The following is a 55,059-nucleotide window of genomic DNA, read 5'->3' on the forward strand; positions in this document are numbered from 1 at the left end:
GTCAATGGCTCAAGACGATCAGGTTATGAGCGTTTTTACACACTCTGGGCCAAAAGCAGCCATTCAAATATGTGGAGACGAGCATTAGTGGTCGCCACACCAGGCCTCAACTTGGTTGGTCGACGACCGTTATGTGTGTCAGCCCTACCAGCTTAGCCTGCTCTAAAATCTCCTCCGGCGTCGCGTCAGCAGTGGGCATGATCAAGCTGTTCTCACCGTCCCCAAAATGCAACTGTAGCAAGTGCATCGCGGCCTCATGAGCGGGCAACTGAGAATGCTTGAGTTCAAATTGATGTGTGTGGGGCTCGCCGCCGTACAGATATTCAATTTTAAAGATGCGCATGGTTTGATTCTCCTATTGGGTGCCACCAACAAACCTGACCAACAGGTCAGATTTTAGTTCAGCTGCAGATCCAAAGTTGGTTATTGAGGAGCTTCATACTCCTTGAGACAGGGCCTGCCCTCGCCAGAAGCCGTCTGCCCTTGGCGTTGAACTCTTCTGTCATGCCTACCCTCTAGCACATAGATGTGTATAGAAATTAAGCTTTAATCCCAGGCGTTAAAGGACATACCCCATGACCGACCGCGCACATTTGAATTACTTAAACGACACCCTTTTCGGCCCTATCGCCAAAGCTATTGATTGCGACGTAGTCATCACGCCCATCACGCCAGGTGCCTTTCAGGTGCAGGTGCTATCCCCAGTACCTGATGATCTACAAAAAGCTCACTCCTTGACCATGATTCTCCCTTCGGGAGAACGCCTGAACGGTACGGTGACCCACGCCCGCAGACTGGAAAATGCTGATTTGGAGTTGCAGATCGATATATGAAATTCCATTGCCACATCAGGGTTTCGGAGATCCTTGAATGAACAAACCGCGAGCTGAGACAGCTACCGTTCAAACCCTGATGTTTGAACGCAACCAATGGGTTCCCAACAACCCGCGCCTGCCGGCACTCATTTACACCTGCGCGATTGCAATTCAGGGCGATGACCCGGCTGCGCTGTTCGAGCAAACCTTCATCGCCAATGGCTGGCCACCCCAATGGCGATATGGGATTTACAGCTACCACCACTACCATACCGAAGGTCATGAAGTGCTTGGCATCGCCAGCGGTCGAGCTCGGCTGATGCTGGGGGGCCCGGATGGTCATGTACTTGAAGTCAGTGCAGGCGACGTGTTGCTACTGCCTGCAGGCACCGGCCATTGCAATTTAGATTCAAGTGAAGATTTTCTGGTCGTCGGTGCCTATCCGCCGGGGCAGCGTGCAGATATCTGCCGCGAGGCCCCCACCTATGCTCAACTGGCGAGCATCGACACGCTGTTGTTTCCCGACCAGGATCCGGTGCAAGGCTCGCAAGGCGCCGTACACCGGTATTGGGCTGGCCAAGGTTGAGATATTGCAGTCAATCACGAATGGCGCGATCCTTTCCGCTGAACACTCTGAAGCCGTAGGTGTTGTAGATGAGCGTTACCGGGATAAGCACGGCGAACCCGACCAGCATAAAAATCTGACTGGTGGGACTTGAGGCTGCTTCTTGCAAGGTCAGGTTAGGCGGGACAATCAATGGAAAGAGCGCTGCGACCATCAATGCGAATGCCAAGATGAAAATTCCCAGTGCAGCGAATAGCGGCAGATATTGCCGGCGGCTTCGAAAGCTCAAGGCGAAACTGAACAGCAATGCAGTAAGCAGCATTGCCGCCGGCAACCAGATAAGTCGATTGGAAAGCCGTTGCGCATATTGAGCATCCAGCGTCGCTGTCCAGGCCACCAGCACGGCCAAAAGCATTATGGTCACGATGGCCAACGCCCTTGCCTGTCGACCTGACCTACATTGCAGATCGTCGACAGTACGCCAATACAGCCAGCAGGCGCCCAACCACATATAACCCACTACGAGCACAGCGCCGCAATACAGCGGAAATAGGCCCCACCACTCCCAGCCGTTCCCGCTGTACTGCCCATCCTGATTCGGCACCCCTTGTACAAGCGCTCCCAACACAATCCCCTGAGTTGCCCCGGCCAGCAGTGAACCTATCAGCAGCAAGCCATCGACCATGCGCTTCATACGATAGCTTTTCGAGTAATCGCGAAATTCCAGCGCGACCGCGCGAAGAATTAATGCCAGGAACATCGCGATAAACGGCAAATAAAGCGCCGGCAGCAGGACAGCGTAAGCCAGCGGAAACAACGCCAGCAACCCGCCGCCGCCGAGCACAAGCCACGTTTCATTAGCGTCCCAAATCGGAAGGATCGTAACAGCCATGGTACGGCGGTGCCGTGGACTTCGGGTCAAGCCCAGAAGTACGCCGACACCCAGGTCAGTACCGTCCAGCAGAACGTAGTTCAATACAGAAAACCCCAGCGCCGCAGCGGACAGTAGTGTTATCCAGTCGGTGTTCATCATGAATGTTCGCCCTCAGGATTGCCCGTCTCCTCGGCCAAAGTGGATTGTGGCCCTGACTCATTTTCGTGAGGTGACTCCCGCAAAAGACGCAGCAGCACCCAGAGCCCCACGCCGAAGATCACCAGATAAAACGACAGGATTGTCCACGTTGCCCCTACCACCTGCTGACGAGACACCGAAGACAAACTGTTAGCGGTGCGCATCAACCCATAGATAGTGAAAGGCTGACGGCCAACCTCTGTCACAACCCACCCACTCAGCATCGCCAGAAATCCAGCAGGCGCCATCAGCACACTCCCTCGGAACATCCAACGCGCTGAGTACAAGCGATGCCGCCAGCGTAATACCAGACTGGTTAACCCCTGCCCCATCATCAACAGCCCCAATCCGACCATGACACGGAAAGCAAAGAACACGGGTGGCACAGGTGGTATGTCCTCAGGCGGGAATTCATCAAGCGCTTTAATAGTGCCGCTCAGGTCATGCCGCAAGTACAACGACGCTACGCGCGGAATCGCTACTTCCCAATGGTTGCGTCGCTCAGCCATATCTGGAATGGCGAATAAACGTAATGGTTCCCCCTCTCCTTCCGCCGGTCGTGTCCAGGAACCTTCGATGGCGGCAACCTTTTGCGGCTGAACTTTAAGGCTGTGCTCACCATGCAGATCGCCCACCAGTAGTTGCATAGGCGTCAGCAACGCAACCACCCACAACGCCATGGAGTAGGCAAGCCGGGCTCGCGGGTTCTGTGGCATACGCAACAACTGCCAAGCGCTAATACCGGCCACCAGCGAGGCGCTGCCTATAATCGCGGCCAATGTCATATGCACAAGCCGGTAAGGGAACGAAGGATTGAAGATAATCGCCCACCAGTTTTCGGCAATAAAACGCCCACCAGCTCCAATTGAATAGCCGGCGGGTGTTTGCATCCAGGAGTTGGCTGACAGGATCCAAAAGGCGCTGATCAAAGATCCAAGTGCGACGGCGCAGGTGGCGAAGAAATGCAGCCTAGGGCCCACCTTCTTCAACCCGAACAACATGATGCCGAGAAAACCCGCTTCCAGGAAAAATGCCGCCAATACCTCGTAGAACATCAACGGGCCAAGAATGTCTCCCGCCTGGGTCGAGAGGCGTGACCAATTCAATCCGAATTGGTACTCCAAAATCAGACCCGACGCTGTGCCTACCGCAACGTTGAGCGCAAACACCTTTAGCCAGTAAAGGTAAACATCCAAGTAGATCCTTCGCCTGCGCCACAGCCACAGTGCCTCCAGCACCATGAGAAAGTTGGCCAAGCCAATGGTGAAAGCCGCCAGCACGATGTGAAAGCTTATGGCAATCGCGAACTGGGCACGCGCTGCCGCCAGAGCTGAGTCAATCGCGTCCATACCACGCACCCACCGTTTGCAAAGACGTAAGCGAGTCGACCAAAGAACAACGACTGGGGAGGCAGCTAGACAGGTTCCCGGAGATAAGCATCACAGACGTCCAATGCAGTATTGGTCGGTTGACTCTCGCCATCCGCAATGATTCATAACGTCAAGAGAAAGCCAATGCCGCATATCATGCAACAGCTTTGAGGGTTTCTAAGGAGGCTGTTTATCTTGGAATAGCCACAACGCCGCATCCCGTAAACTGCAACCTTGCAAAAATATGAACCATGCAAAATACCCGGGAAAACAGATCAGAAAACATCTCAACCCATTGAATTAGCTGGCATTCAGCTAGTGATTGCTGTTGGCACATCCTATGCAAATTTTAGGTCTCGCGTAGCGTTGGCACATTGATCGACGCGCGTCTAACCGTGATCACTGAAGGAATCCGACATGAACGCCATTGACCTTTTGAAAGCAGACCACCAGCGCGTTAAAGCCATCCTCACCCAGCTCAGTGAATCAACTGAGCGAGGCATCAAAAAACGCACAGAACTGCTGAACAAGCTGGAGATGGAAATCACTATCCATACCAAGCTAGAGGAGGAAATCCTCTACCCGGCATTCAAAGAAGCCGGGGGTAAAGAACAAGAAGTGATGTATTACGAAGCCAAGGAAGAACACCGAACAGTAGACTCCTTGGTGCTCCCAGATCTGAAAGAGACCGATCCCGGCACACCAGAATTTTCTGGCCGTGTGAAAGTGGTCAAGGAACTCCTGGAGCATCACATCGAGGAAGAAGAAACAGAGATGTTTCCTCAAGCGAACAAGCTCCTTGGTAAGGCCAAGCTGAATGAACTCGGGCAACAAATGGAAGAAATGAAAGCGGCTTACAAAAAATCGCTTTCGAGCTCAAGTCTGGCGGCATAAATGAACTGAATCGGCCTGGCTTAATGCCGGGCCTTTTTGTGTCCAAAAAAAGCCCGCATTTTCTGCGGGCTAATGAGGTCACTCACGCGAGCAATCCTGCTCGTACATGTTTGATGTTTGTCCATCGCAGAACGTTTAATCGAGTAGAGATCAGGCAGACCAACGGCACGGCGCAGACCGCTAGTCATCTCCCCTTCTATTTCTCTGAACTAACCTTCCCCAGCACTCCTCTCCCATTTACCACAAAGTTATTGATAGGGGCAGGAAGTCATGAGAGCACTCACCTACCACGGCGCGCACAGCGTAAAAGTCGATACTGTTCCTGATCCAGTTATCGAGGATAGCGACGACATCATTCTTCGAGTAACAGCCACCGCGATTTGCGGATCCGACCTTCATCTTTACCGAGGGAAGATCCCAACCGTCGAACATGGCGATATCTTCGGCCACGAATTTATGGGCATCGTTGAGGAAACAGGCTCAACTGTCACTGCTGTGCAGGCGGGTGACCGGGTGGTGATCCCTTTCGTGATCGCCTGCGGCAGCTGCTTTTTCTGTCAAATGGATTTGTTCGCCGCGTGTGAAACCACCAATACGGGGCGTGGGGCCATTCTGAACAAAAAGGCCATCCCACCGGGCGCCGCCCTTTTTGGCTTCAGCCACATGTATGGCGGCATACCTGGAGGGCAAGCCGAATACGTGCGAGTTCCCAAAGCCAACACCGGGCCTTTCAAGGTGCCCGGCACGTTGTCCGATGAGAAGGTGCTCTTCCTCTCGGATATTCTGCCTACCGCCTTTCAAGCCGTGACTAACACAGGGATTGGTACCGGATCGACTATCGCCATCTATGGCGCAGGGCCTGTCGGTTTGTTAAGTGCTGCTTGTGCCAGGATGCTCGGTGCCGAACAGATTTTCATGGTCGACCACCACCCCTATCGTTTGTCTTACGCGCAAGAGACCTACGGTGTCATTCCGATTAATTTCGATGAAGACGATGACCCTGCCGACACCATCATTCGCCAGACTAAAGGCATGCGCGGCGTTGACGGCGTAGTCGACGCCGTTGGCTTCGAGGCCAAAGGCAGCACCACCGAAACCGTGCTTGCCACGCTTAAGCTCGAAGGCAGCAGCGGCAAAGCGTTACGCCAATGTATTGCGGCAGTCCGACGCGGCGGTGTGGTGAGCGTGCCCGGTGTTTATTCAGGTTTTATCCATGGCTTCCTCTTCGGCGACGCGTTCGACAAGGGCCTGACCTTCAAGATGGGACAGACCCACGTTCAGCGTTATCTCCCTGAGCTTCTCGAACACATAGAGACTGGGCGCCTAGCCCCTGAGGTCATCATTAGTCACCGGATGTCGTTAGAGCAGGCAGCCGAGGGCTACAAGATCTTTGACAAGAAGGAAGAGGACTGCAGAAAGGTGATCCTGACGCCTGGCAACGTTCACACGGCTTCAGCTGAACGCATCGAATAGTTCGGTCGACCAAACAGGGACACTCATGTTCGAGACTTTCAGGCTAGATATGATTGAGCTGCCAGAAGCGACGTTACGTGCTCGCTATGGTGGCTCAGGCCCACCTTTACTGTTGCTTCATGGTCACCCTCGTACCCATACGACATGGCACAAGGTTGCGCCTTTGCTTGCGCGGAATTTCACCGTGGTCTGCCCGGATTTAAGAGGCTTCGGTCAGTCCAGCAAACCTGTCGATCCTCATGACTATGAAGCTTCCTCAAAGAGGGCAAAAGCTCTCGATTGCGTCGCCTTGATGGAGCGCCTTGGCTTCAATCAATTTTACCTGGCGGGCCATGACAGGGGGAGCTACACAGCCTTTCGCACCGCAATGGATCATCCTTCACGGGTTATAAAGCTTGCGGTACTCGACGGGGTGCCAATTCTGGAAGCGCTGGAACGGTGTAACGCACAATTTGCAGAACGTTGGTGGCACTGGTTTTTCTTTGCCCAGCGCGACATACCGGAGCGCGCGATACTTGCAGATCCAAAAGTCTGGTACGGCGGATCAAGGGCGTCTCTTGGCGAGGAAAACTATGAAGATTTTCAAGCGGCCATCAATGATCCCGAAACGGTTAAAGGGATGCTCGGTGATTATCGAGCAGCCATTTACTTGGATCACCTACATGATCAAAAAGACAGAGAGGCGCAGCGCAAGCTTCAATGTCCAGTGCATGTCGTTTGGTCAGAACGCGATGATCTGCAGGAGCTCTATGGCGACGTGCTAGCGGTGTGGCAGCCATGGGCGGCGCATACAGTTACTGGCGCAGGGATTGAAAGCGGCCACCACATGGCCGAAGACGCTCCGGACGAATTGGCGAAAGAATTACAGGCGTTCTTCACCAACCATTCCAACGTACAACCTGAAAGTTAATCGTGTAAAGCCCTTGGCCTTCCTGGGCTGGGACTAATGATTTCGGTCTCACAGAAAATCAGGACTCAATCGGTATCACTGAGATTTTACCGTTGCGCTCCAAGATCGCAAACTTGATCTGGTCAATGGTTTCTATGCCTTGGCTTGAGCGGGCTGCCTCCATCACATCCGCTTCTACTAATCGCGCATGGCGTAAGCGCTCACGCAAAAGCCTTCCATTTTCAACGATGATGGTCGGCCCACCATCGATTAATTTTGAGAGCCATTCTGAACGCTGTTTCAGCAATGACAGACCCACATCGATGGCGATTAACGTAACGATCACCAAGACGGAGTTAGTGAGAGAGAAGTCATCTCCCAAAAGGGCTTGCTGCGTGGCCTCGCCAATAATCATCAACAACACAAAATCAAATGTCGTCAGTTCCGCCAATGAACGCCTACCGGCAATTTTGAATAGCACCATTAAGGCCAGGTACATCACGAAAGCACGCAACACCGAATCCATATGTCACCTCAAGGGAGAATGAATTGATCCAAGGTGACGGGCGATGCTCCAGGTGATTTCACCTGAGTGCTAAACATTCCCAGTCCGTCACCACGCAAAGTCAGATAGAGATTTGCACGGCCTTGCGGATCCGCTTGCAGCCACAGCTTCATACCCTTCCCGGCACTACTGGAACGGACGGGCTCTGGCAGCATCATTTCGACACTGAAGCCGTCGAGTAAACTTCCAGACAACTCGACCTCGACCAGGGAATCCGGTACACCGACTACGCTAATCACCATAGGATTGGTGGAGCCGTTACGGTGAAATACCTCGTACTGCACTCTGAGCTTTCCATCGCTTGCGTGCACATCACGGAAACTCAGTGGCCCGCGTGAAAATACTCCACACAACCCCAATACAACCAGCAGCACCAGGACATACCAGCCCCAACGCTCAAATTGCCAGACCTTGACTTGATAGGCCATGTCTTCGCGAACGGGATAATCTCGGCTCTGATAATCGTGTGGGCGGCTTTTGTCATTCATGAGATGTCCCTACCCGCGTTCACCATCCAGTGCACGGCGATGAAATTGCGGCAGCTGTTCTAACGCGAACCGGGCGGCCTGAAGTTGTACTTCGCTACGTGTACCGAAGAAGCGATGTTCACGGCTGAACAAGTTACACCCTCGCTCGGTTTGGAAGGCCCAGGCGAAACAAATGGTGCCTGCGGGAATACCGTCGACATCCTCGGGGCCGAGAATCCCGGTCGTCGCTACGGCAACATTCGCGGTGCTGTCATGCAACGCGCCCAACGCCATTTCCCGCGCAACTTCACAACTGGTCAAATTGAAGGTTTCGATGGTAGAGGCGCTAACTCTCAATAGGCGTTGTTTGGCCTCAGGGGAATAAACCACGTAACCACTTTCTATTAGCTCTCCACTACCTTCGATCTCGGAGAGAAGCGTCACAATTTTTCCCGCCGTGCACGATTCTGCCGTCGTCAGTAAAAGGGCGTGCTCGCGTAGGTAATTAACCGTCTGAACGGGAATAGACATGGGACTGTTCCGCAAACGTGATGATCGGTTGACTGCCTTAACAAGCAATCATTCCAACTGAATTGATCCTTTTTCGTCGGCACTCCATTGAATGAAAAAAGGCCCTGATCACGGCTTGAATAAAGGTTTAACGGTAGCGGCCAGATGAGCAACTCACCGTCCACCCATCCACTCGAACCTTTCACCCCACGCACTCGTCCCAGCTTTATAACTTCACGATCAAGCCTGTCGGAGCCGTCGATGCTCATTCATCCGAAAACCCATTTTCACCCGTATACCCATGCAAGTGGCGGCTGGGGTTCCGCCAAGTCAGTGATGAAAATCTTGTGGCGCGAGCAGGCATTCGCCAAGGCTCCGGGCGCACTGCTGAAACAAAATAAGCCGGATGGTTTTGCATGTGTTAGCTGTGCCTGGGCCAAGCCCGGCCATCCCCATGCGCTAGAGTTTTGCGAGAACGGCGCCAAGGCCACAGCCTGGGAATTGACGTCGATGAAGACCAGTCCGGCCTTCTTCGCCGAGCACACCCTCAGTGAATTGCGCCAATGGCCGGATTATGACCTGGAGCAGCACGGGCGGCTGACCCATCCCCTGCGTTACGACTCGGCCAGCGACCGCTACCTCGAAACGACCTGGGAAGAGGCTTATCGCGAAATCGGCGCGCAATTGCAGGTGCTGGAGCCGGACAGCGTGGTGTTTTACGCCTCGGGGCGTGCGTCCCTGGAAACCTCATTCATGTATCAGTTGTTCGCCCGAGCCTATGGCACCAACAACCTGCCGGACAGTTCGAACATGTGCCACGAAAGTACCTCCGTGGGTCTACAGGAAAGCATCGGCGTGCCGGTCGGGACGGTGACGCTGGAGGATTTCGACCACACCGATTGCCTGTTTTTCTTCGGCCAGAACGTCGGCAGCAATGCGCCGCGAATGCTTCATCAGTTGCAGGACGTGCGCAAACGCAACGTGCCGATCATCACCTTCAACCCTTTGCGCGAGCGAGGGCTGGAGCGGTTCGTTAATCCGCAATCGCCGACCGAAATGCTCACGCCGGACTCGACGATCATCAGCACCCAATACCACCAGGTCGCCATCGGCGGTGATTCGGCCGCCCTGCTCGGTCTCGCCAAAGTTTTGCTGGAAATGGACGATCAAGCGCAACGTGAAGGTCGTGCCGCCATCCTCGACTATGACTTTATTGCGCAGCACACCGAAGGTTTCGAGACCTTCGCCACGATGGTGCGCGGATGTCACTGGCAACACATCGAGCGCCAATCCGGGTTGACCCGTGGCGCACTCGAAGCGGCCGCGTCGGTGTACGCCCGGAGCCAACGGGTGATGATTATTTACGGCATGGGCCTGACCCAGCATCGGCACGGCGTGCAGAATGTGCAGATGCTGGTGAACCTGCTGCTGATGCGCGGTAATTTCGGCAAACCGGGCGCCGGGATCTGCCCGGTTCGTGGCCACTCCAACGTTCAGGGCCAGCGCACCGTGGGAATTACCGAAGACCCGAAAAAAGTCCCGGTCGAGCTGATCGAGCAGCAGTTCGGCTTCAAGGTGCCGTCGCAAATGGGGCTGTGCACCGTGGACGCCTGTGAAGGCATTCTGGTAGGTCGGGTACGCGGATTCATTGGCCTGGGCGGCAATTTCCTGCGAGCCATTCCCGACACTTCGCGCATGGAGCCGGCCTGGCAAACGCTGCAACTGAACGTGCAGATCGCAACCAAGCTCAATCGCACGCACTTGCTCCCCGCACAGAACATGTGGCTGTTGCCATGCCTGGGCCGTATCGAAATCGACCGACAGGACGGCGTCGCGCAAACCTGGGCCACCGAGGACAGCACAGGGTGCGTCCATGGCTGGCGCGGCAGTGCGGAACCGGTCAGCACCCACCTGCGTGCGGAAGCCAGCATTGTTGCCGGTCTGGCCATGGCCACCCTGCCATCCGGCTCCTCCATAGACTGGGAGGGCTGGAGTAAGGACTACTCTCTAATCAGGACAGCCATCGGCACCATCTACCCGGACATCTTCCACGACATGGAGACCCGCATGACCGAACCGGGCGGCTTTCATCGCCCAATCGCCGTATCCCAACGCAAATGGCTAACCGATAGTGGCAAGGCGCAGTTCATCATGCTCTCGACACTCAACGAAGACGATGATGTGAACCCAGGCGCCACACCGCGCGATGTGCTTCAACTGATGACGTTGCGTAGCAATGACCAGTTCAACACCACCATTTATGGCTACGAGGATCGCTTTCGCGGCATCAGCGGCACCCGAAAGGTGATTTTCATGCACTGCAACGATATCGTTCGGCTGGGGTTTGAGATCGGCGATCAGGTGTTGCTGACCACGGCCATCGAGCCAGAGGTCAAGCGCCAAGTCGGGCCATTCGAAATCGTGGCCTATGACATTCCCGAAGGCTGCGCCGCTGCTTACTATCCAGAATGCAATCCGCTCGTGCCACTCTGGCACCATGCGGAACGCAGCAAAGTGCCGGCGGCCAAATCAGTGCCGGTGCGGTTGAGCCTTGTGGGTAGTTAACGAGCGACGTCGAAGGTGTTCATTCAAAAAATCTGCGTCGTGCTTTTTGTGGCTGTAGCTGCATTGCGGCTGGATGTTGGCTATCAAAACTGACTGAGCGCTCGTCGTAATCAAAGGGTTACTTAGACAGAAATTCTCTTTGAATTTTTTTCTAAAGGAGCCACTCCTTTATCTATGAGTAAACGGAGGGGATCTCATGAACAACGACCTTTACATCATTGAGTACAAGCTTCACGGAGAGCCCAAGACCTTTATTATTAGGACGAAAATCAGAAGCAATTCTGACGCATGGCATTGGGCAAGCTGTGATGCCGGAGTGGCCCCCATACCGAAGCCTGGGAGACCACCACTTAAGATTGTCACGAAGCCTCAAGCCGAAAAATACGGGCTCAGCGATGTTAAATGGCGTGAGACAGCAACCTTAGTTTGGACTGAGGTGGCACCGTGATGAATATCAGCAAGCGAACCGAAATCGCTCTGACAGTGCGGTAAAGCATCAGCCGACCAAAGGGTGAATGTAACAAAGAATTTCAAGATTTCGCTGTGGTCTATGAGAAACCACAACACGAGCTCGCAATCATGAAATTCTCTAAATTCTGCCAAGCCCTTTCTAACTGGGCCGGTAGCTCCAAGACCTTTCTAACCGCTGTCGCCTTGATCGTTGTATGGGCGCTAACCGGGCCGTATTTTCACTACAACGATACGTGGCAATTAATCATCAACACCTCGACGACTATCATCACGTTCCTGATGGTTTTTCTGATCCAGAACACGCAGAACCGGGATAACGACATTTTGCACTTGAAGATTGATGAGCTGATTCGGGCTACCAAGGAAGCACAAAACGCCACGTTGTCTTTGGACAAAATGGGCACCAGAGAATTGAGAAAACTACGCGAGCAGTACAGCTCGTTAGGTGAAGAAGGTCACATCAGTTTGGATTCAGCTGAGGAGCAAAATGTAAAACAAGATGAACTATCTCTACACACGTCGCCAGCTGTCACTGGTCAGAATGGGCTAACGAGCTGAGTTCGAAAATGAAGCGTTCTGGCGCAGCAGCCCAAGTCACTGGCGCGTCAGATCGACAAAGCTACCCCTTTGACTTCCGGGGATCTGCCGCTCGAGGAAACGTCCTTTCTTCTTGGGTCGTTCCATCGTCCTGATGAATCTTAAGCGAAGCTGTTTTGCCTTGGAGAATTCGCTAGCTAGTGCGGTGATTTCCACCTAGTCGTCGTTGTCTTCGACGCGCGCTGCGCGCCCTCCTTTACCAATATCCAGAGTTTCTCGGATTTGGTGGTCTGGTAGTTATCCATCGATCCTCCTTGCGCAATCAGGCGCGCTTGCACTGTAGTGATTGGTTGGCCTTTAGCATTGCTACGAGATTGAAAAAGTCACTACCCGGCCCTTGCCGCTTTATCTACGGGCGTTCTGTCATCTCGATGGAACATTGAAAGCAGCCCCATCCTCTATCGCAACACCAGCGAATCTGAGGATGTCACCATGATCCACTCACTCACCGGTATGAAGCCAGGCGAGCGTTACGCCGTCGAAAGCCTCGAACGTACTCGTAATTTTTCAGGCTTCTTTCTCGATGGAAAGTATTACCTGGAGCCCGAGTTAATGACCGCCGTCGGGTGGCTGGAAGGTCAACAATTTCTGTATGACGAGCTTGATCCTGCTGGTAAACCGGTGTTTCCAAACCGGGTTGCTGGCACCATAGAAGACCTGACATTGACGTTGGCCGATGGTGCACGTCTGAAGTTGAACCAGGTGCGCTACAACGCCCCAGTGGATCGCCCTACACGAGAGATCGACACCTCCCAGGATCTTTACCGTCGCAAGGCGTCCGGGCAGCTCTTCGACAAATTGGTGGTCATCACCGGGGCATCAAGCGGCATAGGTCGTGCGGCGGCACATGCGTTCGCCAGTGAAGGCGCCCGTCTGGTGCTCGGTGCTCGAGATGAAATGGCACTTGCCGAAGTCGTCGAAGAATGTGCTGCACGCGGTGCCACAGCCCTACCCGTTCGAACTGATGTGACGAACAGCCAACAAATGCGAGCGCTGGCTGATCAAGCCGCCGCTTTTGGTGACGGTCGCATCGACATCTGGATCAACAATGCAGGTGTCGGTGCGGTGGGCAATTTCGAGGAAACGCCACTTGAGGCTCATGAGCAGGTGTTGCAAACGGATCTGCTCGGTTACCTGCGCGGTGCCTATGTGGCCTGGCCTTACTTCAAGGCGCAAAAACGCGGCATTTTGATCAATACCCTTTCACTCGGGAGTTGGGTTGCGCAACCCTATGCCGCTGCTTACTCGGCCAGCAAATACGGTCTGCGCGGTTTGAGTGAAGCGTTACGCGGGGAACTCAATGAATTTCCCGATATCCATGTCTGCGACATCTATCCAGCCGTCATGGACACACCGGGATTTCGTGACGGGGGTAATTTCACCGGTCATGCCCTTAAGCCACCTCCACCCATTTATGATCCGCATCTCGTCGCCAAAGCTATGGTTGCTTGCGCGTTACGTCCAAGGCCGAGTACCACAGTGGGTGGTGCCGCCACGATGGCGCGGCTAGCACATTTTTTAGTGCCTGGCTTCCCCCTTCTATATGGATGGTTGACGCGCATGGGCCTGGAGAACAGTCCACAGTCGGCATCGTCATCGGGCAACCTTTTCGCGCCGCCAAGCGGTCAACGTCGCGTTGAAGGTGGCTGGCGCGCAGCCAGGCAGAGACCTTCGTTGCTATTGGCAGTCGGCGCAACGCTATTAATTGGCGGAGCTCTGTTTGCGCTCAATCGTCATGGAAGGCGAGAACGTGCACTCTACGAAAGAGAATGATCAAGGTCATGGAACTGCGCGGCCGGCAATGTCAGAGGCGCTGCAGGCGCCTCTGACAGTCGGGGCGCTGCTTACTTTTTGGAACCTCCAGGCAATACAGCCCCAAGAATCTGCTTGGCGGTTTGCACAATGACGCCAGCTTCATCCGGATCACCTTGCAGCAGGGTCGAGGCAAATTTCTTCGCCTGCTCGAGTTTGATATGCGGCGGCAGCGGCGGAACGTTCGGGTCAGTCTTGAATTCGATCAGCACGGGAGTATCTGAAGCCAATGCTTTTTCCCAAGCATCGGCAACGTCTTCCTCGCGATCTACGAAAATGCCCTTCAGTCCGATGGAAATGGCGAACAGGTGATAAGGAACGTCAGGGATGTTCTGCGAGGCTTCGAACTTGGGATCGCCTTCCATGACTCGCTGCTCCCATGTGACCTGATTCAGGTCTTCATTATTGAAGACGGCGCAAATCCATTTTGGGCTTTCCCACTGCCGCCAGTATTTGGCAACGGTGATCAACTCGGCCATGTTGCTCATCTGCATTGCACCGTCACCCACCAAGGCGATTACAGCACGCTGCGGGTAGGCGAATTTTGCTGCAATCGCATAGGGAACAGCGGCGCCCATGGATGCCAGGCCACCGGAGAGCGAACACATCATGCCGCCCCGAATCTTCAAGTCGCGCGCGAACCAGTTGGCGCACGACCCTGAGTCACTGGTGATGATGGCGTGCTCGGGAAGGCGTGGTGAGAGTTCGTAAACCACCCGTTGCGGGTTGATCGGATCAGCCTTGGCCAAGGCGCGTTTTTCCAACGTTTTCTCCCAAGTAGCGTGCCAGCCTTCGATCTTTTTACGCCACTTGCGTGAGGTTTTGTATTCCAGCAATGGCAGCAGCGCCGCCAGCGTTTCGGCCGCATCGCCCACCAGATTCACCTCCATCGGATAGCGTAAGCTCAGCATGTCCGGTTGAAGATCAATTTGAACCCCGCGCGCCTGGCCTTCTTTAGGCAGAAATTCGGAATAAGGGAAGCCTGACCCGATCATCAGCAAGATGTCGCACTCGGTCATCAACTTGTAGCTGGGCTCGGTACCGAGCAAGCCGATGCTGCCGGTGACCCACGGTAAATCGTCAGGCAGTACCGCTTTACCGAGCAAGGCCTTGGCTGCGCCGGCACCGAGCTTCTCGGCAATTGCAATGACTTGATCGGTCGCAGCCAACGCACCAGCGCCCACCAGGATGGCGACCTTCTCGCCGGCATTCAGCACATCAGCCGCCCGTCGTAGATCCACTTCATACGGAACGACCCTCGGCTTGCTATAACCAACCCTGAATGAACGGTACCGTGCTCCCTGCCGGGCGCCTTGTATTCGGCTTCCTGCAAGTCATTGGGTAGGATCAGTGCAGTGACCCGACGCTCGCCTACTGCGGTGCGAACCGCACGGTCGACTAGATGTCGGACTTGCGACGGCGTCGAGGCTTGTTGCACGAACGCACCGGCGACATCCTTTAACATCGACAGCAAATCCATCTCTTGCTGATAGTGTCCGCCAAGCGCTGCACGCGCTTGCTGGCCAACGATGGCCAACACCGGCATATGATCCATTCGCGCATCGTAGAGACCGGTAATCAGATGCGAAGCACCGGGGCCAGAGGTCGCAATGCATACGCCCAGCTCTCCCGTGAACTTGGCGTGAGCGGAGGCCATGAACGCTGCCATTTCTTCGTGTCGGGCCTGAACGAACTCGATCTTTCCTTGGGCACGACTTAGTGCACCAAAAACCCCGTTGATACCGTCACCCGGATAACCAAAAATCCGCGTTACGCCCTATTGGCTGAGTCGTTCAACCAGAAAATCGCTGACTGTTGTTGTCATTAAGATCCTCGTCTTTACCGATGCGTAGAGTTGCTGCTGGAATGGCCGTGGCAGCTCAACCGACTTTGTCGTTTTCCTGTTCAGGCGTTTCAATGCCAAGTTCTTCTTCAGGGGCTTCGTGCGGATAACCAGGTAACCCACGAGCGTCATTCGGCCCTTGGCGACGGCCCGACGGGTTCTTTTTCTTGTCCCAATCGGTGGTGGCATTCGGGTCTTCATTACGGCCAGCCGTACCTATCACGCAGCCGTCGTCATTGGGATTGCCCTGATCCTCGATGGGTTTGTCCGGGGCAGTAGATGGCTCGGTTTTCATAGATGCCTCCAACGCAAGGTCATGAGACTCTTTGGAGGCAGGGTCAACGCCAGAGTGCAGCTCAATTGACGAATGGTGAACGCGACTTTAACTACCGATTTCACGGTCAGATTGACTAGATGAGTCGTCGCGCTCAAACGGCGCAGCCCACGAACCCAAGACCGAAAGGATCTAAAGCATCTGAAGGCACGGGGTATACACTCATTGGCGAGCTCCCTAGCCAATGAATTTAGGTTCAGCCCTATCAAGCGCGTACCTTCGCGGCGCTCCTCATTACTCTTTAGACAAAAGTCATTTGGCTGGCTCCCGTCGAGACAAGCCATATGCTATCAACTCTAGAGATCCGTCACTTGATAGAACAAAGTTTTCTGCCCACTCGTTGCGAATGCACAATCGATTCAGGAACCGCTCTGACGGTACGATTTTTCCACGACACTTCGAATCGAGAAATTCTTGTTGTCACTGGTATCTCTTTAGCTCAACTGTGCAATGGGCTTGCCATCGCAGGTCTTGTTGAAGGACTACGACAGGATCTTGAACTCGTATCTTGTGCTCCTGGCTATACAGTAAGTGATCCAGGTTCTACGTTGCACCGTCGGTGATATGACGTTGACTGCTCTCTAAACTGATGGCAATGCTAAGCTTTAATTTCTTCGAATGAGACGAAGTACCCCCTATCGACATCTCTCAAACATTCGAGAAAGATTATGAAGCGGATCCTGATCGGTTCTCTCACCCTAGCAATCATCGGCACGATGACCTATGGACTGCTCCAATGGAGAGCCATCGACAAGCAGAATCAAGAATTTTCGTGCAGTGAAGCAAAGCAAACCTTAAAAGGAGTGGAGATTCGCGCGCGAGCGTTGGCTGCCGGGATGACCGTAGAGGCCTACGCTAATGCTGAAGAGGAGGAAGTGGCGAAACTGATCAGTGCCCTCGAAGGTGCCACTAGCGCGACGGATATTGATTCGGTCATGGAAAGTCACGCTGCAGCCATAAAAGCGGAGGACGCCGCTGTTGAGGCAGAGGTGGATGCTCGAGGAGATCAAGCATTCCTCGAACAACGATTAAAGAAGCAGCGGATACCCGTCGATGTTAAACAACAGCTCGAACGCGCCGCAAAGGCAGTCAGTCTTACTTGTAGCTAGCGCCCTGTGATATATCGCCCCCTTCTAAAGCTGTCTCCCCAGACTAAGAGCCTACAAAAACAGGCCCTCGAAAGGCCCCTTTTGTACTCAAACCAGAATCACTTGGTCAGCCAGGACTCAACGATCGCAGAAGGGATTAAAAAAAGTCTTAATAAGCTTTGTTCTCAACCAAGCAATTGCCTCCATCCACCACTAGCAACTCACCTGTGATGTAACTCGCTTCAGGAGAAGCCAAGAATACAACGGCAGCGGCCACTTCATCTGGCCGACCCGCTCTTCCGAGAGGTGTAGAGCGTGCTGCTTTGACTTCATCAGGAGTGCTCGACCCTGTAGCTATCCAACCAGGGGCAACTGAATTCACAGTGATACCTAGATGAGCAACCTCAAGAGCAACACTCATGTTCATCCCTACCATTCCGGCCTTTGCTGCACTGTAAGCAGCCTCTCCTGGATTACTGGCTCGTGTGCCTGTGGTTGAGCTGATGTTCACTATGCGGCCATATCCTCTAGCCCGCATCCCAGGCAACACCCCTTGAGTTAACAGGAACGCAGTTGTCAGATTTCTAGCGATGGAAAGATTCCAGGTTTCAAGGCTCGTACTCGTGAACTCGGCGAACGGTTCTGGACTTCCTTGCATCGCCATACCGGCATTATTTACAAGAATATCGATGTGGCCCCAGACGGCCTCAGCCCAAGCGACGAACTCACTAACCTGAGTTTCCTGAGTTAAGTCTACCGGTCGACCCTCCGCTTCGAAGCCGGCGGCGCGTAACTCCGCAACCCGCTCATTGATGCGTGCGCTGCTTGCCGTGACGATCAGTTTGGCCCCTTGAGCCCCAAGACGATGGGCAATAGCCATACCAATTCCAAGCTCACTGCCCGCTCCACTCACAAGCGCCACCTGATCCGCCCAGCTTGAATTCATCATCCTTGCCTCTGTTGAAGGTTTGCGAAGCCCACGAATGGAGGTGTAGCAGATAGCCGGAAACGCCGGTTGAGGATTTGGTCCCTGACTTCGATAAACTGCAAATAAAAAGGGCCTTCGAAGGGCCCTGTTGTACTCAATCCAAGATCACTTGGTAAGCCAAGACTCGACTGTGTCGGATCCGTGCTCAGCTTTCCATTCTTTGATGCCCTTGTGGTTACCGCCTTTGGTTTCGATGACCTCGCCGGTATGCGGATTTTTGTAGACCTTTACCTGACGAGCCTTTCGGCTGCCGGCCTTCTGGGCGGTAGCAGGTGCGCGACGCCCAGCTTGCGGATCAAGTAAATTGACTATGTCCTTCAAGCTGTAGCCGTACTTGGCAAGCAGGGCGCGAAGCTTTGTTTCAAATTCGATTTCGACCTTCAGGCCAGCATCACCTTTGAGCGCTTCGAGCGCCTGAATCTGTTCGGCCAAGTGTTTTTCGAGTTGACGGAATTCTGCGAGCTTAGACATGGGAAATCTCTACGTGATTAGTTTGCTAACGTTACACCAAAAACAGCAATGCGCATGATGTGGTGACTAAAAGTTTGAATAATCGAAAATAGAGAGTGGGACTGTGATAGCACCTCCTCTGATTATTTTTTGGAACGGAACTGCGGCCCAGGATGTCGTTTGTATTAGGCACCTAGTAGGTGTCGAAATCGCGTACAGATATGGAGGTGGAATTATGAATAATATTATCTACATCGTCGGGGCGGTCGTGATCGCCCTCGTTATTCTGTCGTTTGTCGGCATTGTATAGACTTAGCTGCTGAGTACCTCATTGGCTCATTGGCTACGCTAACTGGGAACTTCCTTGGTGGCGCGGTTGCCTATGACTACTTGACCAGGTCGAGTTCGTCGACAAAGACAAAGACGTCGACTACGCGCACCGGATTGGTATCGCTTGGCTCTCGGGAAGTAAGGTGCGTTGGCCTCGATATTCACCTTGGATAAAGCGCTTCATGGGTGATCCCTGCGATGAAATCCTCAGAAATCATAGCAAGGGTTCAAGAAAGCGTTTTTACACACTCTGGGCCGATTGCTGCCACCCACTCCAAGCCGGTTCGTGCGCATAACTCACGCGTGTCTCAGGGGGGCCTCCCTCCCCGCTGCTACGCTTTCGACTCCTTCATTGGGGTCGAAACAATGCCCACTGAATATTCACTAGTTGATGTCCTTGAGCGCCTGTACCAAAACCAACCCGTCTTAAAGGCGGCCGTAATTGAGTGGACCTTGAGGGCTGAATGCCAGGGTACGACAGACACCGGCGACAATGTCCGCGCTGCGCCGCAAACGATCGGGAAGACTGCCGGTCCAACAAGGCTGGGCCAAACTGAAGCCCCGAGTCCACATTAATGTCTATGACGTCCTACTGTGACAGCCTTTTTTTCACTTTGTGCGCATGGAGCAAAGGATGCCCCCGTACGGCACAGCCGTCAGATCCAAACCTCAAACCATGTGCTCGCAGGGAAAATGATTGGAACAGCGCATCGCTGAACACAACGCCAAAATTGAGGCCCTGCGTCAGGCCACGTCGATCGGCGGCACGGACGCTTCATGCAGCTGAACGAAGGAGATCTGAAGCACTACCTTGAGGGCTTGGGCCTGGAGGCCACCCTCCATGCGAGTGAGAAATACGGAGTATGCCGCAGTATCGGATTACCAACGCGGCGCGCGCTGACATTGTCGACATTCTCAGATTCTATCGGACGCAGTTCGGCGATCAAGCCCAGGCGCTGATCCTCTCGACGCTGCAATCCATTGCCGGCACGCCTTATCGCACTGGCTGCCACGACCGCGATGAGCTTGTACCAGACCTTCGCAGCTATCACCACGTCTACTCACGCCAGCAGGCCAAACACCCTCATGGAATGGTCAAAAGCCCACGCCATATCGTGTTCTATCGTGTGGCAAATGACGACGTGATCGAGGTCGTAAAACTCCTCCACGATGCCATGGAGGTGTCATCGCACCTGCCGACTGAATAATCCAAATATCATTGACGCTCTACCTCTGCATTCCCCCATTACGTGTTTCTAGGGTATGTCCCATGACTACTGTGCGGAAAGCGATCACCGTCACCGACCAGCAGGATAGCTGGATGAAGGCACAGATCGAGGCAGGTCATTACGCCAATGACAGTGAGTTCGTTCGTGATTTAATTCGTCGCAATCAGGAGCGCACTACGGAGGTTGATGCCATCCGTACCGCATTGCTGAGGGTGAGGCCAGTGGTAAACCTCGCCTGTTTAACCCCACATCGTTCAAACAGAGGATGCTGAACGCCCATGCCTGAATGAGGGTGTTACGGCGTCGACGCAAGCGCCATTCGGGCAACGGCAGGCCCTGGGTTATGACTTCCGGTCCATGCTTCATACCGCAATCAGTGGTTTTGCTCAGGAGGTGCAGACTGGTAAGTTTCTGGGGGCCGGAGTACGTTCTGACCCCCGGTACCCAGGCGTCCAGCGCTCAGCTTGAACGCCTGGGGTGCGTTCTCCGCCAGAGCCATTTTCAATGATCTACGCACCTTTGAAACAAAGCGCCAACTTGACGTTATGCCAAAGCCATAACTTCCTTTTTAACGAGATCAGCGAACCTCCTGCGTATTGCGCAAAAAACGGTCAAGCACATTTTTTGTGATCATCACGGTGTAAATGTCTGCTTGCATGAGCCCATGTACCCATTCGCACGTGGCGGCGGTAAAGACCTCACCTTGACCTTTGTGGAAGTGCACCACCATGCCGGTCCCGCGGCTATGCAAATGGATGCTGGCGTCGCTAAGGTCGGGCGCCAGGATGGAAGCACGAAACCGGGCATCGCCATCGCCGAGCATGAATGAATAGGCCTCTTCGGACCGGCCATGCTCGGCATTGGTCGCCCAGCCCATTGCTAGGATTTGCAGTCCACCGGGCGCGCCGTCTGTGCCGAGCGGTTCTGGGAGGCCGTCGACGAACGTGTATTCCAGGCCATCCACCTCATAGCCGAAGATGTTGGCTTCGTCTCCGAACATGTCCGCGTAACCCAGGCCCGTCCCCATAAACGCCCAGTGCTTCGGCCTGAAGACTGTGTACCCGCGCGGGCTGCGCGGTGCCATCCCCCCAAAGCTGCCGTATATCCCGCGCAAAGCATTCACCCCGAACGTCCTTGCCCCGGGGTGATTTACCCTCGGATCTTCCCAGGCCCCTGTTAGCCGATGAGGCTCGGTAGCCGCCACAGGATCGAGCGCACCAGCGTCGTACTTGTAGGCCACCTGCCTCCGGCCTTCATCTTCCAAGCGGATCTGCCACATGAAATTGCCGGCGAAGCGCGCGACCTTGCCGCCGCCCTCGACAAAGGCGTCGACATGGTCGCGCATTTCCCGCGTCCAGTACTCGTCGTGCCCGGCGAAGACGGCGCAGCCGTAGCCCTCAAGCGCGTGCGGGTCGTGATGCAAATCGTCCTGGGTCACGATATGCACCCTATAACCTTGCTGTTCGGCCCAGACCACAAAAGGTCTCTCGTAGGAAGCCCACCCCGCCAGCGCGTAGTACTTGGCGTAGCCGTTAAGGGAGGCCCATTCGATGAACTCATAGCGCGCCGGCCCTGGCTTGCGGGGCCGGGTCGCGTTGACGCAACGTGGTGCGTCCTCCGGCAGCCAGACCTGCCCTCGCGCCCAGGGGCGCTGCGCCGACAGCAACGGTGAGCGGCCACGCGGCGTGCCGGGGTGGAGGCCAAAGTAATGATTGGCACCGCCCCAGTCGTTATAAGCGGCCCAAGTCGATGTGGCCGCAATGAGCACCAAGGCATCGGCACGCTTGCGCAGCGCCTTGACGATGAACAGATGATGCCCGAGTACGCTGTCAGCACCATCGCGTACTTCCACGATATAGCCACCCTGCTCGGCATCCGCTGGGATTGACCATTGCATGAAAACTGGCCATTGGCAGCCATGCTCATAAGCACGTTCGGGTATGGGGTGAAATAGAGCGTCAAGGCTGTCGGTGGTATGCAGCGTGCGGGCGATGGCGCCATCACGATAGATCCGGAGTCTCACTTGTGGCCGGTTCGACGACAGATACAGGCAAACCGAATCACCCGGGCTATAGGCGCGGCGATCCGAGTAGCACCAGGCGGCCGCCGGGCCCGACTCGGAAGGGACTTCCACCCAGGTCTCGCGTGCGGCCTGACGGGGCCCCGAAGTCTGGCTGACGGTCACGTTGGCGCCCGGTCGTTCACCTCGTGCAGCGGCGTTTTTGAGGTCTGAGGAATTCATTGAATCGTACTCCTTTGATCGGCTGATTCTGCGGATCGACCAGCCAATGTATTTACGCTGACTCGAGCGCCAGGCGCCTCGATGTGCGCAAGGTCGATGCCCGCCGTTTCGTCGATAAGAAACCCTGCCAGGACAGTGACTACGCCCAACCCGATCACATAGCTGACGTACAAATAGCCAAGGTCAGCGCCGCTAAGATAGTTGTGTAGATAGGGGGCGGTGCCGCCAAAAATCGCCACCGAAACCGACGAGACCAAGCCGACGCCCTGGGCCCGTGCCTGGGTGGGTACCTGCTCACACAGCACGGCAGGGAAAATCGCCGCGATCAACGACCAGGCGCCTAGCCCCAGCACCTGGGCTAGGAACAGCGTGTAGGGCTCAGTGGTCACCATTATCGAGATGGGATAGGCCAGCACGATCACACCCAGGCCCCAGGCGATGACCATGGGCCGGCGCCCTACCCGATCGGACAACATCCCGCAGACCGGCAACCAGCACACACACAGGATCTGTGCCAGGAGACTGGCCACATAGGCACCCGTGGCGTCCATACCCTGGGCAATCGCCGTCGAAGCGCCGAACGTGACCCAGGCGTAGTAAGTGACATTGGCGGCCGCTGCAAGCATGACGATGTTACGCGCCACTCGTAGCATCTCCCCCGTGGACAGCTTGCGCGGCGGCCGCGCTTGCCCCTGCTGTTCTACGAACACATGAGATTCCTGCGCACCGCGGCGCAAAAACAGCGCGTAAATACCGAGCACTCCACCAATGGCGAAACCGATCCTCCAGCCGTAGTCACCCATGGCCTGCGCGCCCAGCAGCCAGGTCAGCGCTGCCGCCACAGCCGTCGCTGCCATCACTCCCAGCGTCACCCCCACATAGACCGAACTCGACCATAAGCCACGGTGCTTGCTTGGGGCTATCTCGGCGACATAGGTGTAGGAAACCCCTGTCTCGCCACCATGGGCAAGCCCCTGCATAAGCCGGAAAAACAGCAGCGCGACCGAGGCATACAGGCCAATGCTCTGGTAATCAGGGATAAGCGCGATCCCCAGGCTGCTGATCGCAAGTAGCAGCATGGTGAGCACCATGATGGTCCGGCGCCCCAGCCGATCGCTCAGTCGGCCAAACAACCATCCGCCGACAGGGCGTGCGACAAAGCCAACCGCAAACACAGCAAGGGTCGCGAGCATCGCCGAACGCTCATCGGTCTTGTCGAACAGGTTGCTTGCCAGGTACACCGAAAAGGTTGCGTACAGAGTCCAGTCAAACCATTCAAGCGCATTGCCGATACCTGCTGCGCGCAACGATTTGAGGCGTCCTTGGTGAGACGTCGTATTGTTCATGGGGTATCTCCTGGTTACGGACGGATCGAAGCGGTTTGGCAAACCGGATCAAAGGTGCAACGCGGGTTTGGGCTGGCGAACGCCTTGGGCAGAAGGGACGCGAACACGCAGCGCAATCAGCAAAGCGGCCAGCAGCATCAGCACGGCCGCCGCGACGAATACGCCTGCGCTGCCACCGAGGCTGAACACTGCACCGCCAGCGGCGGCGCCCGTTGCGATGGCTGACTGCACAGATGCCACCACCATGCCTCCGGCGCTTTCCGCCTGATCAGGTACCGCACTGGCAACCCAGTTCGACCACGCCACCGGTACACCACCAAAGGCCAAGCCCCAGATCGCCAGCAGTACCGCCTGCCCCGGCAACGAGGCCGGCAACAGCACCAACGCCAGTGCTGCAACGCCGACCAGCGCGGGCATCAACACCAGAGTGGCCAGCGGGTGGCGCTCCAGCAGCTTCCCGGCCAACAGCGTGCCGGCGAAGTTCGCCACACCGAACCCCAGCAACATCAGTGACAGCCCTTGCGGGCCGATGCCGGTAGTACTTTCAAGGAATGGCCGAACATAGGTGAACATCGCAAAGTGGCCACTGTGCACCAGCACACAACCGAACATCCCCATGGCGATGCCCGGACGCTGCAACACCTCGAGCACGGTACGCAGACGTGCCGGCCGGCGCGGCGCAAGGCGCGGCAGAGTGAACGACTGGAAAGCCAGGGTCACCATGCCTACCGCCGCCGCGGCAAAGAACGCGCTGCGCCAGCCATACAGCCCGCCCAGATAGCTGCCCAGCGGCACCGCCACTACCGTGCCGATGGCGATGCCGCTGAAAATGATCGACAGCGCCCGGGGCAACAGAGCACTCGGCACCAAGCGCATCGCTACCGCCGCCGCCATGCTCCAGAACCCGCCAAGGGCAATGCCCAGCAAGATGCGCATCAACAGCAACACCGCGAAGCTGGAGGATACGGCGACCAACAGATTGGAGGCGACCATCAACGTGGAAAAACCCAGCAAGACCCAACGTCGGTCGATGCCGCGGGTCAGGCCTGGCACCAACAAGCCAGCGAACAGCGCCACCACTGCGGTCACCGTTACCGCCTGGCCAGCCAACGCTTCGGACACTCCCAGGTCGGAAGCCATCAGCGTTAACAAACTGGCCGGAAGGTACTCAGCGGTCAGTAATCCGAACACACCCATTGCCAACGAGAAGACGGCCATCCACGCGGGCGTCGCAGGCTCTACGTCCGCGCCGACGCCGGGATGGCGGTCGGATACGGCATTACATACACAGTCAGTCATTGCACGGATCTCCCAATCTTCATTGCGAGCCGAAGTCTAGGCGCGGGAAGCTGGATGATCTATGATCGAAAATCTCTACTTTTTGACTAAAACACCTGAATGATGCTTGCAGATCAGTTTGCTCTCTCCTCGGATCTCATCAACGAGCTGTTGCGCGGCATGCGCCTGCGTGGCGTCGAATACCGGCGTATCCAGGCGGGTCCAACCTTTGGATTGGGCTTCGCGGAAAAACCTGGTCATGCCTGGTTCCACTTCATGGCCGTCGGCAATGCGGTACTGCGAATGGAGGACGACAGCACCTACGCGCTGTCTGCCGGCAACGCCGTGTTCATCTCCCATGGCGCGGCCCATCAACTGTTTTCCCATTCGGGCGTGCCGGTTCAAGACATCGACCATCTCGGCGGCGCGCCCCTCGGTGACACCGTCAGCGCGGTGGATACCGGAACCGATGCCAGCCCCACGCCGAGCACTATTTTGTTCAGTGGTTGTATGGAGTTTGAACTGGGCAGCATCCATGGTCTTGGTCGGCTGATGCCGGGTCTGATGCTGATTGATGCCGGCGGCCAGCGTTACCCCGGACTGGTGCCTATCCTGACCACCATGGAACGCGAGGTCAGCGCCGCCCGTGTCGGCTTCGCCGGTATCCTTGCGCGGTTGGCCGACGTAGTGGCTGCCATGGTCGTTCGCGGCTGGGTGGAGTGCGCCTGCGGCAATGCCTCTGGGCTGGTCGCCGCCTTGCGCGATCCACGCTTGGCCGGTGCACTGCTTGCGCTCCATCAACAACCGGGCCGCGAGTGGACCGTTGCGCAACTGGCCGAGCACTGCAATACCTCGCGTTCGGTGTTCGCGGAGCGCTTCCAGGTGACGATTGGCATGACCCCGCTGCGCTATGTCACCGAACTGCGAATGCGGCTGGCAAGCCAGTGGCTGACGCTGGAGAGGCTGCCGATTGAAGAGGTGGCGCAACGTCTGGGCTATACCTCCCAGGCCGCTTTCAGTCGTGCATTCAAGCGCATTACGGGCAAGACACCGGGTTTGAGTCGCAAGGTGAGGCAGCACGCTGTTACCTGAAGCCGGGCGCAGGTAGCCAATGATCCGAGCCTTTGACTCATTTACCGCCCGTTACGTCGAGGAATGTACCGGTAACGAATGATGCCTCCGCGCTCGCCAGCCATAGAATCGCGCGTGCGACCTCCTCCGGCTGACCACCCCGCCCCATGGGGATCGAGTCCTTGACACGATCGACCCGCCCCGGCTCACCGCCACTGGCATGCATTTCGGTATAGATATGTCCGGGGCGAATGCAGTTAACGCGTATGCCTTCGCGAGCCACCTCCTTTGCAAAGCCAATGGTGAACGTCTCCAAGGCGCCTTTCGACGCCGCATAGTCGACGTACTCATTGGGGCTGCCAAGGCGCGCCGAGGCCGATGAGACATTGATCACCACGCCGCCCGGGCCGTTGTGGCGGTAAGCCATGCGCTTCACGGCCTGTTGGGCACAGAGTATTGGCCCAATGGCATTGACCGCAAAGATGCGCTGCATCCGCTCGAAGCCGAGGTCCTCCAGGCGTGATTGAGGCGCCAGCATCCCGGCGTTATTGACCAGTATGTCGATGCGTCCGAAGGTGCGGTCGATGGCCGCGAACAAATCGGAGACTTGTTGGGGGTCCGCACTGTCCGCGCGCATCGCCAACGCTTTGCGCCCGAATGCTTCTATATCCGCGGCCACGGCCAGCGCTGCGGACTCGTTGGCAACGTAGCTGATAGCGACGTCATAACCTCTTGCGGCGGCAAGCCGGGCGGTTGCTGCCCCCACTCCTCGACTTCCACCAGTGATTAGAATCAGCGATGCCTGCGAGACGTTGACCATGAAACATAGCTCCTGAGCCGTTGGCTATATCAGCCGATGATGAGTGTGCCGCTGGCGATCACTGCGCACGCCAGTATCCGGCGGGCGGTGAGCGTCTCGCCGAGAAACACATAGCCGATCAATGCCGCAAACAGCACGCTGGTTTCGCGCAATGCCGATACCGCGCCCAGGGGCGCTTCGTTCATGGCGTAGATGACCATTCCATACGCAAGCAAAGAGACCAGCCCGCCGACCAAAGCGGTCACGGTTCCAGGCCGGACGGAAAACAAGCTGCGGGTGTCACGTAGGCCGATGTAAACCACCGGCATCAGCACACCCCACAGGGCGCACATCCACACCGTGTAGGCAAGCGACGCACCGGAGAGCCTGGCGCCGATGCCGTCGACCACGCTGTAGGCCGCGATAAAGCAGCCCGTTCCCAGCGCATAGGGCAGGCTGGGAACCGACAGAATGCGCCCTCTGAAAGCCAGCGAAATAATCCCGCCTGACACCAGCGCAATACCGAGTAACACGCCAGGCGTGATGCTTTCTCCGGCAAACACGGCGGCCCCCAAAGTGATCAGCACCGGCGACAATCCACGTGAAATCGGATAGATCTGCCCCAGGTCGCCGACGCGGTAACTGCGCACCAGAAACAGGTTGTAGCCCACATGCAGGAACCCCGAAAGCACCGCGTAGGCCCAGCTTTCAATCGCGGGGGACACCATGAACGTTGCGGCAACGACACTGGTGATGGCGATGGCAATGCACATCACCGTCATGGACCACAGCCGATCGGCGCCGCTGCGCAGCAGAGCGTTCCAGCTGGCATGCAGGAGCGCGGCGAAAAGCACGAGGAAGATGAGATGAATAGGCATGCGCCACTTTAGGCAATCCGGCGCAGGGACTAAAGCGAAGTCTCCTCATCGAAGCATGAACGTATTCTCATAACTCACTCATCCGGTCGTTGGACTTTCAGTGCCTCGCTGACCAACCATTGGCGAAAGTTGGCGATGTGCGGTTGCGATTCAATGCCCTTGGGGCAGACGAAGTAGTAAGCCAATGGCGATGGAAGCGGCACATCAAACAGCCGCACCAAACGGCCATCGCTGATTTCGTTCTCGACATGCCCGCTGCGCACCAATGCAACGCCCTGGCCAAGCAAGGCCGCCTCGACCGTCATGTTGGTATCGGCAAATCTGACGCTCTCCTTAAGCGGCAAATAGGCCAGCCCGACAGCTTGAAACCACACCTCCCACTTTGGCACCAACTCGGCGCCATCCCGCGTCAGCAGCGGGAAGTGCAACAAGTCTGCGGGGCTCTGCGGTGCTCCAACGCGTCGCAACAGTTCGGGACTGGCCACAGGAAATACCTGCTCCCCAAACAGGAACTCCGAATGCAGACCTGGGTAATTGCCCTTGCCGAGCCTGATCGCAACATCAGCCTGGCCGTGAGAGAAGTGGATGATTTTATCCGTGGTGTCCAGCGAGACCAACAGCGCGGGGTGCTGACGAGAGAGACGCGGCAAGCGTGGCAGCAGCCATTTGAGCGCGAAGGAATAGGTGGTGCTGACGCTGAGTCGAACCCTGCCGTTTTGCTCGCGGAGATCACTCAAAGTCGCCTCCAAGCTGATGAAAAATTCACGCACGATGGGCGCCAGCGCAGCTCCCGCTGCCGTGAGGCGTAACGCCTTGCCACGTTCAAATAACTGCAGCCCCCAAAGCACCTCGAGATGCTTGAGCTGGTGACTGACCGCGCTTTGAGTAACATGCAGCTCCTGTGCGGCTGAAGTGAAGGTCAAGTGCCGGGTGGCAACTTCAAATGCGCGCAAGGTCGCGGTGGGCGGCAAGTCTCTCATAAGGGCAGTATCCAGCGAGTTATCAGAAAAGCGCATGCATGAACGCTAGCTCATGATAGAGCTAAACTCACTCGAAACGTCACTTGGGGACCATCACATCAGCGTAAGCGGCATCACCTGTTCTGCTCTGAGCGCAGGGGTTTTAACCAGCTACACATTTCAACGAATGTAGGGAAATCGAATTGGCTTGAGCGTCGTGCCATATGGCGGGCCATGAGGTGGGCCATGTTAATTTCAAATGTTTCGCAGTTGAATTCAATACTGCGGATGGGGGCACTGAAAAGAACTAAAACTGGTGCGCTAACGCGACTTGGTGAAGTAATCCTTCACTCTGTTTGGTGAACGTGGAGTTGTGTACAGCATCGACTGAACACTGTGCATTTTGATCGTGCAGGAAGTTCTCTTTTGGTGATGACAAATGTATGGGAGATTGCCCAAACTGTCCCATGAGAGAATAATTGTAATGAAACAGCGTGATGAACTGATTAGGCGGTGTGTTGAGTTTCTATCTGAAATCAAAGACAAGACTGCTGGCGCAAACATAGAACCCTGGCTTAATGACCATTACGGGCCTGACACTGAAACTTACCAAAGAATCGCTGAACTGGTGAGAGAAGGTGTCGCGCAGGGATGGGTGGCTAACACTGAAATCAGTGGGTCGCATTATCGTCGCAGCCGTTTATGTGAACCGTCTGCGGAAACCTTTTACTTCAGCATCACCGCCGTCTATATGGACAGCAAAGGTCACGAACTGGATAACCCGCAGCACACATTTCGAGGGGATTATCACTGTCATCCCTACGGAGAACTCAACATGGTGATCCCGCTCGACGAGGACGCAGTCTTGGCCGGACCTCTTGGTTGGCAAGGCGCCGGCTGGACCGCCCCTGCACCTGGAAGCCATCACTATCCTGAAGTGAAGAACGGAGCATTGATTGCTTTCTTTTTTCTACCTGCGGGCCGAATTTCCTATGACGTTCAGGCAAATGGCTGAGTTGCAGGTGCGTGATCGTTTCTTGCAACCTGGGGCGCGCTGGCATATGGGTAGCGATTGTCATTCATTGATGAATCCAACCACCAGAAATTGGCTATTGGACCGAGGATCGCTGACCCGCCGCTTGAAACTTTTGTCCGGTAACGAATTTCAAGTCATTCCGTTGCGGAACGAGGCCGGGCCGCCCCAGCCAGCGGAGTGCAAGCTACTGGAACTGGAAACAGGCGCCATCGGCTGGACACGCGAGGTGTATCTGGCTGGGCTGGGGCGTCCTTGGGTTTTTGCACGGTCTATCATTACTTCTCTTGATCGTGAGGCTGGTGATTCGCCTTTATTCGGATTAGGGGAAGTTCCCCTTGAAACTGTATTATTTGGCAACGCCCCTTATCAGAGAAGCGAGATTGAGGTGTGCCGGTATATGGAAAACGGGCAGGCAGGTCAACAGGACGCTGAACCGCTTTGGGCCAGACGACCAATATTCCGTCGGCAAAAAAATCGCATTCTTGTCCAGGAAATATTCCTGCCAGAACTTTGGGATGAACTGCGGAAGACAGAGTTTGTATAGTAGGAGGCGCGTATGGATTATTACGCGCCTCTATACACCTTTTTTTAAAACAGCGGGGCGAAGCAGTTTGCTTATCGATGTTCCCAATGTGAACAGAGGATGATGCTGCACAGATCTGTGCGCTTGAATTTAGGGTCCTTATAGGCAAGGAAGTCATCGTTGAAAGTGCCGAAGGTACTTTGGGGACGATGGTTCATTCCAAGGTAAAATTCGTCGATCATCTTGTGAGCGAATCGGGCTTCCCGCGGATAGGCCGAAATCACCTCATCTCGTTGGTCGTCGGTAAATTCTTCAAAGCCACGTCCCGCGACGTCCATTCCTGCACCCGCCTGTAGAAGGGCGATCTCAGAATGCATGTGTTCCGGGATGCCCGGAGTGGTATGGAGCGCGATTGCGTTCCAGACCTTTTCCACATCCGTGGCGCAAATTCCATGACCGCGCAGAAAGTCACGTGCTGCGTTGGCGCCGTCTACCTCAAAGCGGAGCTGGCTGTTGTTGTACTTCGACGTCAGGCCGACATCATGGAACATCGCCGCGGTATAGAGCAGTTCAGGGTCAAAAATCAGGTCCTTTCGTTTACCTGTCATCGCCCCCCAAAAGTAGACGCGTGTGGAGTGTGAAAACAGTAAATCACTTTCGGTGTCGCGAATGAGTTCAGTCACTTCCCGGGTCAGTTGGCTGTCGGGAATGCTTACTTTGAAACGTTCGGTCAGTGGCATGAGTGCGATCTCTCCAATACGCCAATACAGGTGTTGGTCGGGCTTCACAAACGTTTAGAAGCCGTGAAGCGAAGCAAACGCTTCGATTGAAGCCTTTGGCATTTGCGGACGCCGCCGGGCCCATTGCGGATCACCAAACCCCATCGCCATGCCGCAGACCACCAACTCTTCAGAAGCCAGCGGCAAGCAGCTACGAAAAACGGTGTGGTAACGAGCAAGGAACTCTTGCGTGCAGGTGTCCAGTCCTCGCGATTTGGCGGCGAGCATTATGTTCTGAATGAACATGCCCAGATCCAGCCAACTGCCTTTTTCAAGCCGCCGATCAATGGTGAAAACCAACCCGACCGGTGCATCGAAGAAACGGCAGTTGCGTTCGGTCTGAGTCGCCCGTGAAGAAAGGTCATCATGAGCGATGCCCAATGAACCGTAGAAGATCGAACCGAACTCCCGGCGACGGGAAGCGTATGGCTCCGGCAATGGGTCCGGAAAGTAGCTGTATTCAGAAGAGGGTTGAGCCGGCTGTTTGTGCGCGGCGATGATGGCGCCTGTCAACGTGGCTTTGGCAGCCCCTGTGGTGACATAGACCTTCCACGGTTGCACATTCGCTCCTGTGCCGGCATGACGCGCGGCATGGAGGATGGCTGTGATCACTTCAAGCTCGACTTCACGATTCAGGTAAAAGCGATTGGCAAATCGACTTACCATGATCTGCTCGACTTCAGTCAGCTCAAGTATCGACTCGGTTTGGGCATCAGGCATGATTCACGTCCAGTCATTTAACGTATTAAGGTCCTGACTACCCTACGTTGCAGATTTGCCGTCACTGAAGTGCAATTTTCATCACATGAAAATGCACACCGTGCATTCAGTTTACAATGACTGTCGGCGTAGGTTACGGTTCTACAATCTCCGCAGACGGTGCCGCATTGGATAGCATGCTGCGCAGCCAACTATGCCCTGGGTCGTGAGTATGTCGTTCATGCCAGACCATTTGCACGGCACGTGGTGGGGCTTGCCAAGGCAGTTGCGAAGCGCACGCTACGCCTGATTGGTGGAACAGATTCGCCAGAGTGCTTGGAACGATCGCGGCCATTTCGGTGCCGGACAGCAGGCTTGGGACGGCAAGGAAATGCGGTTGCACCACCTTGATGTCGGGGTATTTTCCGATCGAAGCAAACGCGGCTGTCAGAGCGTCCCGGTCAAACATTTCAGTGCGCCGCGTCAAACCGCGTTCGGAGAATTCGCCATCTTCCGAGCTGCCTGTGGAGATGACCAAAAGCGGGAGGTTTGAAAGAGCGTCTAATCCTATCTTGCTGTCGGCGAGTGGGTGATTTTTGGCAATCACCATCATGTCGTGCTCCTTGAACAGCACTTGTTCGCGCAGCCGGTGAGGAATGCCAGAGAACGACCCAAGGGCAATGTCCACACGACCTACGTCAATCTGCGCGGTCAGGTCGATTCGGCTGGCGGGCAATACTGTGAAATTCGCGTAAGGCGCGATGGTTGAAATCGTCCGTAAAAAGTTCGGCAGTATCACCGCTGTCATATGATCGGTCGCGGCAATACAGAACTGGCGATCGGTATGACTTGCATCAAACTCTCTGGGACCGACCGCACGCTCGATCGCTACCAAGGCATCTCGCACCAGCGGTGCCATTTCGAGTGCCCGAACGGTTGGCTCCATCCCGTTCGTCGTGCGCACAAACAACTCATCGTTGAGCAGCGCCCGGAGTCGTGAAAGTGCATGACTGACCGCAGACGGGCTGAGACTGACGACTTCACTCGCCCGCAGGACATTTTTTTCCCGAATGATTGCGTCGAACACCCGTAGCAAATTCAAGTCCAGATTTCGCATTTCCAATTCACCACGTTTTCCGGCCTACCTACCTTTCATCCTGCCGTACCTGGGCATTTCGTTGGTACCAGCCCGATAAAAATTCTAGTCTGTTTCTCCGTCGCGCAAGCGGCACGGACGGGGTTTCGTCGAGGATGTGGGACGTAATCCCCGCCATTGGCGTCAAGGTTTATGGCTTTGATTCGGTGGGTTGCACCAGTGTCTCCTTATCATTGGAAAGCAACCAGGCGACGAGGGAGGCGGGCTGGGAGGTGCTTGGATTGCGCGTTACCCCGATGCAACTGACCTGGCTCTTCATACCATGCTTGTCCGGCTTTGTAGAGCTGCGGTGGCTGGCCGTCGAGCGCCGACTCAATTTCACCGCTCAGCACAACGACAAATACATGCCCTGGATGTCGATGGGGAGTGGATGTGGCACCAGGCGCGAAATCGACACGAACGGCAGTGGCCTTCGCAAAAGCCTGTGGAGGCAACGCAGCTTGAGCGATCGGAGTAACGATTTCATCTCCCGCGCCACCGCCATGAGCCAGGGCAACTGTACTGAGCATGCCTACGAACGTTGCACCGATTACTTTGACGAGCAAGTTCATGATGTTTACTCCGGCTGCATTGCGAAGCCAACGCCAAAGCGATTCCAGGCGTTGATCGTGGCAATCACAAAGGTCAATTCCGCCAGCTCTTGGTCGTTGAAAGCGGCGGCGACTTCTTCGTAGATATCGTCTGGCGCATGAGTCGTTGCGACCAGCGTCAGCGTCTCGGTCCATAACAGGGCGGCGCGTTCTTGCTGATTGAAAAAAGGTGTTTCCTTTCAGGTACTCAAAGCTGCCAGGCGACGTAATGTTTCACCTTGGTTAGCGGCATCCGTGGTATGCATATCAACGCAGTAGGCGCAGCCGTTGATTTGGGATGCCCGGATCCGTACCAACTCTCGTAATGAGAGTGGAAGCACCGATTCCGAAATGGCTTTTTCTAGCCCCATCATGGCCTTCATCGCCTGAGGAGCAGCGGCGTAATAGTTAAGGCGTTTTGAAGTCATTTCTTTTATCTCCAGTCAACCGAAGGTTTCGGCTCTGAAGCAACTGTATTGGCTGAAACTAACGAGATAAACTGGGGTAAATCGACTTCATTGTGCGAGAACTCGGATAATAATGGCTTTTGATCGATTGGAGGCGATGCGTGCGTTTTGCCGAATCGTCGAAACTGGAAATTTTACGCGCGCGGCGCACGCATTGAACGTGGCGAAAACGACCATAACCGGCCAGATACAGGGCCTTGAGTCGCTGTTGTCGGTAAAGCTGTTGCACAGGACCACTCGAAGGGTAACTCCTACCACAGATGGTGCCGCATACTATCCGCGTGCCCGCGCCGTACTCGATGATATCGACGAACTGGAAGTGTCCATTTCGCAGAGTCGTACCGAGGCGCGCGGGAGGGTGCGAGTGGAGATGTCTTCTCCAGTCGGGACATGCCTCATCATTCCATCCCTACCTGACTTTTCGAAGTTGCATCCGAATATTCAACTGGACATCGGCTGTAGTGAACGCGTGGTCGATCTTGTGCAGGAGGGCATTGATTGTGCATTTCGAGGCGGGCCGATCACGGATGACGGACTGGTGTGCCGGCCGGTGGGACAGATGCGCTTCTGCTTGTGTGCATCATCCACGTACCTCAGGAATACTCCCCCAATATTGAAGCCAGAGGATTTAGTGCATCACCGGTACCTTGGTTTCACATTTCCAGGTTCGGGAAAACAGCTGACCCCAGTGCTGCGGAACGGGGGTAGAACGTTCGCGATTGATCAACTTCCGGCAATGCGTTTTAACCATGGGGACGCTTACATGACAGCCGGGCTGTCAGGACTTGGCATCATTTCCGTGCCTCTGGCGCAAGCAAACCCGTACTTTCAGTTGGGACAGTTGATACCGGTTCTACCTGACTGGAACTTAGGCGGCATGCCCATCAGTCTCGTCTATCCCTACTCGCGGCATTTATCAGCCAGGGTGAGGGTCTTTGCGGACTGGGCAGCAGCGTTGATGGCAAACGATCCTCATTGGAAGATAAACGCATGACCGCCCAGTAATTCGATGCAGCTCTAATTTGGCGCAAGCGTCGAGCAGATGAACTTGCGCGGTAACTTGTCTGTGACATGTCTGGGGTGTGCACTGGATACAGCAACGCAGCATCCAGCGATCCAACGTGTTTTTTAGCTGACAACGACCATGTATCGCGCCCTATGGCTCTATTTTGAACCTCTGCTCCTCGGTCCCGGTCATGTAGTTCACGTGACATCGATGCCTTTCCGCCGATGAGGTTCAGAAGGTAAGTATGTGGAGCGAACCATGAACGAAGTCATCAATGATTTGCCCGAAGCCATCCGCGAGCAGGCTGAGAAAGTACTTGCTGAAATTGAAAGCGCTGGATCAATGATTTTGGCCATCAAGAGCGGCGCCCAGGCTTACGGATTCGTGCAGGGATTGGTCTGTGCAGGCGGTATCACAGCAGGCCAGGGAGAGGTACTTTCCGAGCTTTTTGACAAAACGGCCGAAAAAAGATTAAAAATTTTAACCCTCGGTTTGCCCTGAGGGTATTGATGGAAATCAGTAAGGGGACAGGATGAAAAAATTCATTTTCCTTATGGTGTTTGCCTCACTCTCCGCGTGCACCTCGACGTCGAAGTTGGCGGAAGACGGCGATCCGGTTCCAGCATCTCGCCTGTATGGCTACTTAAAAAAATCTGATGCTCAACTGGTCGTCATACACGACTCAGTGCTGGATGGGGGCTGCATGATTCGTTTGTCCATTGATGGAAAGCCTGCGGCCGATATTTTCAACGGTGAGATTGCCCACTTCGGCGTCACCATCGGAACACATAAACTCGTGGCTCGACCGCTCACAAAATGCAAGAAATCTGAGCTGAGCGAAGAGGCGATCAACGTGAAAGCAGGAGATGCTTTGCTTCGACGTATCGCCGGAACAGCCATCCAGTCAATTCCCCTCCCATCCCAGTGACGACTGCTGGCAATATCTGCTACCCACTGCCTACAAAGCCCAAGTCCACTGGGGTAATAAAAACCATTTTTTGCAGTAGATCCTGCTTGAGTAAATCGTCCATAGCGAGGGTGGCATCGCCCCCCCCCCGATAATGCCGTTACCACTAAAATTGGATTGTGCTTAGCGTCGTTTCGCCGGTGGGTATAGAAGGATTTCAGGCCGCTGAAAAACGCTCGCAGGAAGCTGTACAAAAATCTAATATTGTACAACTCTTGTTGAACTTGTGATCATCATGACTCCTTCAGAACGACTCATCGTTTGGCACCATAACTGGAGCCTTTCACAGAAAGTCGTCACTTGCAGGTCATGCAGCGCCTCGCAGTCGGAACTGGATAGGGGAAGCGATTTCCCTCACAACCCCAAGTGTCCGAGAGCGCTTCTTCAGTCACGTCCCTGGGACAAGCTTGATGAAATCCCACCTGCCAAGCCCCCTCGTCCATGCTGATACGACTTACCAACCTCCGACAAGAATCACCGGCTGCAGAGACGTTGTCCAATGCTGCAAAGTCCCCTGAGTGGGCTTGCGCTCATGCAGGGGGGGGGTTGTGACTTACCTTGAAAGTGAACAGGCCTCAATGCTGGCCATTCATGCCAAGTGACTTAATCGGTGCTCTAATTCAATCAAGTTGTTTCGCTCCCGTTTTCGACCTCGATTACGACTTCATACCAGGATCAACGGCATGCGCCTGTCTGACTTCATCATCAAAAATCTCGAACCGATTCTGCAAGCGTGGGAAGACTTCGCAAGAACCATTGAGATCCCTGGCGAAGCTCTGGACTCCAAGGCTCTGCGCGATCACGCCGAACAGATGCTTCGTGCAATAGCGATAGACCTATGCACGTACCAGTCTGCGCAGGAGCAAATTGCCAAGGCCCAGGGTAACGCTCCTATCGAGGAGTTGGAAACCGCTGCCGAGACCCATGCGGTCACGCGTTTAATGGCAGGTTTCACGCTGGATCAGATGGTCTCTGAGTATCGTGCGTTGAGGACAAGCGTCCTCAGTCAATGGTTGGGTCAGATGAAGGCAGGGACCGTTCTGGAAGTGGACGATATGATTCGCTTCAACGAAGCCATTGATCAGGCTCTCGCCGAATCGATTGCGAGCTACTCACGCGCGGTAGAGGCTTCACGCAACGTTTTTTTGGGCATCCTTGGCCATGATTTGCGCACGCCACTGGGCGCTATTTTGCTCGGTGCCGATGTGTTGCGGCGCGCGGTTGATATGGGGGCACGTAAGACTAAAATTGCATTGGGAATATATACCAGCGTCAGACGAGCCAGTCAGATCGTCGGCGACTTGCTGGATCTAACCCGCTGCCAAATGGGCCCTGGGATTCCCGTCAAAAAGGGAAATATTGACGTCGCGCCACTGTGCACACGCATCGTTGAAGAAATCCAAACCGCTCATCCAAGCGCGGAAATCGTCTTTAAAGTGGAGGCATCGGCTCGCGGTGAATTCGATGGCGCCCGCATGGAGCAAGTATTTTCCAATCTACTCAGCAATGCTGTGCAGCATGGCGATTTGCAGTTTCCTATTAAGGTTTCACTGGAAGTAAAAGACGGCAGCGTCATTTTCGTCGTCCACAATTTTGGGGAGCCGATCCCGAAGGATATTCTGCCCTTCATTTTCAACCCCGTGGGACGGTTCTCTCAACATGCTTCACTTGATCTAGGCCCTAGTACAGGACTGGGCTTGGGCCTATATATCGCCTCCGAGATCGTGGCTGCTCACTCAGGGACTATCGACGTAGACTCCGACACTGAGAGCGGAACTACATTCCTCGTAAAAGTGCCGACAGGGAAATACTAGGTCCAGCCACCGTCAATATTGCGTGGGACAGGAATGTAAATGATTGGTTGCGTTACCGCCGGCATTAACTGCGAGGGAGGGAAAGCCCGGTGCCAGTTCCGAAGCAACATCTGAAGAATACTCGTTACCTGATGTTCAAGACTAAAACATGAGAATTAAGTTTTCTTAGCACAGGTGCTCAAGAAATTATCCCTAAAGCGTAGGCGTTACGCGGAAAAGGTAAAAAGTGTCGCGATGATCCGGACGGTGGAGTAGATGGCTGATCTAATAAAAGGGCTCGACGGACCCAGAACCGCCCAGCAGGAGCTGTTTTATGGCCTTGAGGACTCTGCTGCAATCATCAGTTGGTCGGTGATTGAACTGACAGACATGGCTAGTAAGTCCAATGAAGGCCAATCTGCCTTTTTTATGAAAATTTGCAAGATGTTGAAAGCCGAGCAGGACAAGCTACGCGGCTATGCGGCAGAAGTGAAGACTGGAACTATTGTGCGCGCCATACCCGAATAAGTGGCGTGGTAGGAATTTTTACGAGGTAATCATGGGGCCAAGAAAGCCTGCGGTGGGACTGAAGCGTGACCTTAAGGACATAGCTGATAATTTGGAGCTTGTCTCTGGTGAGCTGAGCATGCTGGCTGAGCGCATTGATGGAGTGGATATCACCGCCGTCCTCAATCTGATGTCGATGCTGTACAGCGACGCAGACAAACTCAAGGCTTATGCGGCAGAGGTGAAAGCGGGGAGGATTGTGCGGGCCAAGACGGGGTGAAAATCTATTCGCGGAGCCCTGACCGGCGTCTTTTTTTCTAACACCCTGGCAAGATGCAAGTGATGGTATAAACTTTTAGTTGATCCTCATGACTTTTTATAGCCCGTCTCCCCTTGACGGGCTTTTTTTATTTCTACCCTTTGCGCCCTTGCCTCAAGTCGCTCACTCCCTTGGGCAAAGACCGAGCCGGAGTGACTGTTCAGCACAAGCTATTTTGTTCCAGTGATCAGTTTTTCTTTATTGCAGCTACCATTTCCCAGCAGTTCGGCATGCTTTTCAGGATCTGGCAGACAGAGCATCAGATTATTCCAACCATGCCCCCGCTAGATTCAGTTAGATAAAGTCCTCTAATGTCCGTTTTCCGTCTGTCGCATTATGCGGCTCTTGACCCACACTCGCCTTTCAGGTCAGCGAAAGATAAATAGTACCAATGGGGGGGCGGTCATCCGCCGCGCTGGTCGTGGCTCGAAGTCCATCGCTGATCGGGTACAGCCAACGCGCGCGACGTCTGCAATAATGACGACGAAGTGGCGCGATGGCATATAGTGTGCTTGTGCCCGCATCCGGCATTCTGGTTTGGAGGACTCCATGCGTGACATTATTGACGGCTTTCTGCGCTTTCAGCGCGAGGTTTATCCGCAACGCGTCGAGCTTTTCAGGCAGCTCGCGACTACACAAAATCCGAAGGCGTTATTCGTCACCTGCTCGGACAGTCGTGTTGTGCCCGAACTCCTTACACAGCGCGAACCGGGCGAGCTGTTCGTGATTCGCAACGCCGGCAACATTGTGCCGTCGTATGGTCCCGAACCCGGCGGCGTCTCGGCCACCGTCGAATATGCGGTCGCGGTGCTCGGCGTACAGGACATCGTGATCTGCGGCCACTCGGACTGCGGAGCGATGGGCGCGATTTCACGCTGCACGTGTCTGGATCATCTTCCGGCGGTCGCTAACTGGCTACGTCACTCGGACGCCGCGAAAGCAATTAACGCGGCGCATGAGTTCGACACACCCCGCGCGAAGCTCGATGGCCTCGTGCGCGAAAACGTGATCGCGCAACTGGCGAATCTGCGTACCCATCCATCGGTGGCCCTCGCGCTCGAGCAGGGGCAGATGAATCTGCACGGCTGGGTCTACGACATCGAGGCGGGGTGCATCGATGCGCTTGATGGCGCGACACGACACTTCGTTTCACTTGCTGATTCGCCCACCACCGTTGCGATCGCTGCGCGCAACGGCAGACAGGTGTAATGGCGACAGACACTTGAGGGTGGCCGCCGCATTACTTCCGAAATACTTTCGCCCAAGCTAAGGCTAGCGAAGTGGCATTGCCTCTATCGGGCAAGTTTCGGAGCGGACCAGCCGTTCGAATGATTGCTCGGTGGGACTGGCGAACGACCAGATCAGGCCGTTCACTGCAAGTCATGTTTGCTAAGGGGGCGAATCATATCCCGCGCAGATTGTTGGTTGGGTCGCATGCAAATGGGTGGTCAAGTCAGTGTAATTGCGCAGACTGTCGGCGCTGATGCGATTTTGAACCAGGTTGCTGATATTAACTGACCCAGTTGCTGCCTTTGATATATTCCGCAATACCACCACTTTTTGAGTATTCGGGTAGGTCAAAGAATTCCGGCAACCTGGTTCAAAATCGCAGTAGCGCCAACAGCTTGGGCTCATCATCAGTGCGATGAGCGGTCCAACGCGAGGCCACGCTCAAGCCCTTCGCGCCTCCATTAGGAATCGAGTAGCGCAATGCGACATCTCTATCCCGGTGGTGAGCATCTTTAACTTGTAGGTTGTATGAGCCCTCACCTTTGCTGTTCGAGTCTATTCTCCCGGGCTTGACTCACATACCACATTAGTGGATGAGGTTTTTGCCGCGCCGACGTCGGAGGCATACAAAGTCTGTTCAATTAATGAGCAGAGCATCGTAAGCCCCGTATCCCACAGTGCCTAGATCCTTATCCACAGATATACGCACGCCATTTGTGGATAGTTTTGACGCGCATCCGCACCCTCTCAAGAAAAAGCAGAGGCATTCTGCGACCTGCGCGGCTGCCAATGGCTATTCGATCCCGGCATCACTCAGCAGAACTACCGCTACGCGGGAAGACTTCCAGCCTGATGATTAAAGCTGATGGATAACCTGCAATGGCTCGTAAGAGACGAGCCCCTTATATTCAAAGTGCCAAGAAAGAGAGATTACGTCGCCCTGAAGATCATGCTACAGAGCGCCATAATTGACTTCCGTGCCAGACGGAAACGGTGAGATTTCCATCAAGAGCCAGTCGTTTTGTAGGGGTAAAAACGTCAAAAAATAAAAAGGGGTCGCGAGATAAAATCTCGCAACCCCTTGATTTATATGGTCGGGACGGAGTGATTCGAACACTCGACCCCTAGCACCCCATGCTAGTGCGCTACCGGACTGCGCTACGCCCCGACTAGGCGTGAAACTCGTCCCTCATCTCGAGGAACGCTCAAGAATATATCGCAAGCTTTTGAAAACTGGAAGTATTCAAACGCAGGAATTTATTTCTTGAGCACAACCAATACATCTTCCAACTCGGCAATCATCTGCCGAATCATCTGTTTGTATTGAGTGGTGTCGTCTTTGGCTTCATCACCGGACAAACGCAAGCGTGCGCCGCCGATGGTGAACCCCTGATCGTAAAGAAGCGCGCGGATCTGCCGGATCATCAGCACGTCTTGTCGCTGATAATACCGGCGGTTTCCGCGGCGTTTGACGGGGTTGAGTTGAGGAAACTCCTGCTCCCAATAGCGCAGCACGTGCGGTTTTACCGCACACAGCTCGCTGACTTCACCAATGGTGAAGTAGCGCTTGCCTGGGATGACGGGTAGCTCGTCGTTATGACTTGGTTCCAGCATAAGCCTCAACTCGGGCCTTCAACTTCTGCCCTGGACGAAAGGTGACCACACGGCGAGCCGTGATCGGGATTTCTTCACCCGTTTTCGGATTGCGGCCAGGCCGCTGGCGTTTGTCCCGAAGGTCGAAATTGCCGAAACCGGACAATTTGACTTGTTCGTTGTCTTCAAGAGCGTGCCTGATTTCTTCAAAAAACAGTTCGACCAATTCCTTGGCCTCCCGTTTATTCAAGCCCAGCTCTTCATACAGACGTTCCGCCATCTCAGCTTTCGTCAGAGCCCCCATACGTCACTTCCTTAACGTGGCGTTCAACCTTTGTTCGAGCGAGGTGAGGATATTTTGCGTCGTGTTATTCACCTCATCGTCATTAAGAGTGCGCGATGGATGCTGCCAGGTCAAGCCAACTGCGAGGCTTTTTCTATCAGGATCAATGCCTTTACCCTGATACACGTCAAATAGCCTGAGGTCCGTCAGCCATTCCCCTGCATTTTCACGGATTACGTCCAGTACGGCGCTGGCGGCGACGTCTTTTTCGGCGATCAGCGCAAGGTCACGACGCACTTCAGGAAAGCGCGACAACTCTTGGAATTTAGGCATTTTACCCAACGCCACTTCCGCCAGAACCAACTCGAAAACGAAGACCGGACGGTCGAGACCGAGGGTTTTCGACAGTTCCGGGTGAATCGCACCGACGTAACCCACCAGACGCCCTTCGCGTTCGATGCGCGCGGTCTGACCTGGATGCAGCGCCGGGTGTTTGCCTGGAACGAACGTGAACGAATCCAGCGCACCGGCAAAGCCTAGTACCGCTTCCACATCAGCCTTGACGTCGAAGAAGTCCACGACATCGCGACCTTGTGCCCAACCTTCCGGCAGACGGCTACCGCACACAACACCGGCCAGCATCGGCTCTTGCTTCAAGCCTTCCAGCTGACCGACAAAACGCAAGCCGCTTTCGAACAGACGGACACGATCCTGCTGACGATTCAGGTTGTGCTGAAGCGCCTTGACCAGACCTGGCCACAGGGACGAACGCATCGCAGCCATGTCGTTGGAAATCGGATTGGCCAGCAACAGCGGTTCAACACCCGGATTAAACAGTTCGAATTGTTTCGGATCGATGAAGCTGTAAGTAATCGCTTCCTGATAACCACGGGCCACCAGCAGACGGCGCAGTTCAGGCAGATCGCTACGGGCTTCAGCCTTGGCTTGTGGCGCCAGGCGAGCTTGCGGGTAGCGGACTGGCAGACGGTTGTAACCGTACAGGCGGGCCAGTTCTTCGATCAGGTCAACTTCCAGGCTGATGTCGAAGCGATGGCTTGGCACTTCTACGCGCCACTGCCCTGCCCCATCGGCGGAAACGGTCAGGCCCAAGCCGTTGAGCAGACGCTCGACTTCGACAGGATCCATTTCCATGCCCAGCATCTGGGTGATGCGTTGCGCACGCAGGGTCACTGGCGCGATTTTCGGCAGGTGCTGCTCGCTGACGGTTTCGATGATCGGGCCGGCTTCGCCGCCGGTGATTTCCAGCAGCAGACCAGTGGCACGCTCCATGGCTTCACGGGCCAGTTGCCAGTCCACGCCACGCTCGTAGCGGTGCGAAGCATCGGTGTGCAGGCCATAGGAACGCGCCTTGCCAGCGACGGCGATCTGATCGAAAAATGCGCTTTCGAGGAATACATCACGAGTGGTCGCGGTGTTGACGCCGCTGTGCTCGCCGCCCATTACGCCGGCGATGGCCAGGGCGCGGGTGTGGTCGGCAATTACCAACGTATCGCTACGCAGGCTGACTTCCTGACCGTCGAGCAATACCAGCTTCTCGCCTTCTTCAGCCATGCGCACACGGATGCCGCCATTGATTTCGGCGAGGTCGAACGCGTGCAGCGGTTGACCCAATTCCAGCATCACATAGTTGGTGATGTCGACGGCTGCGTCGATGCTGCGCACATCGCCACGACGAAGACGCTCGACCATCCACAACGGCGTTGGCTTGGACAAGTCGACGTTACGGATCACACGGCCCAGGTAACGCGGGCAAGCGGCCGGCGCCAACACTTCGATCGAACGCACTTCATCGTGCACGGCGGGTACAACTGGAACCACCGGGCGGGTGACTTCGGCGTTGTACAGCGCGCCGACTTCACGGGCCAGACCGGCCAGGGACAGGCAGTCGCCGCGGTTCGGGGTCAGATCGACTTCGATGCTGGCGTCGTCCAGGCTCAGGTATTCACGAATGTCCTGACCGACCGGCGCATCGGCCGGCAATTCCATCAGGCCATCGTTGCCTTCGCCCACTTGCAGCTCGGCTTGCGAGCACAGCATGCCGTTGGACTCAACGCCACGCAGCTTGGCTTTCTTGATTTTGAAGTCGCCCGGCAGTTCGGCGCCGATCATGGCGAACGGAATCTTCAGGCCCGGGCGCACGTTTGGTGCACCGCAGACAACCTGGAAGGTCTCCGAGCCATTGCTGACCTGGCAAACACGCAACTTGTCGGCGTCCGGGTGCTGTTCGGTGCTCAGCACCTCGCCCACCACCACACCGGTGAATTCGCCGGCGGCCAGCGTAACGCTGTCGACCTCAAGACCGGCCATCGACAGACGAGCAACCAGCTCGTCACGACTTACCTGCGGGCTTACCCAGCCACGCAGCCATTGTTCACTGAATTTCATCCTGCTCTCCTAAGAATTCGTTACGACTAGCGAAATTGCGCGAGGAACCGCAAGTCGTTGTCGAAGAACAGACGCAAGTCGTTCACGCCGTAACGCAGCATGGCCAGACGCTCAACGCCCATGCCGAAGGCAAAGCCCGAGAACTCTTCCGGGTCGATCCCGGACATACGCAGCACGTTCGGGTGAACCATGCCGCAGCCCATGACTTCCAGCCAGCCAGTCTGCTTGCAGACACGGCAGCCTTTACCGCTGCACATCACGCATTCCATGTCGACTTCGGCGGATGGCTCGGTGAACGGGAAGTACGAAGGACGGAAACGCACGGCCAGTTCTTTTTCGAAGAACACGCGCAGGAACTCTTCGATGGTGCCTTTGAGGTCGGCGAAATTGATGTCGCGATCAACCAGCAGGCCTTCGACCTGGTGGAACATCGGCGAGTGGGTGATATCGGAGTCGCTACGATACACACGGCCCGGGCAGACGATGCGGATCGGCGGTTGCTTCGATTCCATGGTGCGGACCTGTACCGGCGAGGTATGGGTGCGCAGCAACATGTTGGCATTGAAATAGAAGGTGTCATGCATCGACCGGGCCGGGTGATGGCCTGGGATGTTGAGCGCTTCGAAGTTGTGATAGTCGTCTTCGACCTCAGGGCCTTCGGCGATGCCGTAGCCAATGTGGGTGAAGAACTGTTCGATACGTTCCAGAGTGCGAGTAACCGGGTGCAGACCACCGGAGGTCTGGCCGCGGCCAGGCAGGGTCACGTCAATCGACTCGGCGGACAGTTTGGCGGCCAGATCGGCCTCTTCAAACAGTGCCTTGCGCGCGTTGAGAACCTCTGTGACACGCTCCTTGGCAACGTTGATCAGGGCGCCGACTTGCGGACGCTCTTCTGCCGGCAAATTCCCCAGGGTCTTCATCACCTGAGTCAATTCGCCCTTTTTGCCAAGGTAGTGAACCCGGATTTGCTCCAGGGCATTGATATCTTCAGCGCTTTGCACAGCCTCTAGAGCTTGAGAGACCAGCGCGTCCAGGTTTTCCATGTACAGACTCCAGATACAAAATAGGGGAAGAGCTTGAAGGCTCTTCCCCTATTTATGACGTTTAACACCTGGCCCCACAAAGGTGAAGCCGGGTGACTGTCGGGGGTACTTAAGCCAAGGTGGCTTTAGCTTTCTCGACAATCGCAGCAAACGCCGCTTTTTCGTTCACTGCCAGATCAGCCAGAACCTTACGGTCGATCTCGATGGACGCTTTTTTCAGGCCGGCGATGAAACGGCTGTAGGACAGACCGTTGATACGTGCACCAGCGTTGATACGAGCGATCCACAGAGCGCGGAACTGACGTTTTTTCTGACGACGGTCACGGTAGGCGTATTGGCCTGCCTTGATTACCGCTTGCTTGGCAACACGGAATACGCGCGAGCGAGCGCCGTAGTAGCCTTTAGCAAGTTTCAGAATTTTTTTGTGACGTTTACGGGCAATGACGCCACGCTTTACACGAGCCATGAGTTACTTCCTCTATTCTTGACTAAATTAACGAAGGCGCAGCATGCGCTCGACTTTTGCCACGTCACACGGTGCCAGCAAGCTGCTACCGCGCAGTTGACGCTTACGCTTGGTCGACATTTTAGTCAGGATGTGGCTCTTGAAAGCGTGCTTGTGCTTGATACCGTTAGCAGTTTTCAGAAACCGCTTAGCAGCACCACTTTTAGTTTTCATTTTTGGCATGTTCGGATACTCCGCATTCAGTTGATAAACATAATCAGAAGGCCTGCCGTGCCCTATTGATTACTTCTTCTTTTTCGGGGCGATGACCATGATCAGCTGGCGTCCTTCCATCTTAGGATGCTGTTCGACCGAACCGTACTCGAGCAAGTCACCTTCAACTCGCTTGAGGAGTTCCATCCCCAGCTCCTGGTGGGCCATCTCACGGCCGCGGAATCGCAAGGATACCTTGGCCCTGTCCCCATCACTCAGGAAACGTACCAGGTTGCGCAGTTTTACCTGGTAATCCCCTTCCTCCGTCCCTGGACGAAACTTGATTTCTTTAACCTGGATCTGCTTCTGGTTTTTCTTGGCAGCGGCAATCTGCTTCTTCTTTTCGAAGATCGATTTGCCGTAGTCCATCAGTTTGCAAACAGGGGGTACTGCATCGGCGGAAATTTCCACCAGATCCAGCTTGGCCTCTTCAGCCTTAAGAAGCGCGTCTTCAATTGACACAATCCCAAGCTGTTCACCTTCAGCCCCAATTAACCGAACCTCGCGTGCCGAGATATTCTCGTTGATCGGGGCCTTCGGTGCAGCTCGTTTATCTTGTCTCATTTCACGCTTAATAGTAATTACTCCGAATCTGGGCGACCACGCCGGGAAACCGCTTGAGCGAGGAACTCAGCGAATTGGGCGACGGGCATCGAGCCCAGGTCAGCACCTTCACGAGTACGCACAGCGACAGTCTGCATCTCGACTTCCCGATCTCCGATAACCAAGAGATAAGGAACCTTGAGCAAAGTATGCTCGCGGATTTTAAAGCCGATCTTTTCATTTCTCAAGTCAGACTTGGCACGAAATCCGCTTTCGTTGAGAGTTTTTTCAACCTCCGCAGCGAAATCAGCCTGTTTATCAGTGATGTTCATGATCACTGCCTGGGTCGGAGCCAGCCACGCAGGGAACGCACCCTCGTAGTGCTCGATCAGGATTCCGACAAAACGTTCGAAGGAGCCCAGGATCGCCCGGTGCAACATAACCGGGTGCTTGCGACTGTTGTCTTCAGAGACGTATTCGGCTCCAAGACGGACAGGCAGATTAAAATCGAGCTGAAGGGTACCACACTGCCAGACACGGCCGAGGCAATCTTTCAGCGAGAATTCGATCTTCGGACCGTAGAACGCCCCCTCGCCCGGTTGCAAATCGTACGGCAGGCCAGCGCTATCAAGGGCTGCAGCCAAAGCCGCTTCGGCGCGATCCCACAGCTCGTCGGAACCGACGCGTTTTTCCGGACGAGTGGACAGCTTCATCTCGACGTCTTTAAAGCCGAAGTCGGCGTAAACGTCCATGGTCAGCTTGATAAACGCAGCGGATTCGGCCTGCATCTGCTCTTCGGTGCAGAAGATGTGGGCATCGTCCTGGGTGAATGCACGCACACGCATGATGCCGTGCAACGCACCCGACGGCTCGTTACGGTGGCAAGCACCGAATTCGGCCAGGCGCATCGGCAGCTCGCGGTAGCTCTTCAGGCCTTGATTGAACACCTGCACGTGGCAAGGACAGTTCATCGGCTTGATGGCGTAGTCGCGGTTTTCCGACTGGGTAGTGAACATGTTGTCGGCGTAGTTGGCCCAGTGCCCGGATTTCTCCCACAGGCTGCGGTCAACGACTTGCGGAGTCTTGATCTCCAGGTAGCCGTTGTCGCGCTGAACCTTGCGCATGTACTGCTCGAGCACCTGGTACAGGGTCCAGCCGTTCGGGTGCCAGAACACCATGCCCGGCGATTCTTCCTGGGTGTGGAACAGGCCCAGGCGCTTGCCGATCTTGCGGTGATCGCGCTTTTCAGCTTCTTCAATGCGCTGGATGTAAGCCGCCAGCTGCTTCTTGTCAGCCCAGGCGGTGCCATAAACGCGCTGCAATTGCTCGTTCTTGGCATCGCCGCGCCAGTAGGCGCCGGACAACTTGGTCAGCTTGAAGGATTTCAGGAAGCGGGTGTTCGGCACGTGCGGACCGCGGCACATGTCGACGTATTCTTCGTGATAGTACAGGCCCATGGCCTGTTCGTTCGGCATGTCCTCGACCAGGCGCAACTTGTAGTCTTCGCCACGGGCCTTGAACACTTCGATCACTTCCGCGCGCGGAGTGACTTTCTTGATCACGTCGTAATCTTTCTCGATCAGCTGCTGCATGCGCTGTTCGATGGCGGCCAGGTCGTCCGGAGTGAAAGGACGCTCGAAGGCGATGTCGTAATAGAAGCCTTCGTCGATGACCGGACCGATGACCATCTTGGCCGTCGGGTACAGTTGCTTGACCGCGTGGCCAACCAGGTGGGCGCAAGAGTGGCGAATGATCTCCAGCCCCTCTTCATCCTTTGGCGTAATGATTTGCAGCGTGGAATCGCTGTCGATGATATCGCTGGCGTCGACCAGCTTGCCATTGACCTTGCCGGCCACGGTGGCTTTGGCCAGGCCAGCACCAATGGATGCGGCGACCTCGGCTACGGAAACCGGGTGATCGAATGAACGTTGACTGCCGTCGGGAAGAGTAATAGTTGGCATGGCGCCTCCTCTCCTAGTGGTGACCCCTACCAAAGGTCACGTGGGTTGGGATGAGCCAGTACAAGATCCGATCCAGGCCATTCAATAACGAACGCCTGCCTTACAGCGGCAGGAGCCTTGCGGCCAACCGGAAAACCGAACCAGAGTGACTGGGATTCAAATCAGGGTTATTCGCGCCTCTGCCGCCACCGGGACCAACGGTCATCCGGAGCCTGCAAAAGCCCGAGCGAGGCATGCTAGCACAGATGAACGGTCGTCGCGGTAGAGAGGTTTTCTGCTGGGGCAAATCAGCCGATTTTATGCCAGAGTGCTGAACTTGAACCCCGCTTTACCCCTCAGATAACAAGACATTGACCCACAAGGAGCATCCCAGCATGCGTCTGAATCGTTTGTTCGCTGTAGTCGCCCCCATCGTCCTGCTGCTGCCACTGGCCGCACACGCGGATTGGCCAAAGGGTGAGCGCGATAAATACATGGCTCAGTGCACTCAGGCAGCCATCCCGCAGATCGGCGCTGCGGCGGCCAAGGCTCACTGCGCTTGCGGTGCCGACGCGATCAAATCGTACCCGGCCAGTGACCTTCAGGCCCTGATGGACAACAAGGCCACTCCCGAACTGCAACAGAAGGCACTGGCTAAAATCGCGTCGTGCAGAGCCGATCCCAAGACGAAAAAGTAAGCCCAAAAGGACGCTTTGAAGGCCCCTGCGGCCCATGAAAAGCCTCCGAAACGCGCTTTTTCGTACAATTTATGCAGGTTTTACAGCTTTTTTTATCGTCTTTACTTTTGTCTGAAACCCTTTTAAATCGGGGCTTTCAGCCAGATTTGGCAGCAAAGAAAGCACGGCTGGCGGGCAAACAGTCCCTCTGGGGGGCTCCCAAACCGTACATTTCGACTATGATAGTCCCGTGTGCCCAGTTGGCCTGAGCAGCACAGTACTACTGAAAATATATGTTTCTTGGAGATACACCATGTCTAATCGCCAAACCGGCACCGTTAAATGGTTCAACGATGAAAAAGGCTTCGGCTTCATCACTCCTCAAGGTGGCGGTGACGACCTGTTCGTACACTTCAAAGCTATCGAAAGCGACGGTTTCAAAAGCCTGAAAGAAGGCCAGACCGTTTCCTTCGTGGCTGAGAAAGGCCAAAAGGGTATGCAAGCTGCACAAGTTCGCCCAGAGTAAGTTTCTGGCGCACTAAAAAAACCCCGTCCATGTGACGGGGTTTTTTATGGGCGAAACAAAAGCGGTGCAGCGATCAGCCGCAGTTGACGCGCGTGATCACCAGATTGTCATCGGTGTTCAGGTTCAGGCGATCGGAGCGGTACTCCAGGGTCACCATATCATCGGGCTTGAGGATCCGGGCATTCTGCGCGCCTGCGCGAGTACGCGCCTGCTCCAGCAGTTCTGGCGAGGCCTTTTTACCGATGGTGAATTGCGCCGCTTCTGAATCACAACGGCTATGGCCGGTGTCGGTCACCACAGGTTCCTTTGTTGCCGACTCGGTGGAGGGAGTGCTGCAACCGGCCAGCATGGCAACGGCCAGCAAAGTACCCAATGACGCGAGCTTCCAAGGCATGAAGCCTCCTTCTTTCAATAGTTAAGCTGAGTTCGTGCGACCGCCAATCCGGCCTTTGGTTTCACAGGCAACGCTATCACCCTGCCCCTCTATCTGAACAATCAGCGAGTTTGCCTGAGCGTCGCCCCGTCGTTCATCACTCAATCGTGACTGAATATGAACAGACTCAATAGACGTCGATGTAGTCGTAAAGCGGATGCGGCCAGTTCTCTTTCAGCGCATTGAAAATCTGCATGACCCAGACCTCATCACTGGCCGCGACCATTCCCACATAACCCGAGCCCTTGGCCCACGTCTCCAGACGAAACAGCAGCCCACCGATGTCGGTGCCGCCCACAACGCCCGATGAAATGTAAGCGATGCCAGCCTTGGTAACCCGCAACTGGGTGTGCTCATCGTCGCTGGCCGAGGCCAACAGCAGGCGTACGGTCTCAAGGGTCAAACCGTCAGGGGTGTTCAAATCAATCTGCACAGCGCGGTCCTTGAAAATCCATCAAAGACCAAGTGTCGCATAGCCCTCCCCTCATGCCTAAGTCGGAGTGCCAAACGCCGCGCAAAATGGTTAACTCGACGTTCAGACTTTTCCGACTTCACGAGCGCCATCATGACCACCGTAAGTATCGAAGCCGACATCAAAGCCAAGTGGGCACAGGGCCATAGCGCCTACAGCCCCGGTAGCCCGGAGGAGCTGGCAATTATAGGGATCGATCTGTTGGTCAAGGAACTGGGAACGCAAGCCGCGCAGTCATTCATCGCCCAGGTATTCGAGAAATACCCGGCTGACTATCCCGGCGTGGTTGACTCAGGCAGGGAGTAAAAACCCGCAGGCAGGCACCTGCGGGTATACGGCTTACTTCAGACGAGCCAGACGCTGGGTCAGCAGGTCGAAGAAGCCCTGGGCATCGCCATTCTCGACCCAGAAAGCATTCTTCGGTGCTTTGAGGCCGTCATACCAGTCGACAACAGTCTGGCCAAAGGTGATGCCTTCGCGGCTGTCGATCGCCACGTTGACCGAACGACCGGTGAACAGCTCCGGCTTCAGCAGGTAAGCGATGACGGTGGCGTCATGCACCGGGCCGCCCGGGATGCCGTAGTGTTCCATGTCGCCCTTGACGTACTCATTGAGAATATCGCCCACGATCTTGCCAGCATTGTTGTTGAGCGCAGCGATCTGCTTCAGGCGCGCGTCGCTGGTGAGGATTTTGTGGGTCACGTCCAGCGGCAGATAGGTCAGCTTCACGCCGCTCTTGAGTACCACTTCCGCAGCCTGAGGGTCAGCGAACAGGTTGAATTCGGCCACCGGGGTGATGTTGCCACCATTGAAGTGCGCACCGCCCATGATCACCACTTCCTTGATGCCCTGAACGATTTCAGGTTCCTGGATCAGCGCCAGGGCCAGGTTGGTCTGTGGACCGAGCATGGCGATGGTGATGCTGTGGGGTTTGGCTTTTTTCAAGGTATCGATCAGGTAATTGACCGCATTGCCCTCGGCCAGGCCTTTCTTCGGCTCGTGCACGGTGACACCCGACAGGCCTTCCTTGCCATGGATGTTCTCGGCGTAGATCGGTGTGCGCATCAACGGTTTCGGCGCACCCGCGTAGACCGGCACTTCTTCGCGCCCCGCCCACTCACGGGCCAGCCGCGCATTACGCGAGGTCTTGTCCAGGCGCACGTTGCCAGCCACGGTGGTCAGCGCGCGAATGTTCAGTTCTTCCGGCGAGGCCAGGGCAAACAGCAAGGCCACTACGTCGTCGGCACCCGGGTCGGTGTCGATGATCAAGTCGATCTTTTCCGCCGCCTGGGCGCTTGTTGCGGTTATCAGGGACAAAAGCAGCAGACTCCGGAGCAGATGATGCAATTTCTGAGCATAGCGGTGCATAGCGCACTCCTTGTGCGTGGGAAAGCAGAAAGGGATACAGCGAGTTAGAACGTCACTCCGGACACCAGCACGATGTTGCAGTACGGCGAACATTCGCCCGTACGAACAATCGCCCGCGCCTGTCGGCTGAGGATTTTGAATTGCTCATGACTGAGCAGGTCACGCCGGCCCAGCGCGCCTTCGGCGTTCAGATCATCCAGCGTCGCCAGAGCCGCAGGTTGTTTGTCCAGGATCTCCTGGGCGAGCACATGGCTTTCGACCTGCATTTCGCTGAGCACCACCTTCAAGGTGCTGACGAAATCCGGAATACCATGGGTCAGGGCCAGGTCGATCAGTTCGACGCCCGGCGGCACCGGCAGGCCAGCATCACCGATCACCACCATATCGCCATGGCCCAGGGACGCGATTAGCCGCGACAGTGCGACGTTGAGCAAAGGTGTCTTTTTCATGGGGTTTTAAAGGCCTGTACGTCGGACAAGGTAGGAATCGAAGGTTGAGCACCTGCGCGAGTGACCGACAGCGCCGCAGCGACCTGACCGAAACGGATCGCCTCGGCCTCGCTTTCGCCAGACGCCAGCGCCGCAGCGAAACCGCCGACAAAGGTGTCACCCGCCGCCGTCGTGTCCACCGCTTTCACGGTCGGCGCAGGGAAATGCTCGAAGCCCGTGCCGTTGGCAAACAGCGATCCTTGAGCGCCAAGGGTGATGATCACCTTGCCAGCGCCCATACCGATCAATCGGGTCGCGGCGATTTCGGCGGTTTCCAGGGAATCCACCGGCAACCCGCTCAGGGCCGACGCTTCGCTTTCGTTAGGAATCAGGTAGTCAATCGACGAATACCAATCTGCCGGCAGCGGACGACTGGCCGGCGCCGGATTGAGAATCACGGTCTTGCCGAGTTCACGGCCGCGCTTGAGTGCATGTCCGACCGTGGCGTCCGGCACTTCCAATTGACAGATGATCACGTCCGCCGCCTGCAGCACTGCGTCGAAACGGTCGATCACTTCAGGCGTCAGCGCACCGTTGGCACCGGCGACAATCACAATCGCGTTTTGGCTGTTGTCATCGACCACGATCAAAGCCACGCCACTGGCGCCATCGACGATGCTGACCGCCTGACAATCGATCTGCTCGGCCAATAACGCCCCGCGCAGTTCCTGGCCATAGGCATCGGTACCGACGCAGCCGACCATCGACACCTGGGCACCCAGTCGCGCGGCGGCCACGGCCTGGTTCGCACCCTTGCCGCCGGAGACCGTGGCAAACGACTGACCGATCAGCGTTTCACCGCCACGGGGCAGCCGTGGCGCCCGGGTCACCAGGTCCATGTTCAGGCTGCCTATTACCACTACTTTTGCTGGCATACGTCACTACTCATTAATTCGGTTTCTGCGGTGCTTTCAGCGAAATTCAGAGAACACACCGGCCAGCGGCGCAGTCGATTCTCGCAAGACAATGCTGGGGGTCACGATCCGTTGATCAGTGGCCAGATCCGGCGTGGCGATCCGGCGCAACAGCACTTCAGCCGCCATCTCGCCCAGTTGCAGGATCGACTGGCCCACAGTGGTCAGCGCCGGGTAGACATAACGGCTCATCTGGATGTCATCGAAGCCGATTACCGACAACTCGCTGGGCACACGAATATTGCGCTCGGCGGCCGCTCGCAGCACACCGATGCCGATCATGTCGTTGCCGGCAAAAATCGCGCTGGGCGGGTTCTTTTCCAGCAGGATCGCCGCCGCACTGTAACCGCCGGTACTGGTGAAGTCGCTTTCCAGCATGCGCTCGCGCGGCACTTCGACACCCGCCTCTTTCAACGCCCGGCAGTAACCGGCCAGACGCATTTGCGCCACGCTGGTATCCGCCGGCCCGCCGATGGTGGCGATATCCCGATGGCCCAATTCCAGCAAATGCCGGGTCGCCAGGTAGGCGCCGTATTCGTGGTCGATGCGCACCAGATCGGCATTCACCCCTTCCAGCCCACGGTCGACAATCACCATCGGCGTGCGCACGCCCGCCAGGCCTTCAGCGAGCACGGCATCACCACCGGCCGAAGCCACGATCAAGCCGTCGATGCGTTTTTCCAGCAGCACCCGCAAATAGCTGCGTTGCTTGTCCGGGTTGTCGTCGGAGTTGCAGAGGATCACGCAGTAGCCGTTACGCTCGCAGTAATCCTCGATGCCCCGGGCCAGTTCGGCGAAGTACGGGTTGAGGCTGTTGGGCACCAGCAAACCGATGGTCGCTGTGGTTTTCGCTTTCAACGAACGCGCGACGGCGCTGGGTACGTAGTCGAGGCTTTTGATTGCCGCCTCGACTTTCACCCGCACTTCTTCACTGACCGGCCGCGTCTTGTTCACCACGTGGGACACGGTGGTGTAGGAAATTCCTGCAAGTGCCGCCACATCCTTGATCGTTGCCATGAATCAGGTCCGCCGGCTTGCGCGCTGACTGCGATAAGTATCCAGCACCACCGCTACCACGATAACTGCACCGGTGATGATGCGCTTGGTCGGTTCGGTCGCGCCGATCTGCGCCAGACCGGCCGCCAGTACAGAAATGATCAACACACCGAAGAACGTACTGATGACCGAACCACGGCCGCCCATCAGGCTGGTGCCGCCGATCACCACGGCGGCGATCACTTGCAGCTCCAGGCCGGAGCCGGCATTCGGGTCCGCGGCTTCCAGACGGGAAATCTGGAACAGCGCAGCGATACCGGCCAGCAGGCCCATCAGGCTGAACACCAGAATCTTGTAGGGCTTTGGATTGATCCCTGCCAGACGCACCGCTTCTTCGTTGGTGCCAATACCGATCAGGTAACGGCCAAACACGGTACGGGTCAATACGGCCTGGGCGACGATGATGATCACAAAGGCAATGATGAACGACGGCGAAATACCGAAGGCAATCGGGTTGGAAAGCCAGGCGAAGGCGTCACCGATATAAGCCGTGCGCGAGCCGGTCATTTGGTACGCCAGGCCGCGGGCCATTTCCAGCACGCCGAGGGACACGATGAACGACGGGATCCGCCAGGCCACGGTGATCGAACCAGTGATGGTCCCGGCCAGTGCCGCCACCGCCATGCCGAGCAACGCTGCCGGCAAGAC

59 protein-coding genes, 1 tRNA gene and 6 pseudogenes (1 of these 66 only partly in view) are annotated in these 55,059 nt (G+C 55.7%); 27 read left to right on the plus strand and 39 right to left on the minus strand.

What is annotated here, in order from left to right:
* Positions 1-106: 106 nt before the first annotated feature.
* Positions 107-343 carry a hypothetical protein gene (locus BK667_RS25130; RefSeq protein ID WP_123599224.1) on the minus strand — a complete coding sequence of 79 codons (237 nt, stop codon included), beginning with the start codon at positions 341-343 and terminating at the stop codon, positions 107-109.
* Between the two features lie 232 nt (positions 344-575).
* Between BK667_RS25130 and BK667_RS25135 the strand changes: the two genes are divergently transcribed.
* Both BK667_RS25135 and BK667_RS25140 read left to right on the plus strand, forming a co-directional pair.
* Positions 576-833: a hypothetical protein gene (locus tag BK667_RS25135; RefSeq protein ID WP_123599225.1), complete on the plus strand. Its 258-nt coding sequence runs from the start codon at positions 576-578 to the stop codon at positions 831-833.
* Between the two features lie 37 nt (positions 834-870).
* Positions 871-1,401 carry a cupin gene (locus tag BK667_RS25140; protein WP_123599226.1) on the plus strand — a complete coding sequence of 177 codons (531 nt, stop codon included), beginning with the start codon at positions 871-873 and terminating at the stop codon, positions 1,399-1,401.
* Positions 1,402-1,411: 10 nt separating this feature from the next.
* Here BK667_RS25140 and cydB read toward each other — a convergent pair whose 3' ends face one another.
* Both cydB and BK667_RS25150 read right to left on the minus strand, forming a co-directional pair.
* Positions 1,412-2,413: a cytochrome d ubiquinol oxidase subunit II gene (gene cydB / locus BK667_RS25145; RefSeq protein ID WP_123599227.1), complete on the minus strand. Its 1,002-nt coding sequence runs from the start codon at positions 2,411-2,413 to the stop codon at positions 1,412-1,414.
* Positions 2,410-3,801 carry a cytochrome ubiquinol oxidase subunit I gene (locus tag BK667_RS25150; protein ID WP_123599228.1) on the minus strand — a complete coding sequence of 464 codons (1,392 nt, stop codon included), beginning with the start codon at positions 3,799-3,801 and terminating at the stop codon, positions 2,410-2,412. Before BK667_RS25150 ends, cydB begins: the two co-directional genes overlap by 4 nt.
* Before the next feature lie 438 nt (positions 3,802-4,239).
* Between BK667_RS25150 and BK667_RS25155 the strand changes: the two genes are divergently transcribed.
* The 3 genes from BK667_RS25155 (at position 4,240) to BK667_RS25165 (ending at position 7,099) form a co-directional block, all read left to right on the plus strand.
* Positions 4,240-4,716, plus strand: coding sequence for a PA2171 family ribosome-binding persister protein (locus tag BK667_RS25155; protein ID WP_123599229.1), 477 nt, complete (start codon positions 4,240-4,242; stop codon positions 4,714-4,716).
* 270 nt (positions 4,717-4,986) lie between these two features.
* A complete protein-coding gene (locus tag BK667_RS25160) occupies positions 4,987-6,189 on the plus strand; it encodes a zinc-dependent alcohol dehydrogenase (protein WP_123599230.1) in 1,203 nt (400 codons plus the stop codon).
* Between the two features lie 25 nt (positions 6,190-6,214).
* Entirely contained in the window at positions 6,215-7,099 is an 885-nt protein-coding gene (locus BK667_RS25165; protein ID WP_123599231.1) for an alpha/beta fold hydrolase, read from the plus strand.
* A gap of 58 nt (positions 7,100-7,157) precedes the next feature.
* Here the strand turns inward: BK667_RS25165 and BK667_RS25170 are convergent, their stop codons facing one another.
* The 3 genes from BK667_RS25170 to BK667_RS25180 are packed head-to-tail and all read right to left on the minus strand — an operon-like array spanning position 7,158 to position 8,641.
* A complete protein-coding gene (locus tag BK667_RS25170; RefSeq protein WP_123599232.1) occupies positions 7,158-7,604 on the minus strand; it encodes a DUF421 domain-containing protein in 447 nt (148 codons plus the stop codon).
* A gap of 8 nt (positions 7,605-7,612) precedes the next feature.
* Positions 7,613-8,131, minus strand: coding sequence for a hypothetical protein (locus tag BK667_RS25175; RefSeq protein ID WP_123599233.1), 519 nt, complete (start codon positions 8,129-8,131; stop codon positions 7,613-7,615).
* A 9-nt stretch (positions 8,132-8,140) separates the two neighbouring features.
* Positions 8,141-8,641 carry a CinA family protein gene (locus BK667_RS25180; protein WP_123599234.1) on the minus strand — a complete coding sequence of 167 codons (501 nt, stop codon included), beginning with the start codon at positions 8,639-8,641 and terminating at the stop codon, positions 8,141-8,143.
* A gap of 240 nt (positions 8,642-8,881) precedes the next feature.
* Here BK667_RS25180 and BK667_RS25185 point away from each other — a divergent pair, with 240 nt between their 5' ends.
* The 3 genes from BK667_RS25185 to BK667_RS25195 all read left to right on the plus strand — a co-directional run bounded on the left by BK667_RS25185 (position 8,882) and on the right by BK667_RS25195 (position 12,214).
* Entirely contained in the window at positions 8,882-11,185 is a 2,304-nt protein-coding gene (locus BK667_RS25185) for an FdhF/YdeP family oxidoreductase (RefSeq protein WP_123599235.1), read from the plus strand.
* 196 nt (positions 11,186-11,381) lie between these two features.
* Complete coding sequence (locus tag BK667_RS33700) at positions 11,382-11,633, plus strand: DUF6555 family protein (RefSeq protein ID WP_123599236.1); 252 nt, start codon at positions 11,382-11,384, stop codon at positions 11,631-11,633.
* Positions 11,634-11,764: 131 nt separating this feature from the next.
* Positions 11,765-12,214 carry a low affinity iron permease family protein gene (locus BK667_RS25195; RefSeq protein ID WP_123599473.1) on the plus strand — a complete coding sequence of 150 codons (450 nt, stop codon included), beginning with the start codon at positions 11,765-11,767 and terminating at the stop codon, positions 12,212-12,214.
* A 61-nt stretch (positions 12,215-12,275) separates the two neighbouring features.
* Here the strand turns inward: BK667_RS25195 and BK667_RS34085 are convergent.
* Positions 12,276-12,498: pseudogene (locus BK667_RS34085) on the minus strand (DUF2188 domain-containing protein).
* Positions 12,499-12,685: 187 nt separating this feature from the next.
* Here BK667_RS34085 and BK667_RS25205 point away from each other — a divergent pair.
* Positions 12,686-14,026: an SDR family oxidoreductase gene (locus tag BK667_RS25205; RefSeq protein WP_123599237.1), complete on the plus strand. Its 1,341-nt coding sequence runs from the start codon at positions 12,686-12,688 to the stop codon at positions 14,024-14,026.
* Positions 14,027-14,097: 71 nt separating this feature from the next.
* Here the strand turns inward: BK667_RS25205 and BK667_RS25210 are convergent.
* A pseudogene (locus BK667_RS25210) lies at positions 14,098-15,830 on the minus strand (thiamine pyrophosphate-requiring protein).
* Between the two features lie 115 nt (positions 15,831-15,945).
* Positions 15,946-16,203, minus strand: a complete 258-nt coding sequence (locus BK667_RS25215) for a hypothetical protein (protein WP_123599238.1) — start codon at positions 16,201-16,203, stop codon at positions 15,946-15,948.
* A gap of 323 nt (positions 16,204-16,526) precedes the next feature.
* Here BK667_RS25215 and BK667_RS25220 point away from each other — a divergent pair, with 323 nt between their 5' ends.
* Both BK667_RS25220 and BK667_RS25225 read left to right on the plus strand, forming a co-directional pair.
* Complete coding sequence (locus tag BK667_RS25220; RefSeq protein WP_123599239.1) at positions 16,527-16,805, plus strand: DUF1652 domain-containing protein; 279 nt, start codon at positions 16,527-16,529, stop codon at positions 16,803-16,805.
* Positions 16,806-16,910: 105 nt separating this feature from the next.
* Positions 16,911-17,351: a hypothetical protein gene (locus BK667_RS25225; protein WP_123599240.1), complete on the plus strand. Its 441-nt coding sequence runs from the start codon at positions 16,911-16,913 to the stop codon at positions 17,349-17,351.
* A 148-nt stretch (positions 17,352-17,499) separates the two neighbouring features.
* Here the strand turns inward: BK667_RS25225 and BK667_RS25230 are convergent, their stop codons facing one another.
* The 3 genes and pseudogenes from BK667_RS25230 to BK667_RS33710 all read right to left on the minus strand — a co-directional run.
* Positions 17,500-18,276: an SDR family NAD(P)-dependent oxidoreductase gene (locus BK667_RS25230; protein WP_123599474.1), complete on the minus strand. Its 777-nt coding sequence runs from the start codon at positions 18,274-18,276 to the stop codon at positions 17,500-17,502.
* A gap of 147 nt (positions 18,277-18,423) precedes the next feature.
* The gene (locus BK667_RS25235; RefSeq protein ID WP_123599241.1) at positions 18,424-18,789 is read right to left on the minus strand and encodes a histone-like nucleoid-structuring protein, MvaT/MvaU family; all 366 of its coding nucleotides are present in this window, start codon (positions 18,787-18,789) and stop codon (positions 18,424-18,426) included.
* A 374-nt stretch (positions 18,790-19,163) separates the two neighbouring features.
* Positions 19,164-19,282, minus strand: a pseudogene (locus BK667_RS33710) (hypothetical protein); the annotation flags it as partial.
* Positions 19,283-19,795: 513 nt separating this feature from the next.
* On the opposite strand from BK667_RS33710, the pseudogene BK667_RS33720 reads away from it, so the two are divergent.
* The 3 genes and pseudogenes from BK667_RS33720 to BK667_RS25260 all read left to right on the plus strand — a co-directional run.
* Positions 19,796-19,938, plus strand: a pseudogene (locus tag BK667_RS33720) (type II toxin-antitoxin system ParD family antitoxin); the annotation flags it as partial.
* A gap of 23 nt (positions 19,939-19,961) precedes the next feature.
* Positions 19,962-20,306 (plus strand): type II toxin-antitoxin system RelE/ParE family toxin, encoded by a 345-nt coding sequence (locus BK667_RS25255; protein WP_123599243.1) that lies wholly within the window; start codon positions 19,962-19,964, stop codon positions 20,304-20,306.
* 62 nt (positions 20,307-20,368) lie between these two features.
* Positions 20,369-20,613, plus strand: a pseudogene (locus BK667_RS25260) (type II toxin-antitoxin system ParD family antitoxin).
* Between the two features lie 291 nt (positions 20,614-20,904).
* Here BK667_RS25260 and BK667_RS25265 read toward each other — a convergent pair.
* Genes BK667_RS25265 through BK667_RS25275 form a run of 3 tightly spaced genes read right to left on the minus strand, consistent with a single transcriptional unit; the run spans position 20,905 to position 25,214 of the window.
* On the minus strand, positions 20,905-22,569 hold the full coding sequence (locus tag BK667_RS25265; RefSeq protein ID WP_123599244.1) for a N,N-dimethylformamidase beta subunit family domain-containing protein: 1,665 nt from the start codon (positions 22,567-22,569) through the stop codon (positions 20,905-20,907).
* Positions 22,566-23,915: an MFS transporter gene (locus tag BK667_RS25270; RefSeq protein ID WP_123599245.1), complete on the minus strand. Its 1,350-nt coding sequence runs from the start codon at positions 23,913-23,915 to the stop codon at positions 22,566-22,568. The genes BK667_RS25265 and BK667_RS25270 overlap by 4 nt, the downstream gene beginning before the upstream one ends.
* 48 nt (positions 23,916-23,963) lie before the next feature.
* Positions 23,964-25,214, minus strand: a complete 1,251-nt coding sequence (locus BK667_RS25275; protein ID WP_123599246.1) for an MFS transporter — start codon at positions 25,212-25,214, stop codon at positions 23,964-23,966.
* A gap of 102 nt (positions 25,215-25,316) precedes the next feature.
* Here BK667_RS25275 and BK667_RS25280 point away from each other — a divergent pair, with 102 nt between their 5' ends.
* The gene (locus BK667_RS25280; RefSeq protein WP_123599476.1) at positions 25,317-26,285 is read left to right on the plus strand and encodes a helix-turn-helix transcriptional regulator; all 969 of its coding nucleotides are present in this window, start codon (positions 25,317-25,319) and stop codon (positions 26,283-26,285) included.
* A 37-nt stretch (positions 26,286-26,322) separates the two neighbouring features.
* Here the strand turns inward: BK667_RS25280 and BK667_RS25285 are convergent, their stop codons facing one another.
* The 3 genes from BK667_RS25285 to gcvA all read right to left on the minus strand — a co-directional run bounded on the left by BK667_RS25285 (position 26,323) and on the right by gcvA (position 28,921).
* Positions 26,323-27,084 (minus strand): SDR family oxidoreductase, encoded by a 762-nt coding sequence (locus BK667_RS25285; protein WP_123599247.1) that lies wholly within the window; start codon positions 27,082-27,084, stop codon positions 26,323-26,325.
* A 29-nt stretch (positions 27,085-27,113) separates the two neighbouring features.
* Positions 27,114-27,941, minus strand: a complete 828-nt coding sequence (locus BK667_RS25290; RefSeq protein WP_123599248.1) for an EamA family transporter — start codon at positions 27,939-27,941, stop codon at positions 27,114-27,116.
* A gap of 74 nt (positions 27,942-28,015) precedes the next feature.
* A complete protein-coding gene (gene gcvA / locus BK667_RS25295) occupies positions 28,016-28,921 on the minus strand; it encodes a transcriptional regulator GcvA (RefSeq protein ID WP_123599249.1) in 906 nt (301 codons plus the stop codon).
* Between the two features lie 463 nt (positions 28,922-29,384).
* Here gcvA and BK667_RS25300 point away from each other — a divergent pair, with 463 nt between their 5' ends.
* Entirely contained in the window at positions 29,385-29,915 is a 531-nt protein-coding gene (locus BK667_RS25300; RefSeq protein ID WP_123599477.1) for a 4-hydroxylaminobenzoate lyase, read from the plus strand.
* Positions 29,857-30,480, plus strand: coding sequence for a chorismate--pyruvate lyase family protein (locus tag BK667_RS25305; protein WP_148060163.1), 624 nt, complete (start codon positions 29,857-29,859; stop codon positions 30,478-30,480). Before BK667_RS25300 ends, BK667_RS25305 begins: the two co-directional genes overlap by 59 nt.
* 71 nt (positions 30,481-30,551) lie before the next feature.
* On the opposite strand, the gene BK667_RS25310 is transcribed toward BK667_RS25305, so the two are convergent.
* From BK667_RS25310 to BK667_RS25330, 5 genes and pseudogenes are all read right to left on the minus strand, one after another.
* Positions 30,552-31,199, minus strand: coding sequence for an HD domain-containing protein (locus BK667_RS25310; RefSeq protein ID WP_123599251.1), 648 nt, complete (start codon positions 31,197-31,199; stop codon positions 30,552-30,554).
* 54 nt (positions 31,200-31,253) lie between these two features.
* Complete coding sequence (locus BK667_RS25315; protein WP_123599252.1) at positions 31,254-31,958, minus strand: nitroreductase; 705 nt, start codon at positions 31,956-31,958, stop codon at positions 31,254-31,256.
* A 133-nt stretch (positions 31,959-32,091) separates the two neighbouring features.
* Positions 32,092-33,054: a LysR family transcriptional regulator gene (locus BK667_RS25320; protein ID WP_123599253.1), complete on the minus strand. Its 963-nt coding sequence runs from the start codon at positions 33,052-33,054 to the stop codon at positions 32,092-32,094.
* Between the two features lie 209 nt (positions 33,055-33,263).
* Entirely contained in the window at positions 33,264-33,644 is a 381-nt protein-coding gene (locus BK667_RS25325) for a cupin domain-containing protein (protein ID WP_311198938.1), read from the minus strand.
* 5 nt (positions 33,645-33,649) lie between these two features.
* Positions 33,650-34,090, minus strand: a pseudogene (locus BK667_RS25330) (carboxymuconolactone decarboxylase family protein).
* Between the two features lie 112 nt (positions 34,091-34,202).
* Between BK667_RS25330 and BK667_RS25335 the strand changes: the two are divergent.
* The 7 genes from BK667_RS25335 (at position 34,203) to BK667_RS25365 (ending at position 39,930) form a co-directional block, all read left to right on the plus strand.
* Entirely contained in the window at positions 34,203-35,123 is a 921-nt protein-coding gene (locus BK667_RS25335) for a LysR family transcriptional regulator (RefSeq protein ID WP_185058277.1), read from the plus strand.
* Between the two features lie 270 nt (positions 35,124-35,393).
* Positions 35,394-35,636 carry a hypothetical protein gene (locus tag BK667_RS25340; protein ID WP_123599254.1) on the plus strand — a complete coding sequence of 81 codons (243 nt, stop codon included), beginning with the start codon at positions 35,394-35,396 and terminating at the stop codon, positions 35,634-35,636.
* A gap of 31 nt (positions 35,637-35,667) precedes the next feature.
* Positions 35,668-36,063, plus strand: a complete 396-nt coding sequence (locus BK667_RS25345) for a hypothetical protein (RefSeq protein WP_123599255.1) — start codon at positions 35,668-35,670, stop codon at positions 36,061-36,063.
* A gap of 722 nt (positions 36,064-36,785) precedes the next feature.
* Positions 36,786-37,916, plus strand: coding sequence for a sensor histidine kinase (locus tag BK667_RS25350; RefSeq protein WP_123599256.1), 1,131 nt, complete (start codon positions 36,786-36,788; stop codon positions 37,914-37,916).
* A 255-nt stretch (positions 37,917-38,171) separates the two neighbouring features.
* Positions 38,172-38,423: a hypothetical protein gene (locus tag BK667_RS25355; RefSeq protein WP_123599257.1), complete on the plus strand. Its 252-nt coding sequence runs from the start codon at positions 38,172-38,174 to the stop codon at positions 38,421-38,423.
* 31 nt (positions 38,424-38,454) lie between these two features.
* Positions 38,455-38,682, plus strand: a complete 228-nt coding sequence (locus tag BK667_RS25360) for a hypothetical protein (protein ID WP_123599258.1) — start codon at positions 38,455-38,457, stop codon at positions 38,680-38,682.
* Positions 38,683-39,270: 588 nt separating this feature from the next.
* On the plus strand, positions 39,271-39,930 hold the full coding sequence (locus BK667_RS25365; protein ID WP_123599259.1) for a carbonic anhydrase: 660 nt from the start codon (positions 39,271-39,273) through the stop codon (positions 39,928-39,930).
* A 1,112-nt stretch (positions 39,931-41,042) separates the two neighbouring features.
* Here BK667_RS25365 and BK667_RS25375 read toward each other — a convergent pair.
* From BK667_RS25375 to thrS, 9 genes are all read right to left on the minus strand, one after another.
* Positions 41,043-41,119: transfer RNA gene (locus BK667_RS25375), tRNA-Pro, on the minus strand.
* Between the two features lie 89 nt (positions 41,120-41,208).
* On the minus strand, positions 41,209-41,565 hold the full coding sequence (locus BK667_RS25380) for a MerR family transcriptional regulator (RefSeq protein ID WP_003179985.1): 357 nt from the start codon (positions 41,563-41,565) through the stop codon (positions 41,209-41,211).
* Positions 41,546-41,848, minus strand: a complete 303-nt coding sequence (gene ihfA / locus BK667_RS25385) for an integration host factor subunit alpha (RefSeq protein WP_002553164.1) — start codon at positions 41,846-41,848, stop codon at positions 41,546-41,548. Before ihfA ends, BK667_RS25380 begins: the two co-directional genes overlap by 20 nt.
* 3 nt (positions 41,849-41,851) lie before the next feature.
* On the minus strand, positions 41,852-44,233 hold the full coding sequence (gene pheT, locus BK667_RS25390; protein ID WP_123512628.1) for a phenylalanine--tRNA ligase subunit beta: 2,382 nt from the start codon (positions 44,231-44,233) through the stop codon (positions 41,852-41,854).
* Positions 44,234-44,259: 26 nt separating this feature from the next.
* Positions 44,260-45,276, minus strand: a complete 1,017-nt coding sequence (gene pheS / locus BK667_RS25395; RefSeq protein ID WP_007905876.1) for a phenylalanine--tRNA ligase subunit alpha — start codon at positions 45,274-45,276, stop codon at positions 44,260-44,262.
* 109 nt (positions 45,277-45,385) lie between these two features.
* On the minus strand, positions 45,386-45,742 hold the full coding sequence (gene rplT / locus BK667_RS25400; protein WP_007905879.1) for a 50S ribosomal protein L20: 357 nt from the start codon (positions 45,740-45,742) through the stop codon (positions 45,386-45,388).
* Between the two features lie 27 nt (positions 45,743-45,769).
* Complete coding sequence (gene rpmI, locus BK667_RS25405) at positions 45,770-45,964, minus strand: 50S ribosomal protein L35 (protein ID WP_008145659.1); 195 nt, start codon at positions 45,962-45,964, stop codon at positions 45,770-45,772.
* Between the two features lie 60 nt (positions 45,965-46,024).
* Positions 46,025-46,576 (minus strand): translation initiation factor IF-3, encoded by a 552-nt coding sequence (gene infC, locus BK667_RS25410; protein ID WP_169857083.1) that lies wholly within the window; start codon positions 46,574-46,576, stop codon positions 46,025-46,027.
* Positions 46,576-48,498 (minus strand): threonine--tRNA ligase, encoded by a 1,923-nt coding sequence (gene thrS / locus BK667_RS25415; RefSeq protein ID WP_010455934.1) that lies wholly within the window; start codon positions 48,496-48,498, stop codon positions 46,576-46,578. The genes infC and thrS overlap by 1 nt, the downstream gene beginning before the upstream one ends.
* Positions 48,499-48,872: 374 nt before the next feature.
* Between thrS and BK667_RS25420 the strand changes: the two genes are divergently transcribed.
* Both BK667_RS25420 and BK667_RS25425 read left to right on the plus strand, forming a co-directional pair.
* Complete coding sequence (locus BK667_RS25420; protein WP_123512626.1) at positions 48,873-49,175, plus strand: hypothetical protein; 303 nt, start codon at positions 48,873-48,875, stop codon at positions 49,173-49,175.
* Between the two features lie 292 nt (positions 49,176-49,467).
* Positions 49,468-49,680: a cold-shock protein gene (locus BK667_RS25425; RefSeq protein ID WP_003179963.1), complete on the plus strand. Its 213-nt coding sequence runs from the start codon at positions 49,468-49,470 to the stop codon at positions 49,678-49,680.
* Positions 49,681-49,753: 73 nt separating this feature from the next.
* On the opposite strand, the gene BK667_RS25430 is transcribed toward BK667_RS25425, so the two are convergent.
* Positions 49,754-50,074 carry an I78 family peptidase inhibitor gene (locus BK667_RS25430; RefSeq protein WP_123512624.1) on the minus strand — a complete coding sequence of 107 codons (321 nt, stop codon included), beginning with the start codon at positions 50,072-50,074 and terminating at the stop codon, positions 49,754-49,756.
* Between the two features lie 166 nt (positions 50,075-50,240).
* Positions 50,241-50,546 (minus strand): hypothetical protein, encoded by a 306-nt coding sequence (locus BK667_RS25435; protein WP_123512622.1) that lies wholly within the window; start codon positions 50,544-50,546, stop codon positions 50,241-50,243.
* Between the two features lie 132 nt (positions 50,547-50,678).
* Between BK667_RS25435 and BK667_RS25440 the strand changes: the two genes are divergently transcribed.
* Positions 50,679-50,891 carry a hypothetical protein gene (locus BK667_RS25440; RefSeq protein ID WP_123599261.1) on the plus strand — a complete coding sequence of 71 codons (213 nt, stop codon included), beginning with the start codon at positions 50,679-50,681 and terminating at the stop codon, positions 50,889-50,891.
* Between the two features lie 33 nt (positions 50,892-50,924).
* Here BK667_RS25440 and BK667_RS25445 read toward each other — a convergent pair whose 3' ends face one another.
* The 5 genes in view from BK667_RS25445 to BK667_RS25465 are tightly spaced (at most 44 nt apart) and all read right to left on the minus strand, a layout consistent with a single transcriptional unit that may run on beyond the window.
* Positions 50,925-51,953 carry a nucleoside hydrolase gene (locus BK667_RS25445; RefSeq protein ID WP_123599262.1) on the minus strand — a complete coding sequence of 343 codons (1,029 nt, stop codon included), beginning with the start codon at positions 51,951-51,953 and terminating at the stop codon, positions 50,925-50,927.
* 44 nt (positions 51,954-51,997) lie between these two features.
* Positions 51,998-52,402, minus strand: a complete 405-nt coding sequence (gene rbsD, locus BK667_RS25450) for a D-ribose pyranase (RefSeq protein WP_123599263.1) — start codon at positions 52,400-52,402, stop codon at positions 51,998-52,000.
* Positions 52,399-53,316, minus strand: a complete 918-nt coding sequence (gene rbsK, locus BK667_RS25455; RefSeq protein WP_123599264.1) for a ribokinase — start codon at positions 53,314-53,316, stop codon at positions 52,399-52,401. Before rbsK ends, rbsD begins: the two co-directional genes overlap by 4 nt.
* Positions 53,317-53,352: 36 nt before the next feature.
* Entirely contained in the window at positions 53,353-54,372 is a 1,020-nt protein-coding gene (locus BK667_RS25460) for a LacI family DNA-binding transcriptional regulator (protein ID WP_123512612.1), read from the minus strand.
* A 3-nt stretch (positions 54,373-54,375) separates the two neighbouring features.
* Positions 54,376-55,059, minus strand: partial view of an ABC transporter permease gene (locus BK667_RS25465; protein ID WP_123599265.1) — the 3' portion only. Its footprint extends 294 nt past the window's final position; only the last 684 of its 978 coding nucleotides appear in the window; its start codon lies beyond the right edge, outside the window; its stop codon occupies positions 54,376-54,378.

This window comes from Pseudomonas frederiksbergensis (assembly GCF_003732705.1).
Taxonomy (GTDB): domain Bacteria; phylum Pseudomonadota; class Gammaproteobacteria; order Pseudomonadales; family Pseudomonadaceae; genus Aquipseudomonas; species Aquipseudomonas frederiksbergensis_F.

Excerpts from the sequence above, each read along its gene's own strand:
- BK667_RS25270 (WP_123599245.1), bottom strand. The coding sequence starts at position 23,915 with ATGAACAATACGACGTCTCACCAAGGACGCCTCAAATCGTTGCGCGCA.
- BK667_RS25160 (WP_123599230.1), top strand. The coding sequence starts at position 4,987 with ATGAGAGCACTCACCTACCACGGCGCGCACAGCGTAAAAGTCGATACT.
- BK667_RS25140 (WP_123599226.1), top strand. The coding sequence starts at position 871 with ATGAACAAACCGCGAGCTGAGACAGCTACCGTTCAAACCCTGATGTTT.
- rbsD (WP_123599263.1), bottom strand. The coding sequence starts at position 52,402 with ATGAAAAAGACACCTTTGCTCAACGTCGCACTGTCGCGGCTAATCGCG.
- BK667_RS25155 (WP_123599229.1), top strand. The coding sequence starts at position 4,240 with ATGAACGCCATTGACCTTTTGAAAGCAGACCACCAGCGCGTTAAAGCC.
- BK667_RS25425 (WP_003179963.1), top strand. The coding sequence starts at position 49,468 with ATGTCTAATCGCCAAACCGGCACCGTTAAATGGTTCAACGATGAAAAA.
- BK667_RS25310 (WP_123599251.1), bottom strand. The coding sequence starts at position 31,199 with ATGCCACTGACCGAACGTTTCAAAGTAAGCATTCCCGACAGCCAACTG.
- BK667_RS25315 (WP_123599252.1), bottom strand. The coding sequence starts at position 31,958 with ATGCCTGATGCCCAAACCGAGTCGATACTTGAGCTGACTGAAGTCGAG.
- BK667_RS25325 (WP_311198938.1), bottom strand. The coding sequence starts at position 33,644 with ATGAACTTGCTCGTCAAAGTAATCGGTGCAACGTTCGTAGGCATGCTC.
- BK667_RS25215 (WP_123599238.1), bottom strand. The coding sequence starts at position 16,203 with ATGAAAACCGAGCCATCTACTGCCCCGGACAAACCCATCGAGGATCAG.
- BK667_RS25430 (WP_123512624.1), bottom strand. The coding sequence starts at position 50,074 with ATGCCTTGGAAGCTCGCGTCATTGGGTACTTTGCTGGCCGTTGCCATG.
- BK667_RS25230 (WP_123599474.1), bottom strand. The coding sequence starts at position 18,276 with ATGAATTCAAGCTGGGCGGATCAGGTGGCGCTTGTGAGTGGAGCGGGC.
- BK667_RS25135 (WP_123599225.1), top strand. The coding sequence starts at position 576 with ATGACCGACCGCGCACATTTGAATTACTTAAACGACACCCTTTTCGGC.
- BK667_RS25205 (WP_123599237.1), top strand. The coding sequence starts at position 12,686 with ATGATCCACTCACTCACCGGTATGAAGCCAGGCGAGCGTTACGCCGTC.
- BK667_RS25185 (WP_123599235.1), top strand. The coding sequence starts at position 8,882 with ATGCTCATTCATCCGAAAACCCATTTTCACCCGTATACCCATGCAAGT.
- gcvA (WP_123599249.1), bottom strand. The coding sequence starts at position 28,921 with ATGAGAGACTTGCCGCCCACCGCGACCTTGCGCGCATTTGAAGTTGCC.
- BK667_RS25340 (WP_123599254.1), top strand. The coding sequence starts at position 35,394 with ATGAACGAAGTCATCAATGATTTGCCCGAAGCCATCCGCGAGCAGGCT.
- BK667_RS25225 (WP_123599240.1), top strand. The coding sequence starts at position 16,911 with ATGAAGCGGATCCTGATCGGTTCTCTCACCCTAGCAATCATCGGCACG.
- BK667_RS25150 (WP_123599228.1), bottom strand. The coding sequence starts at position 3,801 with ATGGACGCGATTGACTCAGCTCTGGCGGCAGCGCGTGCCCAGTTCGCG.
- BK667_RS25165 (WP_123599231.1), top strand. The coding sequence starts at position 6,215 with ATGTTCGAGACTTTCAGGCTAGATATGATTGAGCTGCCAGAAGCGACG.
- rpmI (WP_008145659.1), bottom strand. The coding sequence starts at position 45,964 with ATGCCAAAAATGAAAACTAAAAGTGGTGCTGCTAAGCGGTTTCTGAAA.
- BK667_RS25460 (WP_123512612.1), bottom strand. The coding sequence starts at position 54,372 with ATGGCAACGATCAAGGATGTGGCGGCACTTGCAGGAATTTCCTACACC.
- BK667_RS25320 (WP_123599253.1), bottom strand. The coding sequence starts at position 33,054 with ATGCGAAATCTGGACTTGAATTTGCTACGGGTGTTCGACGCAATCATT.
- BK667_RS25280 (WP_123599476.1), top strand. The coding sequence starts at position 25,317 with ATGCTTGCAGATCAGTTTGCTCTCTCCTCGGATCTCATCAACGAGCTG.
- BK667_RS25265 (WP_123599244.1), bottom strand. The coding sequence starts at position 22,569 with ATGAATTCCTCAGACCTCAAAAACGCCGCTGCACGAGGTGAACGACCG.
- BK667_RS25290 (WP_123599248.1), bottom strand. The coding sequence starts at position 27,941 with ATGCCTATTCATCTCATCTTCCTCGTGCTTTTCGCCGCGCTCCTGCAT.
- BK667_RS25170 (WP_123599232.1), bottom strand. The coding sequence starts at position 7,604 with ATGGATTCGGTGTTGCGTGCTTTCGTGATGTACCTGGCCTTAATGGTG.
- BK667_RS25130 (WP_123599224.1), bottom strand. The coding sequence starts at position 343 with ATGCGCATCTTTAAAATTGAATATCTGTACGGCGGCGAGCCCCACACA.
- pheT (WP_123512628.1), bottom strand. The coding sequence starts at position 44,233 with ATGAAATTCAGTGAACAATGGCTGCGTGGCTGGGTAAGCCCGCAGGTA.
- BK667_RS25350 (WP_123599256.1), top strand. The coding sequence starts at position 36,786 with ATGCGCCTGTCTGACTTCATCATCAAAAATCTCGAACCGATTCTGCAA.
- BK667_RS25255 (WP_123599243.1), top strand. The coding sequence starts at position 19,962 with ATGCCGCAGTATCGGATTACCAACGCGGCGCGCGCTGACATTGTCGAC.
- BK667_RS25360 (WP_123599258.1), top strand. The coding sequence starts at position 38,455 with ATGGGGCCAAGAAAGCCTGCGGTGGGACTGAAGCGTGACCTTAAGGAC.
- BK667_RS25220 (WP_123599239.1), top strand. The coding sequence starts at position 16,527 with ATGCTATCAACTCTAGAGATCCGTCACTTGATAGAACAAAGTTTTCTG.
- BK667_RS25345 (WP_123599255.1), top strand. The coding sequence starts at position 35,668 with ATGAAAAAATTCATTTTCCTTATGGTGTTTGCCTCACTCTCCGCGTGC.
- BK667_RS25275 (WP_123599246.1), bottom strand. The coding sequence starts at position 25,214 with ATGACTGACTGTGTATGTAATGCCGTATCCGACCGCCATCCCGGCGTC.
- BK667_RS25180 (WP_123599234.1), bottom strand. The coding sequence starts at position 8,641 with ATGTCTATTCCCGTTCAGACGGTTAATTACCTACGCGAGCACGCCCTT.
- BK667_RS33700 (WP_123599236.1), top strand. The coding sequence starts at position 11,382 with ATGAACAACGACCTTTACATCATTGAGTACAAGCTTCACGGAGAGCCC.
- ihfA (WP_002553164.1), bottom strand. The coding sequence starts at position 41,848 with ATGGGGGCTCTGACGAAAGCTGAGATGGCGGAACGTCTGTATGAAGAG.
- BK667_RS25380 (WP_003179985.1), bottom strand. The coding sequence starts at position 41,565 with ATGCTGGAACCAAGTCATAACGACGAGCTACCCGTCATCCCAGGCAAG.
- BK667_RS25195 (WP_123599473.1), top strand. The coding sequence starts at position 11,765 with ATGAAATTCTCTAAATTCTGCCAAGCCCTTTCTAACTGGGCCGGTAGC.
- BK667_RS25355 (WP_123599257.1), top strand. The coding sequence starts at position 38,172 with ATGGCTGATCTAATAAAAGGGCTCGACGGACCCAGAACCGCCCAGCAG.
- BK667_RS25335 (WP_185058277.1), top strand. The coding sequence starts at position 34,203 with ATGGCTTTTGATCGATTGGAGGCGATGCGTGCGTTTTGCCGAATCGTC.
- BK667_RS25420 (WP_123512626.1), top strand. The coding sequence starts at position 48,873 with ATGCGTCTGAATCGTTTGTTCGCTGTAGTCGCCCCCATCGTCCTGCTG.
- BK667_RS25285 (WP_123599247.1), bottom strand. The coding sequence starts at position 27,084 with ATGGTCAACGTCTCGCAGGCATCGCTGATTCTAATCACTGGTGGAAGT.
- thrS (WP_010455934.1), bottom strand. The coding sequence starts at position 48,498 with ATGCCAACTATTACTCTTCCCGACGGCAGTCAACGTTCATTCGATCAC.
- BK667_RS25365 (WP_123599259.1), top strand. The coding sequence starts at position 39,271 with ATGCGTGACATTATTGACGGCTTTCTGCGCTTTCAGCGCGAGGTTTAT.
- BK667_RS25440 (WP_123599261.1), top strand. The coding sequence starts at position 50,679 with ATGACCACCGTAAGTATCGAAGCCGACATCAAAGCCAAGTGGGCACAG.
- BK667_RS25445 (WP_123599262.1), bottom strand. The coding sequence starts at position 51,953 with ATGCACCGCTATGCTCAGAAATTGCATCATCTGCTCCGGAGTCTGCTG.
- rplT (WP_007905879.1), bottom strand. The coding sequence starts at position 45,742 with ATGGCTCGTGTAAAGCGTGGCGTCATTGCCCGTAAACGTCACAAAAAA.
- BK667_RS25235 (WP_123599241.1), bottom strand. The coding sequence starts at position 18,789 with ATGTCTAAGCTCGCAGAATTCCGTCAACTCGAAAAACACTTGGCCGAA.
- rbsK (WP_123599264.1), bottom strand. The coding sequence starts at position 53,316 with ATGCCAGCAAAAGTAGTGGTAATAGGCAGCCTGAACATGGACCTGGTG.
- BK667_RS25300 (WP_123599477.1), top strand. The coding sequence starts at position 29,385 with ATGAAACAGCGTGATGAACTGATTAGGCGGTGTGTTGAGTTTCTATCT.
- pheS (WP_007905876.1), bottom strand. The coding sequence starts at position 45,276 with ATGGAAAACCTGGACGCGCTGGTCTCTCAAGCTCTAGAGGCTGTGCAA.
- cydB (WP_123599227.1), bottom strand. The coding sequence starts at position 2,413 with ATGATGAACACCGACTGGATAACACTACTGTCCGCTGCGGCGCTGGGG.
- BK667_RS25175 (WP_123599233.1), bottom strand. The coding sequence starts at position 8,131 with ATGAATGACAAAAGCCGCCCACACGATTATCAGAGCCGAGATTATCCC.